Here is a 57671-nt window from a genome sequence, read left to right on the forward strand (position 1 = left end):
ACCTGCGTCGTCTCGCCGACGTCGACTTCGCACTCGACCGCGGCATGATCCCGTTGGGTTCGTGCACGATGAAGCTGAACGCCGCCGCGGAGATGGAACCGGTGAGCTGGCCGCAGTTCGCGCACATCCACCCGTTCGCGCCCGCCGACCAGGTCCGGGGTTACGCCCGCCTGATCGCCGACCTGGAGGCGTGGCTGGCGGAGGTCACCGGTTACGACGCGGTGAGCCTGCAACCGAACGCCGGTTCGCAGGGCGAGTTGGCGGGCCTGTTGGCGATCCGGGCGTACCTGGCGGCGACCGGCGCGGGAGACCGCGACGTGTGCCTGATCCCCTCCAGCGCCCACGGCACGAACGCGGCCTCGGCGGTCATGGCGGGGATGCGGGTCGTCGTGGTGGCGTGCGACGAGGAGGGCAACGTCGACCTGGACGACCTGGACGCCAAGATCGCGCAGCACGCCGACCGGTTGGCGGCGATCATGGTGACCTACCCGTCGACGCACGGCGTGTACGAATCCGAGATCACCCGGCTGTGCGCGAAGGTGCACGACGCCGGAGGTCAGGTCTATGTGGACGGCGCGAACCTCAACGCGCTGCTCGGGTTCGCCAAGCCGGGCCGTTTCGGGGCCGACGTGTCGCACCTGAACCTGCACAAGACGTTCTGCATCCCGCACGGCGGTGGTGGTCCGGGGATCGGCCCGGTCGCCGTCCGCTCGCACCTGGCCGAGTACCTGCCCTCCGACCCGCGGGTGGCCGACGCCCCGGTGGGTCCGGTGGCGGCCGCGCCGTACGGTTCGGCGGGGATCCTGCCGATCCCGTGGATGTACCTGCGCATGATGGGTGGCAGGGGCCTGGCCGAGGCGACGGCGCAGGCGGTACTGGCCGCCAACTACGTGGCGTCCCGGTTGGCCGAGCACTACCCGGTGCTGTACAGCGGCAACAAGGGCCTGGTCGCGCACGAGTGCATCCTGGACCTGCGGGCGTTGACGAAGCGGTCGGGCGTGACGGTCGACGACGTCGCGAAACGGTTGATGGACTACGGGTTCCACGCGCCGACGATGTCGTTCCCGGTGGCCGGGACCCTGATGGTCGAGCCGACCGAGAGCGAGGACCTGACCGAACTCGACCGGTTCTGCGACGCCATGATCGCGATCCGCGGCGAGATCGACAAGGTCGCGGCGGGGGAGTGGCCGGTGGAGGACAGCCCGTTGCGCAACGCGCCGCACACCGCCGACGTGCTCGCCGCCGAGGACTGGTCCCACCCGTACTCGCGGCGGGAGGCGGTGTTCCCCGCCGGTGCGGCCGCGGCGAAGTACTGGCCGCCGGTGGGACGTATCGACGGTGCTTACGGAGACCGGAATCTGGCCTGCTCATGCCCCCCTCCGGAGGCTTTCGGCTCCTGAAGGACAGGTGCGCCGAGGGCGCGGTGACGTGAGGCTAGACTAGGCCGGTCCCATACCATCCCAGGAGATATCCACATGGCACGCGGTCGCAGTCAACCGGGCGTAAAGACGCATCGGCGCGGCCGTCGTCGGCGAACCCGCCGCCGTTTCCCGGTGGCGCCGTGGATCGTGGTGACCACGATCGTGACCCTGGTGGCGTCGGGTCTGGTACTGGGTTACACCTGGCTGTTGGGTACCGGGTGCAGCGGTGAACCGATCCGGGCGACCGTGGTGGCGGCTCCGGACGTGCGGGAGTCGTTGTCGGTGTTGGCGCGGCAGTGGGAGGGCGAGGAGCCGTCGCTGCGTGGCCAGTGCATCGCGGTGGACGTGCAGGAGAAGTCGTCGGCCGAGGTGGCGACGAAGCTGGCGACGACGTGGAACACCGTCACCGACGGCGCCAGGCCGCACGTGTGGATCCCCGACTCCAGTGTCTGGGTGCAGATGTTGGAGGCGGGGGAGACCGGCGCGTTGATGGTCCCCGACCAGACGCCGTATCTGGCGACGAGTCCCACGGTGATCGCGATGCCGGTCCCGATGGCCGAGGCGATGGGCTGGTCCGCCGACGGTGGTGGGGATCTGGAGCTGACCTGGACGAGGTTGCTGGAGTTGGCCGAAGACGGCGACTGGTCGGACTTCGGTAACGAGGAGTGGGGCGGCATCACGCTGGGGTTGAGCAGTCCGCGTGACTCGACCGCCGGGATGCACGCCCTGTTGAGCCTCACCGACGTCGACGGCAACGGTGACGTGGTCGACGAGGAGTTGGCCAACGTGATCCGTCTGAAGCAGGCGCTGAGCCAGAATCCCGTCGACACCGACACCCTGCTCCGTGAGATGGCCGAGGTGCAGGAGGACGACCTCAACGGTTACGTGTCGGCGTTTCCCGCGTTGGAGCGGGACGTGTGGCGTTTCAACAACTACATGAAGACGGGCACGAAGCTGGCGGCGGTGTATCCCTCCGACGGCAGCCTGGACGCCGATCACCCGATCGTGGTGTTGGAGAACGTGGAGTGGACCGATCAGGTCTACCAGGAGATCGGCAGGCAGTTCACCGAGTACATCACCGGTGAGGCCGGTGAGGCGGAGTTGCTCGGTGAGGGCTTCCGGGACGGTACCCGCCGCACCGGTGGCGAGACCCTCAACGACACCGAGGGTTTGACGCCGCAGATCGAGGAGTCGCAGCGGGGCCCGGTGCAGCCGTCGGCGGTGTCGAACGCGTTGGCGGCGTGGCAGGCGTTGAACCGGCCGGCGAACGTGCTGTTGGCCCTCGACACCTCGGAGTCGATGGGTGCGACGGTGTCGTACAAGGGTGAGGAGTTGGCGCGGTTGGAGGTCGTGCGTCGGGAGCTCATCGACGCGTTGGACCTCTTCGGGTCGCAGGCCAACATCGGTTTGTGGGATTATTCGACGGCGGTGCCGTATTCGGGGGAGAACGATTACACGCCGTTGGTGAATGTCGGTGAATTCGACGATGCGCAGAAGGCGCTCATCACCGATTCACTGCAACAGATGTCTCCCGGTGGTGGCAGCGCGTTGTTCGATACGGCCGCGGCCGCTTACGAGGCGTTGCAGAACGATTTCAACGAGGAGCCGGGCGCGGCCAATCTCGTGGTGATCATCTCCGACGGTGGTAACGAGGACGACAACGGTGGCCTGACCCTGGCGGATTTCGAGGCCCGGATCGACGAGTTGAGTCAGCGGGAGAGCCGTACCAAGCAGGTGTCGATCGTCACGATCGGTTTCGGTGGTGAGGTGGACGAGGAGGCGTTGCGGGGTGTCGCCGAGGCCAGCCGTGGCCTGTTCTTCCCCGCCGAATGGAACGACCAGCTCAAACCGCAGTTGTTGAACGCGCTGTTCAACGCGGTGTGAGCTGGTCGCGTCGGTGTTCGGCCGGTGTCAGGCGCTGGCGCCGACGTGCCGGGCGGGGCCGCGGTGCGGTGCGATGACCCGCCCGTCGGGCAGGAGTTCCCCGGTGTCGTCGAATACGACGACACCGTTGCACAGCAGGCTCCAGCCCTGTTCCGGGTGGGCGGCGACGACTCTGGCGGCCTCATGATCGCCGGCTTCCACGTCGGGACAGGGCGGTTGGTGTTGGCACATTATGTGCTCCCGTTTGTTGTTCTCGCGCTGTGTGTTTGTGGCGCGGGTGTTCTTCGCGCTGTGGCCGGTGTGATGTCTCACACCTCCCATTGAGCCACATTACCGATGTCCGTCCACCATTGTCGTCTCGGTTTAGGCACGAAACCACTAGTCGCGGTGTGGTCACGCCTGGGTGACGGGGGATATCGGCCGAACGGTGGAACGGCCTTCACCGTTCGCCCGGGGCCGGGGATGGGCGTAACGGGTGATCGCTTTCACGCCCGACACCTTGCCTTTTCATTCAAGATATATCGCATCCGAGGCATTCACGCCTCGACACCCGCGTGAACCCGACCCCCATACCCTCCCTCACCCTCCTGGAATATCGCCTGAAGGCCCCCTCAAGGGGTCGGGAACAGGTGTCCCGGTGGCCGGTGTTCGCCGGCCTTGATGTGGGAGTAGTCCCTGGCCTCGGCGACCAGTCCCAATGCGTCGAAGCGGATCACCGTGCAGCCACTGATCGTCGACGGCCCTTCGGCGGTGGTCATGACCGCCCAGTACTCGACGGAGGCGGTGTCGCCGTCGACGACCGGCGTCGCGAAGCGGCAACGGGTGGGGGCGGTCTCCTCCGTGAAGCACTCGCGCAGGTAGTCCCGCAGTCCGTCCCGTCCCCGGTAGCGGCGGAACATCGACGCGTAATGGTCACCGTCGGCGCTCTGGAGTGCCGCTATCGCCTCGACGTCCTGGCGGGGCCACGCGGTCTGCCAGGTGTCGGCCCATCGCCGGGCGGCGGTCATCGTGTCCATTGTGTCTCCATTCGGGTCGGCTTCCGGTTCCCGCCCGGTATACCCGGCGGGTGTGACATCACCCGCCCGACCGGGACGGACCGGAGCCGTTCTCGGACGGTGGGACGGCCCGCGGAGCGGAGCACGGCCGGCAGGGGACACTCCACTTCGGACTTGCTCGGCTCGTGTACACCACCTCGTGGAGTACACGTGGGGAGGGCCCGCCGGTCGGAGCGGACGGTCGTGCCGGCGGGTGGCCCGATCTCGACGGCCTTCTTGAACAGCGCGTCCTTCCCGTCGAAGTACCGGTACACCGGGGCGGGATCGGCTCCGGCTCCGGCGGCGATGTCGCGTACGGAGGCGCCGTCGTGTCCGGTGGCGGGAGTGCGACTCGGAGCGTGTGGCGTGGGTTGACCGAGGACGTGTTGGGACGTGCCGGTTTCGTCGTGTGACCCGGGTCAGCGTGGTGGCAGGACGACGACCTGCGGGTGGGGGTGGTGGAGGAAGTCGTGGTGGGAGATGTCCCAGCCGTATGCGCCGGTGCCGGGGAACACGAGCAGGTCGCCCACGCGTAGGCGGGTGACGGGGACGGAGCGGGCGAGGACGTCGCGTGGTGTGCACAGTTCACCGCCGACGTCGACGCGGGTGTCGGTGACTTCGGGGCGTGGCCACGGGTAGGGCCAGGCGTCGACGGGGTGTACCCGGACGGGGTGGCTGTAGCCCCATGCGGCGGGGAGCCGGAAGTGGTGGGTGCCGCCGCGTATGACGGCGAAGTGGCGGCCGTGGTTGCGTTTGAGGTCGATGACTTCGGTGACGTACCAGCCGGTGTCGGCGGTGAGGTGGCGGCCGAGTTCGAAGACGACGGTGGTGTCGGTGCGGATTCGGCGCATGCGTCGGCCGAAGGCGGTGAGGTCGAAGGTGCGGTGGCCGGTGGGGTCGACTCCGATGCCGCCGCCGAGGTTGACGGTGTCGAGGTGGATGTCGTGTCGGCGTGCGGTGTGGTGTGCCCATCGGAGGGATCGGGTGACGAAGTCGGCGTGGGCGGTGGCGTCGAGGTTGTTGCTGACGGCGTGGAGGTGGAGTCCGGTGAGGTGGATGTGGGGGAGTCGGCGGGTGATTGCGATGGCGTCGGGGAGTCCGGTGACGTCGATTCCGAATGGTGTGGGTGTGCCGGTCATGCGGTGGCTGCCGCCGGGTGTGGTGGCGCGTCGGTTGACGCGGAGGGCGACGTGGGCGGTGTGTCCGGTGTGGGCGGCGATGTGGTCGATGCGTCGTAGTTCGTGGGTGCTTTCGGCGTTGATGGTGACGGGGGTGGGGTGGGTTATGGCGGTGGTGAGGGCGTGGTCGGTCTTGGCGGGTCCGCTGAAGGCGATGTGTCGTGGTGCGGCGGCGATGGCGATGTCGAGTTCGCCGCCGGAGGAGACTTCGATGCCGTCGGCGGTGTGGGCGGCTTCGGTGACGATGGCGGGGTGGCTGTTGGCCTTCATGGCGTAGAGGAGGCGGGCGTGGGGTGGTAGTGCGGCGCGGGTGTGCCGGATGCGTTGTCGCAGGGTGTGGAGGTCGTAGATGTAGGCGCAGACGGGTGTGGTGAGTGTGGTGATGGCGTGTGTGATGTGGGGGTTCATGTGGCCAGGGGGTTGGGGACGGGGACGTGGTGGTCGGGTCCGTTGTGGAGTCTCATGTGGAGTAGCGCTTTGAGGGGGAGGGTGGGTGTGGTGTAGAAGTCGCGGTCGGTGGTGGGGATGTCGGTGTCGGCGATGATCTCGCCGATGGTCTTCCACGCGTCGGTGGCGTGGAGTGTGCCGTCGTGGTGTAGGGCGTTGACGAGTGCGGCGAGGTGGTTCTGGATGACGGTGTAGGCGACCTTGGTGTGGGTGACGGTGATGTCGTCGGTGGTGGTGACGGAGTGGGGGTGTAGTCGGGGTGTGTGGCCGGCGGCGGTGAGGCGGGGTGTGTGGATGCGTGCGCCGCCGAGGTCGCGGAGTATGACGCGCACGGGGGTGGCGTGGCGGAAGACGGGGATGCAGTTCTGTAGGTGGGCTTCGAGGCCGATTCCGTAGTGGGCGGCGAGGTGGAGTGTGGTGCCCAGCAGGATGGTGGCGTATCGGGTGAGGAAGTCCTGTGGGGTGCCGGGGTGGTGGGCGGCGAGTTCGGTGGCGATGGTGGTGCCGGTGTGGGGGGAGGTGGCGGGTAGGGCGGTGGCGGGGACGGCGAGTTCACCGGGTCGGGTGTGGTGGTGGAGGGGGCCGCGGAGGATGCAGGTGAGGTCGCGGGCGGCGGGGTGTGTGTGGTGGGCGCTGACGGCGGCGGGTTCGGGGAGGACGGTGAGTCGTTCCCTCAGGTGTGGGTCGGTCGTGGTGATGGTGTGGAGGGTGTGTGAGAGGGCGGGGCCGTTGGCGGCGGTGGCCGGTGAGATGCCGCGGCGGGTGGAGGTGATGTGTATGTCCAGTGAGGTCTTGAGGTAGTGGCCGTCGGGGAGGACGAGGGTGCGGATGGAGGCGGTGGGTTCGGCGGGGATGTGGATGTCGGGGAGGTCGTGGATGAGGCCGCGGCGGTAGAGGTCGTGGTGCCGGGTGGTGACGACGTGTCGATGTTGCCAGGGGTGGAGGGGGATGAGGACGCGGTCGGGGTGCAGGTGTGCGCGTAGTGGGGGGTGGAGTGTGGTGAGGAGGTGGTCGAGGGGTTGGCCGGTGGTGGTGACGAGTTCGCGGCTTGCGGATATGACGGGTAGACGGGTGGTGTGGTGGGATTCGAGGTCGTGGTTGAGGCGGTCGGTGTGGGTCCAGCCGAGTCGGGTGCGGGCGCCGGGGTGTAGGTGGTGGCCGGTGACGGCGAGGGGTTCGAAGTGGCGGCAGGGTTGGTACCGGGGGCCGGTGGCGAGTCTGTGGGCGAGGGTGACGGAGTCGTGGGCGTGGTGGGTGCGGGCGAGGGCGCGGTGGTGGTCGGTGATGTGGCGGTGCCGGGTGAGGGCGAGGGCGAGTCCTTCGACGGCGTCTGTCAGTTCGGTGATGTCGGCGCCGGGTTCGAGGAGTCGCAGGAGGGTGGCGGGGTCGGTGACGGGGTGGTCGTCGTGGTGGACGGTCCCGTGTGGGGTGATCTGGGCGAAGGCGTGGGTGTGGGCGTGGAAGCGCAGGGTGCCGGTGCCGGTGGGTGTGGTGTGGGTGTCGCCGTGGCGGTGGGCGCGGGTTCTGATGTGGGCGAGGTCTTCTCGCCATGCGGCGGCCAGGACGGCGTGGACGAGGTGGTGGGCTGCGGCGTGGTGGTTCATCGGTGTCCGGCGATGGGGTTGGGGATGGGGGTCCACCGGTTGCGTAGCGGGTCGGGTGCCAGTCGCATGGCGGTGGTGGCCTTGAGTGGCCAGGTGTCGCCGAAGAGTTGGTCGTGAGTGTGGGAGTGGTGCCGGGTGTGGTGGTGGGTGTGGGTGGTGACGGGTCGCCACCAGTGGTGTGGTGGTCGGGTGTAGTGGTGGCTGAGGGAGTGTACGAGGTGTCGCAGCACGGTGGCGTAGAGGGCCGCGGTGAGGACGGTGAGGCGGGCGTCGGGGTCGGGTTCGGGTATGTCGCCGGTGAGGGCGGGGGCGTGTCGTAGGGCGGGGGTGTGGGGGTCGACGCGGACGCCGCCGAAGTCGCGGTAGACGAGTCGGTGGGGGCGCCAGTTTCGGAGGGTGAGGAGGGTGTTCTGGCCGTGGGCTTCGAGGGCGATTCCGTGGCGGGTGGCGAGGTGGAGTGGTGCGGTGGTCAGGAGTGCGGCGCAGTGGTGCCACCAGCGGTCGGGTGGTAGGCGGCTGGCGGTGATGACGGTGGCGATGAGGGGTGTGCCGGTGTCGGGGCAGGTGGCGGTGAGTGCGGCGACGGGGAGGGTGATGTCGCCGGGGGCGCGCGGGGGTGTGCGGCGGATGATCGCGGCCAGTGCGGGGTCGGGGTTTCCGTGGTGGTCGGCGGCGAGTGTGGCGGTTTCGAGGTGGACGGCCATGCCGGTGTGGGGGGTGAGGGTGTGGAGGGCGCGGCTGAGGATGGGTCCGTTGTGGAGGGCGGCGGGGGAGACGTGCCGGACGGCGCTGGTCATCTGGAGGTCGACGGAGGTTTTGACGTGTAGGTGTGGGTGGTGGTGTGGGGCGAGGGTGCGCAGCGACATGAGGGGGGCGGCGGTGAGGGTGGCGTGGGCGGTGAGGTGGGGCCGGTGGGTGGCCTGGTGTGGGTGGACGGGTAGTAGTGGGGTGCGGTCGGGGGTGTGCCAGGGCCAGTCGCGGCCGGTGTGGTGGTGGCCGGTGAGGGGGATGAGGGGGAGGGTGACGGTGGGGTGGTGTTCGGGTGCCCAGTCGGTGAGGCGTTCGGGTGGGAGGCCGCCTCGGGTGCGGTTGAGTGGGTGGAGGGGGTGTCCGTCGGGGTTGATCTGTTCGAAGTAGACGCCGGGGTCGGGGTGGTGTGCGGTGGCGGTGTCGTGGAGTCGGTGTGGGGGTGGGTGTGGTGTGGCGGCGGCGCGGGCGTGGGCGAGGTTGCGGGCGGATTCGGTGGCCTGGTCGGCCAGTCGGGCGGCGGTGGTGGGGTCGGGGGTGAGGTGGGGTGCCAGTTGCGCGGGGTGGGTTATGGGGATGCCGTCGATGTGGATGTGGGCGTGGGTGGTGTCGAAGTCGTGGGTGTGTGGGCCGGTGATGGTGGCACCGGTGTGGCTTCGCAGGTGGTGGCCTCGGTGGGTGCGGTGGTGGTGGGTGATGCCGGGGAGGGGTTCGCGGGTGGCGGCGGTCCACAGTCGGGTGAGGATGTGGCGTTGCGCGTCGTGGTGTCGTGGTGCGTCGGGGATGGACAGCGCACACCTCCAAGCCGAGAGGGAAGGGAAGGCTTACCTTACATGCGGTGGTGTGTGGGGTGACCGGGGTGTCACACCCCTACGGTGCGCCGGTTCTGTTGCGGCACCAGGCCACCCACGTCACCACCGGCGAGGCGGTCCCGCAACCGCCGCAGTGTCGGCAGGTGCAGCGTGTAGGCGTCGTCGGCGAGCCAGCGTCCGATCTCGGCGGCGGCGTCGGAGGCCGACAGGTGCCGGATGACGGCGTGGGCACCGGAGATGCGTTCCACCGGCAGGTGCGGCCACACGACGTAGCCGCGGACCTCCGCGCCGGGCAGCAACCGGTCGACGTCGGCGACGGCGTCGGGGAGGTGTTCGGCGCCGGTGTCGTCGAGGGTGCGCGCGACGGGCGGGGTGATGACGGCGACGCGGCGGCCACACACGACGGTGTACTCGGCGCGGTGGTCACCGACGGGGACGCGCACGAACAGTCGCGCGGCCGGCAGTCGCTCCAACAGGGACCGCAGGACGGTCGCGGTGCGGCGGTCGGCGCTGGGGCGGGCCCCGGCGGGCCCGAACGCGTTGTAGTCGCGAAGCGCCGAACGGACCGCCGCCTGCAGTCGCGCCGCCATCCGCAGTCGCCGCACGCACCAGGGGACGGTGGCGACGGTGACCAGGTGCGCCGACATCTGCACCGCGATCGCGGTGGGACCGAACAGCCAGGTGACTCCCGCGGCGGCGGCCAGGATCGCGATACGGGCGACGGGTTTTCGGGGTTTGAGGGTGCGGGCGGCCGAGGCGGCCACGGCCACGGTCGTCACGATCAGGTACGGGAAGACCAGTGCCTTGACGGCGGGGTAGAGGTCGCCGCCCAAGACGGTGAACGCCAGCAGGGTCGAGATCGCCAGCCACGCGGTCGTGGCGGCGGCGGCGAGTGCGCCGCGCAGCCACGCCGAGGGGGAGTGCCGCAGCCGCCGGTGCGGGTTGATGTCGACGAACCAGGGCCTGGCCACGACTTCGGCGGTGTTGTCGCCGTCGGTGGCGGGTGTCTGGACGCGCCATGCCTTGACCCGGCGGCCCTTGGCGTGCCGGCCGGGGGGTTTGCCGACGCGCCAGCCGCGGTGGGTGCCGCGCGCGGTGTCGTATTCGGCGCGGCGGTGCGGGTGGGACAGGACCTCGTAAGCGGTCTGGATGGCGTGGAAGCGGTCGGGGTCGCCGCCGGCGTCGGGGTGGGCGTCGCGCACACCCCTTCGGTACGCCTGCCGGATCTCGGTGGTGTCGGCGGACGGCGTGACTCCCAAGATTTTGTAATGATCAGGTTCGGTCACCCGAACCTCCGGTTTGGATCGACGCGTCAGCGCGTTTACGGTTTGGGATATTCGAACCTACTACACCCGGTGGCCACGGCGGGTGGTGCGTCACCTCGTGTCGTGGCGGCTGCACTCGGTTCCGTCGGCGGGAGGTGGGTGGCGTAGTGCCGCGGCGCCGGTGGTGTGGCCGCCGGCGGCGTGGACGCGGCGGCGCAGTTCCCGGTCGGAGGTGACGACCAGGGCCGGTACGGTGCCGGCGGCGACCAGGTCGACGATGTGGTCGTCACCGGAGCCGGTGGCCTCTTCGACGGTGACGGTGTCGCTGGAGGCGACGCCGCGGGCCCGGCCCTCGGTGACCAGGACGACCCGCACCGGCGGCGGGTGTGGCCAGTCGGGTAGCCCGGTGTGGGTCAGGTGCGCCAGGCGGTCGCGTAGCCGCGTGGTGGCGGCGCGCCGGTCGCGCCACCAGCCGTCGGGTGTGGCGCCGACGACGTTGGCGGCGTCGACGATGATGACCGATTCGTGGACCATGCGGTTCCCCCGGTGGTGGTGTGTGCCAGGGGTGCCCGGTCGGTCTAGGGCTGCCACCACCTGGCGAGGCCGGCCACCGCCGGGTCGTCGGACTGCAGCAGGCTGTTCCAGTCTCCGGTGGAGGCGTCCATGCTGAGCAGGTCGTCGGTGACGGCGGTGGTGTCCAGGGTATTCCAGGTGAACGTGTCGACGGTGTCGCCGAGCAGGTCGGCGTCGCTCCAGGGTGGCCCGTCGACGGGTTCGGGCATCGGGTCCAGTTCCAGTTGCGGCGGGAAGTCGGGGGTGAACGCGTCGCCGTCGGCGAAGTCGACCGCGTCGGGGTCGGTGCCGGTGACGGGGTCGGGTGTGGTGTCGAAGTCGTCGCCGGGTGGGCCGGTGTCGTCGGGGGTGTCCTGCGGGGTGTCGTCGCCGGGTTCGTCGTCTGCGGCCGGGTCGTCGTCGAAGTCGTCGGCCGGGTCGGACAGGTCGAGGGTGTCGTCGTCGAAACCGGGTTCGTCGAAGGCGTCGAAGCCGGTGCCGTCGTCGCCGGCCTCGTCGGGTTCAGGCCAGGAGTCCATACTCACCACGGGTCACCCCTTCGGTTCGGCGGGTGCCTTGGGAAGTACCAGCCGGGTCTTGGCAAGCACCTCGTCGAGTTGCTTGACCTTGGTCTTGTACGCCTCGCGGCGTTTGGTGAGGCCCTCCTTCTTCTTGGCGCGGGTGGCCTGGTCCTGTTTGAGGTTCTTCTCGGCGGCGGCGATCTGCTTGTCCAGTTGCTGCCCGCGGCGTTCCAGGGCGTCGTCGAGCGCCATGTTGAACACGTACTCGATCTCGGTGAACCGGTACTGGATCTCGTCCTGCAGGGAGGCGCGGGTCTCCTGGAGGACCTCGCGCACCCACCGGCCGGCCTGCTGCCGGTCCTGCGACACCTTGCGGCGGTACATGACGAACGCGGCGGCGGCCAGGCCCAGGCCCACGCCCGAGGCCGTCAACGCCACCGAGGCCACACCGGTGGCGGCGATACCGGCGGCGCCCACGCCCATGGTGGCGACGCGGCCGATCATCATGGCCGAACCGGCCGACGACATGATGAGCATGGCGTTGTCGCCGGAGGCCTCACGGCGCGGTTTGGAACCGGACTGCATGCGCAGTTGCGCGTTGATGCGGCCGATGACCTGCGCCAGTTCGTGAGGTGGGAACATCTGCGCCAGGACCCGGTCGGCCAGGACCTTGAACCGGTAGTCCAGTTCCTGACTCAACCGCACCGACAGGGCGTGCAGTGCCCGGTCGACCTCCTCGGGCATGCGTTTGATCTCGCCCCGGTTGGACTTCTCGACCTTGTTGAGCAGTTCCTCCTGGAGTTTCTGCACGTAGGTGCGAAGCCGTGACGTCGCCTCGACGCGGGCGCGTTGGATCTCGGTGCGCAGCGCCATGTTCGACTGCTTGTTCTGGCTGCGTTTGAGGGACGTGACGCGTTTCTTGTCCTCTTTGAGTTTCTCGGTGACGGCCGGGTCGGGGTCGAGGGTCTTGAGTTGCTCGGCCACGCCCAGGTCCAGGCGGATGAACTCGCTGCGCAGCGACCGCAGCACGTTGGCGTGCTGCAGGACGGTGCCCTTGGTGCCCAGGTTGATCAGGGCGTGCTGGAGCGCGGCGATGCGGGACTCGGTGATGAGGGTCTTGGCGGCGTCGACGGGCATCGTCAACGCCATCTCCGCCAACCGCGACGACACCGGGAAGAACGGCGCGGTCGCGAACCGGGGCGCGTGGGTCTGCAGCAGCGCGATGTTGTCGTCGCGGATGCGTTCCCAACCGGGGTAGGCGTCGATCTTGGTCTGGGCGAACATGACGAAGTTGACGCGTTTACTGGCCTCGATGAGGAAGTCCAGTTCGGGACGCGAGAACGGGGAGGAGGAGTCCACCACGAACAGCAGTGCCGTGGCGCGGGCGACCGCGTCGAGCGCGACCTCGGCGTGCATGGCGTCCAGGCCGCCGACGCCGGGGGTGTCGATGAGCGACATGTACTGCAGCAGCGGCGCCGAATGCTGGATCCGCAGCCGCCGGGGCGGCCGCATCCCACCGGGCAGCTGCCCCAGGGTGGTGCCCCAGTCGCGGATGTCGGAGGGGTTGAGCCGCACCGGTACCTCGTTGCCGGGCACGTACGCCTGCACGGTGTGTTCGGCGCCGTGCTCGAACTCCAGGTAGGAGCTGGTGGCCACGGCCGCGTCCACCGGCGACAGGTTCGGCACCCCGATGAGGGCGTTGGTCAGTGACGACTTGCCGCGTTTGGTCTCACCGACGATGACCATGGCGGGCCGGGACGTGGCGTCGCGGCGGATGGCGTCCATCTCCTGCGCGGCGTCGGCGTCCACTTTACGCAACGCGGCGATGCCGTTGGTGACGGCGGTGCCGCACAGTTTGTTCAACGCCGCGATCTGTTCCTTGGCGGTGGGTTTCTTCTGCGCGGGCGCGGTGGTGGTCACGGGTCAGGCTCCTGCGCTGCGGTAGACGGTGACGATGGGGTTGCGGAGCATGGCGGCGCGGTCGGCGTACCCGAGGGTCTCGACCACGGCGATGACGCCGTCCTGGCTGGGGTCGGGCGCCGGCGTGGTGCCGCCGGCCTCGTGCCGGGTGGGGTCGAACCGTTCACCCACCGGCGCCACGGTGGCGACACCGGCTTCGGCCAGGCCGGCGCCGATCCGGTCGGCGATGGCCTGACTGGTGGCGCGGTCACGCACGTAGATGCAGGTGTTGATGAGGGTGCGGCGTTCGGCGCCCAACTGGTCGATGGTGGCCAGCGCGGCCGGGTCGGGTTGCTCGGTGCCTGCGGCGGCGGCCGGTTGCAGCCGCCCGGCCAGGATCAGCAGCACGCACACACCGGCGAGGGCCGCGCCGGCCGCGCCGGCGACCGCGGCCGGTACGGCGAACGACGCCTCTTCGGTGGCGGCGAGTAGTCCGGTGACGGCGCCGGTCGTTGCCGTGGCGGCAATGACCGCCACTGTGGCTATCAGCCGCAGGTGGCTTGTCGACATCGGGTTCTCCTATCGAGGTGCGTGGGGGTCGAAGCGGGTGGGGGTGTGTCGAGCCTAATGCGCCGGCCGGGGGTTTCGCAGCCGCTGAGCGACCAGGTGGAAGCCGCGGGCGACGACGTGGGCGACGCGGGCCTGCGCGGGGGAGGCGCCGCCGACGGCGAACGCCCGCCACCGGTTGTTGGCCTCCAGGGCGGCACGGATCAGGGCCTCGGGTGGCTGGTGCGGCATTCCCAGGACCCGCTGCGGGTCCGACGTCAACGCCAGGCGCGCGACCTCGGCCTCCATGTCGGCGGGCAGTTCGACGGCGCCGGTGGTGACCTGGGCGGCGACCTCGATGAGCCGCAACCGGTGGTATTCGGGGTCTTGGATGACGCGTTCGATGGCGTCGCGCAGCATCTCGCGTTCGGCGGGGTGTTCGCTGGCGGAGGCGACCGCCTCCAGCCGGGTCAGGCCCCAACCGGCCTTGATGGCGTCGGTCCGCAACTGGAACGCCTGGTCCAGTGTGGTGCGCAGGCGCGGGAACCCGGAAGCGGCGAACAGCATCCGCACCAGTTCACCGGTGGCCATCTGCGGGTTGGCGACCAGGTGCGCGATGGCGAAGTTGATGCCGTACAGGTCCAGCAGCCGCAGCAGGCGTTCACGCTGCTCCGGCGGCACGGGGCATTCCCGGGTCGCGAACAGGGACGCGGCGGCCAGCAGGATGGCGCGTTCCTCGGCGGGCAGTTCGGCGAGTTTCCGCAGCGCCTCGCAGTCGCCGGCGGTGAGGCGCCCGGCCTCGGTGGTCTCGGCGAGCAGCCCCACCACCGGCACCACGTCCGACACCACGCGCCGCATCACCTGCGACTGGTTGCGCGACAGGGGTTCGGCGACCGGCCAGGGGTCTCCGGCGGGCGTGGGCGCGAGCTTGTCGATCTTGTTGAACAGGCCGAGCGAGTTGATGGGGTTGCTCGACAGTTTCGACGACATGGTGCGAAACGCCTGCAACGCGGCCAGGTCGTCCTCACGGACCGACTGGGTGAACACGTAGATGATGGCCTCGGCGCCCGACAGCGCAGACTGGCTGTCGGGATCGATGTCGTCGGCGATGGGCGCGTCGAACAGGAACTTGCGGGCCTCGTCGGAGATGGAGGTGTTCACCGACGACATGCCGGGGGTGTCGACGACCGTGAGGTTCTCGAGGCGGTCGGAGGTCAACGTGACGTCGATGTAGGCGATCTGTTCACGCGGCACCGACAGACGCTGCGGGATCATCCCCGACTCGTCCAGGGGCAGGCTGGTGCGGGAACCGTCCCGTTTGACGACGTCGACACGGTCGGAGGTGCCGTAACGGAACTGCGTCACCAACCGGGTGCACTCACCGACCTCGGTGGGTGCGACCCGCCGCCCGATCAACGCGTTCACCAGAGTGGACTTACCGGCTTTGAGGCGGCCGGCGATCGCCACCCGAAGCGGCTGCCCGATGCGTTGCCGCACGCCGTCGACCTCGGCGCGGGCGCGGGGCGACAACCGCGGCGCCAGTTCGGTGCACAACCCGGCTACCCGGGTACTCAATGGGCCAGATGCCATGGTGATAGGGCGCTTTCGCCGACGGACGACACCGCTTTGGCTGTGGGCGCCGACCTCCCTTCCGTACACGACCAGTAGTGAACCGGCAGGCGCGCACACCACCCGCCGCGGTGACCAGAATGCCGACGCTACCTCACCCCGGCCAGTCGCCGCCGTCTCGCCCGGGCGGCGCGCACACCCCCGGCCGAGGAGGGCACCGACCGCCTCGTCGAGTCGAAATATGATGGCGGGTACGGCGTCACCTCGCCTGGCTGGCAAGGTGATACCACGACCCTACGAGCCGCCGCGCACACCGACATCCCGGTTTCGTGCCACCCGCGCGCGACGCTCGTCTTTCGAAGCGGGAAGGAGCCACGTGCCCCAGGCCACCACCGGCCCGGCCGACCAGCACCCGGGCCACCCCACGCCGGTCGCCGACCCCCTGGCCACCGGTATCGCCCACACGCTGCAACAACCGGGCCTGGCCGTCGTCACCGGCGTGGCCGGTATCGGCCGCACCACCGTCCTCCAACGCCTGGCGTCGGCGTTTCGCGGCCCGGTCCACCACGGCGGTGGCCTGTCGATGCTGCGCGCCCGACCGGGCCTGGCCCTGTCACGGGCCGTACGCGCCGGGCTTCCCGTCCACGACGTCGCACTGTGCGCCGAGGCCGTCCGGTCCCGGGTCCGTGGCGGCCTGTTGATCATCGACGACCTGCAGTGGTGCGACCCGGTGACCCTGGCGGTACTGCCGCACCTGGCGGCGCACTGCCGCATCGCGGCGGCACTTCGCACCCCACACCGGCTCCCGGACGCGGCCGTGGCCGCGCTGCGCGAGGCGGGCACGTTCCTGCCGGTGCCGCCCCTGTCGACGACCGCGGCGACCGAGCTGGTGACCCGGTTGGCGCCGGGACTGGCCGAGCCGGCCGCGGCGCAACTGGCGCGCCGCGGCGGCGGCAACCCGTTGGTGTTGTCGTCGCTGGCGCGCACCGCGCAACACCACCCGCGGCGGCTGCACGCACCCGCCCGCGACGACGACACCGCCGTGCACGCGGTCGCCGAGTCCATCGCCGACCTGCCCCGCGCCGAACGCACCGCCTTGGCCGCGCTGGGGCTGCTGGGGCGTCCGGCGTCGACGGCGACACTGGGCGCCGGTGTGCAGGGCCTCGCCGAAGCCGGGATGGTCCGCCTCGACGGTGACGTCGCCGCGGCGGCGTCACCGTTCGTGGCCGAGGTCGCCGCGGGACTGTTGGACGCCGACGCCCGCGTCGCCCTCCACCGGCGGCTCGCCGCGCTCGTCGACGACCTGGAGGCCGCCAGGCACCTGGCCGCCGCCGGAGACCACGACGCCGCACGTGACCGCGCCAAGGCCGCCGCCACGGTGGACAACAAGGCGTTGCGGGCCGAGGCGCTGCTGTTCGCGGTGTCGCTGCCGGGCAGCCACGGCGAGGACGACCGGGTGGCCGCCGCGGCGGCGGCACTGTCGGTGGGCAGGCCCCGCTCGGCGTTGACGGTACTGGCCGAGGCGTCGTCGGTGCGGGCGGCGGTGTTGCGTGTGGACGCGCAGCTGCACGCCGGGCAGCCCGAACGTGCCCGCCTGGCCGCGGCCGACCTGCCCGATGCGGCGGCGGCACCGGAGGCGGCGTACGACATCGACCGGGTCCGGTTGTTGTGCGCGCCGCCCGGTGGCGCGGTGCGGGAACTGGCCGCGCAGATCCGCGCCCGGCACGGGGAACGCCCGCCGCACCCGGGGTTGGCGGCGGCCCTGGCGGCGGCCGACGCGGCGGCGCGGGCACCGGGCTGGAAGGCCGCCCTGGCGGCGGCGGCGGCCGCGGCCGGTCGTGACGGTGACGCGGTGTCGGCCAGGTGGAGCGCGTGGCTGCTGGTGGAGTGCCTGATCGCCGACGGTGAGCTGGCCGCGGCGCAGCAGGCGTGCGCGGCGGCGGCGCAGGCGTGCACCGTGGATCACGCGTTCAGTTGGCAGACCCGGTTCGTGGCGGCGCAACTGTGGTGCCAGGTGCTGCAGGGCCGTGAACTGGACGCCGCGACGGGCCGCGCGGTGTCGCTTCTGGACCACGCGTTGCCGTCGGTGGCGCGTGGTTACGCCTCGGCGGCGGCGAGCCTGGCCGAGGCCGACGCCGGTGCGTTGCGTAACGCCCGGTACCGGCTGCGGCGCGCCGGGACTATCCCGGAGTCGGTGGCGCAGCTGCTTCGCTGGGTGACCGGTGAGGCGGCGTGGTTGGACAATCAGCCGCAGCAGGCGGCGGTCACGGCCGAGGGGTCGGCGCCGGGGCTGGTCGCGGGTCTGCGTTACATCACCGGTCACTGGGCGGCGCACGACGGGGCCGCGGCTCCTCCGGACCCGGCCGCCGACGGCCTTCCGGAGCCGGCGCGGCGCACGTTGGCGGCGTGGCACGCCGCGACCGGTTTCGACGCCGCCGCCGACGCCTGGCGGGACCTGGTGGTGCGTGAGCAGGTGCGGTGCCTGTTGGCGGCGGGCGTGCACGCGGTGGAGGCGGCCTCGGCGGTGCCGCCGTTGGAGGAGGCCGAACGGTTGGCCGACGAGGCGGGCCTGACGGTGTTGGCGGGGCGGGCACGTCAGGCGCTTCGGCGTCACCGGGTCCGGCGTGACCAGCGTGGCGCCCGCGCCGGCGACGAGTTGACCGCGCGTGAGCGGCAGGTGTTGGCGATGGTCGCCGACGGGGACCCGACCCGGCGGATCGCGGGGGCGTTGGGCATCACCCGGGAGACCGTGGAGACCCACATCAGGGCCGGTATGCGCAAACTGGGCGCCAAGACCCGCACCGAGGCGGCGGTGAGGGCGGCGACGATGCAGGAGAGGGGGCCGTGACAGTGGCGGCACCGTTGTATGTGGTGGGGACCGCGCAGGAGGCGACGACGGTGTTGCGGCGCCTGGCGCGGGCGGGCTGGCAGACCCGGCAGGGTTTCGCCATCACCGACACCGGTTGGGATGTCAGTGCCGGGCGGGTGGTGCGTTACGGGCGGGTTCCCGATTCCGACACCGCGGCGTTGGCGGTGTTGGCGGCGGCGCGTGGCGCCGGCGTGGTGTGCGTGTGTGACCCGGTGTCGCAGGCGGGTCTGGTGTTGACGGCCGACCTGGGGCGGATCGGTCCGGTGGGGGTGGATCCGGTGGCGCAGATCCCGTCGCAGCCGGGGCCGGAGTTGCCGGTGACCGAGGAGCAGGCGGCGTTGTTGGCGCGGCTGGCCGACGGGGAGACGATCGCGGCCGCCGCCGAGGCGGAGTTCCTGTCGCTTCGTACCGCCAACCGGCGGATCGCGGCGGCGCGTAAGGCGTTGGGGGTGGCGACCACACGTGAGGCGGTGTTGGCGTTCATGAGGCGTCGCCGGTGACCTCGTCGCGGCGGTAGGTGCGCGCGGTCGACAGTGGCCGGGTGTGGTCGACGTGGCGGGGCATGACGGGTTCGTCGGCGCGCAGGGGCAATAGTGCGTCGAGGCCGTGGCGGGTGATGCGGTCGGCGGCGGCGCGGGCGGCGGAGGGGTCGCCGGGGGACAGGTCGGACAGGTCGACGACGCCGGCGAAGTGGACGCGGGCGACGGGCCGCCGGTACACCGCGCTCAGCAGGGTGGCGGCCATGGTGGCGGGCCGGTCCCAGGCCATGATCTCGTGGGCTCCCCACTGCGCGACGACCAGGACGGGTGCGCCGGTGTGCAGGGCGAGGCGGGCGGCGCCGGTCTTGGCGCGTTCGGGCCACAGGCCGGGATCGAGGCTGATGCGGCCTTCGGGGTACAGCAGGATCGTCGAGTTCTCGGCGAGGGCGTCGCCGGCGCGGTGGAGGGCGTCGGTGACGGTGCGGTGGCCGCGGTCGACGCGGATGTGCCCGGACGCGCGCATGATGGCGCCGAACACGGGTGCGCGGAACATGCCGCCGGTGGCCAGGAAGCGGGGGGCGACGCCGTGGGCGGCGCAGGCGGCGATGAGGACGAACGGGTCGAAGGTGCCGACGTGGTTGGACACGATGATCAGAGGGCCGTCGCGTAGTGCGGCGGGGATGTCACCGGTGACGCGGAGTCGGCAGAACAGTGGTACGGCGCGGCGTAGCAGGCGCAGCAGGAGGCGCCACAGCGGCGGAACCCGGTAACTTTTACGTGATGTAGAATCTTCTACGTTATGTAGAGACTCTGGGGGAGAGGTACCCATGGAAGTCCTTGACGTCTCACGCTGGCAATTCGCCATCACCACCGTCTACCACTTTCTCTTCGTGCCACTCACCATCGGCCTGGCCTTCCTCGTCGCCGGCTTCCACACCGCCTGGCACCGCACCGGCAAGACCCACTGGCTCACCCTCACCCGATTCTTCGGCAAACTCCTCATCATCAACTTCGCCATGGGCATCGTCACCGGCATCGTCCAGGAATTCCAATTCGGAATGAACTGGTCGGCCTACTCCACCTACATCGGCGACATCTTCGGCGCACCACTGGCCATAGAAGGACTCGCCGCCTTCTTCTTCGAATCCACCTTCCTCGGCCTGTGGATATTCGGATGGGACAAACTACCCGCCCGCATCCACCTCGCCTGCATCTGGACCGTCGCCGTGGCCACCACCGCCAGCGCCTACTTCATCCTGGTGGCCAACTCCTTCATGCAATGGCCCACCGGCCACACCCTCAACCCCGACACCGGACGCGTCGAACTCACCGACATCTGGGCACTACTGGGCAACAAGGTCGCCGCCATCACCTTCCCACACACCATCGCCGCCTGCTTCCTCACCGCGGGCACCTTCGTCATGGCCGTCGCCCTATGGCGCCTCATGCGCCACCGCGACGACGACACCACCAAGACCACCTTCACACCCGTGGTCAAGATCGGCGCCATCACCACCATCACCGCCGCCATCGCCCTGGCCGCCACCGGCGACATCCAAAGCAAGATCATGACCGACACCCAACCCATGAAGATGGCCGCCGCCGAAGGACTCTACGACACCCAACAAGGCGCCGGATTCTCCATCATCACCATCGGCACCCCCGACGGCAGCGAAGAAGTCTGGTCCCTGAAAATCCCCGGCCTACTGTCCTGGCTGGGCACCGGCGACATCAACGGCGAAGTCCACGGCATCAACGACATCCAACACGAATACACCCAGCGATACGGCCCCGGCGACTACACCCCCAACATCCCCCTCACCTACTGGTCGTACCGCGGCATGATCGGCTTCGGCATGGCCGCCGCCGCCATCGCACTGGCCGCACTGTGGCTCACCCGCCGCGGCCGCATCCCCCGCCACTGGACCATCCGCACCGCCGTCACCCTCACCCCGCTACTACCCCTCGCCGGCTCCAGCCTCGGATGGATCTTCACCGAAACCGGCCGCCAACCCTGGATCGTGTTCACCCTCCTCAAAACCGCCGACGGCGTCTCACCCACCGTCACCCTCACACAGGTCCTCACCTCACTCATCGCCTTCACCACCGTCTACGCCGCCCTGGCCGTCATCGAGATCGCCCTACTCCTGCGCTACATCAAAGCCGGCCCACCACCCCCCGAAACCGCCACCACCACCGACTACTGACCGAGGAGGACACCACCATGGACCTACCCACCATCTGGTTCATCGTCATCGCGTTCTTCTGGACCGGCTACTTCGTCCTCGAAGGCTTCGACTTCGGCGTCGGCGCCCTCCTACCCGCCCTCGGCCGCCGCACACCCACCACCAAAGACACCATGCTCGCCACCATCGGCCCCGTCTGGGACGGCAACGAGGTCTGGCTCATCGTCGCCGCCGGCGCCACCTTCGCCGCATTCCCCGCCTGGTACGCCACCCTCTTCAGCGGCTTCTACCTACCACTACTGGCCATCCTGCTGGCACTCATCATCCGCGCCGTCGCCCTGGAATACCGCGGCAAACGCCCCGACCCCACCTGGCGCAGACGCTGCGACCTGGCCATCACCACCGGCTCACTCGTCCCCGCCTTCGGATGGGGCCTCATCTTCGCCAACCTCACCGACGGCGTCGCCCTCGACGCCCAAGGCCACCACACCGGCGCCCTCACCGACCTGCTCACCCCCTACAACATCCTCGGCGGCGCCACCACCCTCACCCTCTTCCTCACCCACGGCGCCATATTCACCGCCCTCAAAACCACCGGCGACCTACGCCACACCGCCACCCGCGCCGCCACCCGACTCGGCCTGGCCACCACCGCCATCGCCGGCACATTCCTCACATGGACCGCCGCCACCCACGACCGGCCCATCGTCACCGCACTGGCCGCCACCGCCACCGCGACCCTGTGCGGCGCCGTCATCGCCAACCACCGCCGACGCGAAGGCATCGCCTTCACCGCCACCACCGTCACCATCGCCGCTGCCACCGCGACCCTGTTCACCGCGATCTTCCCCGACGTCATACCCGCCGACGACCCCGCCAACAGCCTCACCGTGGCCGCCGCCGCCTCAAGCCCCTACACCCTCAAGATCATGACCATCGCCGCCGCCGTGTTCACCCCACTGGTCCTTGCCTACCAGACCTGGACCTACTGGGTGTTCCGCAAACGACTCACCGCCCCACCCGCCGGACACTGACCCACCCACCACGCGGGTGGGCGCGGCGCACCGACACCCACCCGCACCGGTCAACTCAACTCCGCCAACCGGGCCTCCACGGCCGCCAACTGCTGACGCAACCGCTCGGCCTCGTCAGCGGTCTCCTGCCGCTGCTGCTCCACGATCTCCTCCACCACCGCGGCCACCGCCGGCGAATCCAACGACTGCACCATCTCCACCGCAGTGGCCGCCTTCACCGGAACCGGCTTGGCGATCACCTTGGTGCCCTTGGACGCACCCACCGACCACTCGCCGTCCTTCCAACTCAACGTCACCGACAGCTCCGGCGCCTGCTTGGCCTTGGCGGTCTTCTTACGCGGCGCGGGCGCCACGGCACCCTCACCCGCCGACTGCTGCGGAACCGCAGGCTGCGCGTCCTCCATCGAACCCGACTCCTTCACACGATGCGAACCAGACGTTCTGCCGCCATTGTCCACTTCGTCCAACAGCGGCGGCCCCGCCGGAGGCCGGTTCTCCGGCTCGACGGGAACACTCTTGACCGCCGACTTGCGGCTCAACTCACCACGCGCGGGAACCCGCACCTCCGCAGGGGAGAACGGCAACTCGTCATGACCGAACCTCACCACCACGAAATCATCGACCCGGGGGTCCTCCAGCCGCACCACCTTGCCGGTCCGGCCGGCGATCTGACCGGCCGCCTCGGTGAACACCACCTTCGGATGCTTACCGGCAGCCAGCGTCTCCGCCAGCCCGGCGACATCCGACGTGGACAAACCCATCAGGGGCCTCCTTCCTCGTCGCTACACGTGCACCTGGCAAACCCAAGTCATACCAGCCGCCTGCGACAGGCCCGCTCACACCACCGGCCAACCCCGCGCCACACCACCGGGCACCACCTCACCACCCGGATACGGCACCCGCGTCAACACGAACGTCCCCACGTCCAGGTGCGACACCACACCACCGGCCCGCACCACCCGCAACTCCTCACCCGCGAAATACCCGTCCAAACCCCGCCACACACCACCCTCATCACGCCGGAACCGCGACGACGGCATCATCCCCGACACCGCCTCCAACACCAGACCACCATCGCCCGCCACCCGCAACACACCCACCGACGTCCCCCAGAACCACTGACCCGTCAACTCCAACAACCCCGCCGGCACCGACTCCACCGGCACCCACGGCACCACCTCCGCCGGCTCACACTCCAGAAAAGTCCGCCACAGATCCAACACACCCGGATCCGGCGGCGACGCCGTCGTACAGTTCCACAACCTCACCACCCCCACACCCGCGCCCTCATCCACCCACAGACCCGCCTGGAACCCCGGCATCGACCCACCGTGCCCCGCCAAGCGCGCCCCCTCCACACGCTGCAACTGCACACCCAGACCCGACCCCGACACCCACGCGTCACCGTCGACCACCACCCGCGGCCGCCGCATCCGCGCCACCGTCTCCGGCGACAACACCCCACCGGTGTCACCCAACAGGAACCGCGCCCACCGCGACAGATCCCGCACCGTCGACCACAACTGACCCGCCGGCGCCATCCACCCCGTCTCCTGCACCACCTCCGGCATCACCACCTCCGCGAACGGATGCACCGCCCACCCCGACACCGCCGACCCACCCGGCGACACCGACGTGTCCGGCATCCCCAACGGCGCCAACACCTCATCCGACAACACCTCGAACCAGTCCACGCCACCCCGGCACCGCGACACCAACTCACCCAACACCGCGAACCCCAGATTCGAATAGTGATGCCGGTCCCCGGCCGCACCCACCACCTGCGCACCCGACCACCGCGACCGCATCACCTCACCCGACACACCCTCCGACCGCTCCCACCACGGCCCCGGAGGCTCCGCCGACAACCCACCCGAATGCGACAACAACTGCGCCACCGTCCGGTCCGGAAACGGCGTATCCGGCACGAACGACCCCACCGCGTCATCCAGACCGACCACACCCTCCTCCACCAGCCGCATCACCAGCACCGCCACGAACGTCTTGGTGATCGAACCGATCCGATACCTCACATCCACACCCGGCGCCGGATCACCCGCCAACCCACCCGCCGCACCACTCCACACCAGGCCACCACCACGCACCACACCCGCCACCACCGACGGCAACCGCCCCGCCACCTGCGCACGCGCCAACGCCGCATCCAACCGAGCCGCCGTACCCTCACGCAGATCCACCATCCCGACACCCTAGAACCACCACCCCCACACACCCCCGACACCCCACCACCGCGTGACACACTTGGACACCGTGATCACCGCCGCGGAATACCACCACATCGCCGACACCGTCAAACACATCGCCGACGCCGAGATACTGCCCCGCTTCCGGCACCTCACCGACGCCGACATCACCGAGAAGAACCCCGGCGACCTGGTCACCACCGCCGACCGCATCACCGAGGAACGCCTCACCGAAACCCTCGAGAAAACCCTCCCCGGCTCCATCACCGTCGGCGAAGAAGCCGTCTCCGCCGACCCCACCGTCCTCGACCGCCTCCACACCGACCAACCCGTGTGGATCATCGACCCCGTCGACGGCACCTCCAACTTCGTCAACGGCGACCCCTACTACGCCTGCCTGGTATCCCTCACCCGAAACGGCGACACCATCGCCTCCTGGCTCTACGCACCCTCACTCCACACCACCGCCGGCGCACACACCGGCCGAGGCGCCTGGATCAACGACCAACCCGCCCACGCCGCCGACCCCACACCACCACCGGCCACCCTCGACATCGTCACCACCCACCGCAAACACGCCACACCACACCACCGCGCCCTCATAGACACCGTCGCCGCCGACCCACACACCCACACCAGCGACTGCCGCGCCGCCGGACTCTCCTACATAGACCTCACCCGCGGCCGCCACGAGGCCCTCCTCTACACCTGGGAGAACCCCTGGGACCACGCCACCGGCCTACACATCTACACCACCGCCGGCGGACACCACCAGACCCACGACGGCCACACCTTCCGCCTCGCAGGCGACAACGCCCTACCCTTCATCGTCGGACAACCCCACACCATCGACCGCGTCCGCGCCCTCATCACCTGAACCCACCAACCGCCGCAACGACCCGTACACCGGATTCGACCCCGCCGCCTGCCGCAACTCCCGCCCCGTCGCCCGCAGATACCCCTGCGTCGCCTGCAACGACCGATGCCCCAACAACTCCATCACCTCCACCGCCGACGCACCCGACTGCCCCAACCGCGTCGCGAACGTATGCCGCAACGCATGCACCAGCGCCCCCCGCTCCACCCGATCCGACACACCAGCACCCCGATAACACTGCCGCACCAGATACTGCAACTGACTACGCGTCAACGCCCGCCCCCGATGATCCACGAACAACGCCGACCGCGACCCCACCTCCCCACACCGCACCCGACGCGACTCCAGATACTCCACAAGCAACACCTCCAGCGGCCACTCCACCGGCACCACCCGATCCACCCCACCCTTACCCGCCCGCACCCACAACCGACGCTCACCCACCGGCCCCGCCACATCACCCACCTCCAGCCCCAACAACTCCGCACTGCGCACACCCGTCAACAACAACACCGCCAACACCGCCAGATCCCGCTGCGGCCAAGGAAACCGGCCACCCCGCGCACCCGCAGCCACCTCCCGCAACAACCGCTCCGCCGCATCCTCACCCCGCAACGGCTTAGCCCCCTGCCTGGGCAGACGCGGCCGCACCACCCCCTGCATCGGATTCCCCTCCACCACACCCTCCGCCACCAGAAAACCGAAGAACGCGTTCCACACCGACCACGCCCGCGCGATCGACGACTTCGCCCGCGAACGCGAAAACCCCGCGAAACCCGCCCGCATCACCGACACCGACAACATCCCACACTCCACACCAGACACCTCCACACCCAACACCCGCGCCACCTCCACCACCACACCCGACAGATCCCGCCGATACGCCGCCACCGTGTGCTCCGAATCCTTCCGCGGCGCCCGCGACACGAAGAACGCCTCCACCGCCGCCCCGAAATCCACCCTCAACACCTCCGAAACACACCCGACAACGACACCCGGCAGTATCCACCCCAGGTGAGACGGAAGGACAGACCGATGCACATCCGCGCCATGACCCACCACGACGCACCCCACGTCCACGCCATCCACCGCCACGGCATCGACACCCACAACGCCACCTTCGACACCACCCCACCCACCTGGGACGAATTCGACGCCACCCACCACCCACGCCACCGACTCGTCGCCCACGACGACCACACCGTCCTGGGCTGGGCCGCCGCCGCACCCGTCTCCCACCGCCACTGCTACCGCGGCGTCGTCACCGACAGCGTCTACATCCACCCCCGCGCCCACGGCAGGGGAGTGGGAACCCACCTGTTGGCCGCACTCATCCGATCCTGCGAAGACGACGGCATCTGGACCATCCGCGCCGCCGTCTTCCCCGAGAACACCGCCAGCATCGCCCTACACACCCGCGCCGGCTTCCGCACCCTCGGCACCAGCCACCACCTCGGCCGCCTCAACGGCACCTGGCGCGACGTCGTCACCCTCGAACGACGCAGCACCCGAAACGGCACCGACTGAACCCCACCACAACACCCCACCCGCCTCCAGGTCCAACAACGCGCGCTTACGCGCCACCCCACCGGCATAACCGGTCAACGCACCCGAGGCACCCACCACCCGGTGACACGGCACCACGATCGACACCGGATTACGCCCGTTGGCCGCACCCACCGCCCGCGCCGCCGACGGCACACCCAACCGCCGCGCCAACGCACCGTACGTCACCGTCTCACCGGCCGGAATCTCACACAACGCCCGCCACACCCGGTTCTGGAACACCGTCCCCGCGAACCGCACCGGCACCTCGAACCGCCGCCGCCGCCCCGCGAAATACTCCGCCAACTGCCGCTCCACCTCCTCGAAACCCGAATCCACCGACACACCCAACGACACCGCATCCGGGAAATACCGCTGCCCCGCCAGATACAGGCCCGCCAACTCACCCCCCTGCGACACCAACGTCAACTCACCCAACGGCGACGACACCCGCTTATGCACCCGCATCACACACTCCCTCGCATCAATCCACCGGCAACCGGTTGATCGCATGATCCCCGGTCGCCCACAAGTACTGCACCGCATACGCCCGCCACGGCCGCCACGCTCGCGCCCGCGCCGTCAACGCACCCGCCGACACCGGCAACCCCAGACCCTCCGCGGCCTGCCGCACACCCAGATCCGTCGCCAGGAACGCATCCGGGTCACCCAACGCCCGCATCGCCACCGACTCCACCGTCCACGGACCCACACCCGGCAACACCGACAACCCCGCACGCGCCGCCTCCCAGTCGGCACCCACGTCCAACACCACCTCACCCGAGGCCAACACCGACGCCAACCTCGACACCGAATCCCGCCGCGCCGCCGGCATCGCCAACACACCCGACAGATCCGCCCCCGCCAACACCTCCATCGACGGGAACAACCGCGAAAGCCCACCACCCTGCGGATCCACCACCTCCTCACCGAACGCCTCCACCAACCGGCCCGCGTGAGTCCGCGCCGCCGCCGTCGACACCTGCTGACCCAACACCGCGCGCACCGCGAACTCCGCCGGATCCACCGTCCGAGGCACCCGCCGCCCCGGAGCCTTCGCCACCAGCGGCGCCAACACCTCGTCCCCGCTCAACAACTCGTCCACCGCCACCGGATCGGCGTCCAGATCCAGCAACCACCGGCACCGTGAGATGGCCCGCGACAGATCCCGCAGATCCGAAAGCCACAACAGGCAGTCCACATACACCGGACCCGGACGAAGACTCACCACGCCACTGCCGTGCGGCAACCGCAGCGTCCGCCGATACGCGCCCTCCCGCCACTCCTCCACACCCGGCACCGCCGTCGCCGCCAGATGCCCGAACAGGTTGTCCGGGCACAACGGCTGCCGGAACGGCAGACGCAACCGCAGCATGCCCGCCTGCGCCTGTACCGCACCACCCCGGGCACGTTCCCGCAACGCGCTCGGGGTCATACCGAACACCTGCGCGACCGTCTCGTTGAACGTGCGGATACTGGCGAAGCCCGCCGCGAACGCCACCTGCCCCAACGGCAACGCACTCGTCTCGATCAGCAACCGCGCCGTCTGCGCCCGCTGCGACCGCGCCAACGCCAACGGCCCGGCACCCAACTCCGCGCGCAACTGCCGCTCCACCTGGCGCACGCTGTACCCCAGCCGCGACGCCAAGCCCGGCACGCCCTCCCGGTCGACCACCCCGTCACCGATCAACCGCATCGCGCGCGCCACCACGTCGGCACGCACGTTCCACTCCGGCGACCCGGGGGAGGTGTCGGGCCGGCACCGTTTGCACGCCCGGAATCCCGCCTGCTGCGCCGAGGCCGCACTCGGGTGAAACCTCATGTTCCGCGGCTTGGGCGGCACCGCCGGACACGACGGCCGGCAGTAGATGCCGGTGGTCACCACCCCGGTGAAGAACCACCCGTCGAACCGGGCGTCCTTGGCCTGTACCGCCCGCACACACCGCTCGAAATCCTCATGCATGCCACAAGAGTGCCCCCGGCAGCCCCCGAAACCCGGCGAGAAAACGACACGACCACACGGATCACAACCGGCCGACCACACCGGCCCCACGGGCAACACCGGCCACCCCGCCGACTGCGCCCGAGACCACCCGCCAGCCCCACTCCCGGGCGCATGCTGTCACCCACCGCACACGAACGGACACTCCGATGGACCGACCACGTCGCACCGCCCCGCCGCCTCTGTACCGCACCCTTCCCGGATTCGCCGCACCCGCCGCACCCGACTTCACCGCCGAACGCGACCGCCTGGCCACCGACTGGACCACCACCAACGGCAAGGACATCCGCCAACCCGGCATCGCCAACCTCTCCACCGCATACGTCACCTACCGGCGGCAACGCGACCGGCACGCCACCGCGCAATGGCGCACCGACCGCACCGAGGTCCACATCAGCGGGAACCCACACGCCCACGGCAACCCACGCCGCAGGCTCTACACCGGCGGCGTCAAGTTCAGCTCACGCCCGCCCGACCGCATCGACTGCTCCGAACCGAAGGTGTTCTCCGAGGTCCGGCGGGCCCTGGGGATTCTGCGGATACAGCCGGGCGCCCCGGCCACACCCGTGGTGTACCTCCACACCGAACACGGCCCGTGCCGTGACTGTCGTAAGGCATTGATCGCCCTGATCAGGGATCACACCTGGGTCGATTTCACGCTCGTCTGGCGGCGTTGGTTCCAGGACGACTACGACGGCGCCCCCGACAACTGGAAGGGCCCCGACGTCCACACCGGGAGACGCCTCACCTGGCGGCACACCACCGAACTCGCCGACAACGGCTGGCCCGCACCGGTCGCGCGCGCCGAACCGGGTCGCGGTCGACCCGACCCCACCGCGAACCCCTTCGACGCCCTGCGTGACCTGCCGCCGGACTGACCGACCGGCGAACCGGGTCCGCCTCGACGCGGACGGGCACCACGCCCCGGCGGCGAGCTCATGGCGCGTAACACTCGGTGAGTGATCGACCACCGTCGCGCGTGCCGCGCGATCGGGTCGCGGGGCAGGGGAGGCACGTACGCGGTAACGCCACGGGCGCCCGGGCGGCGGGGGAGAGGAGCCGCGGCCGCCGCTCAGGTGAGACGGCGCCGCCGGGGGCGGACGTACGAAGCACCGACGGGCGGGGGTCGTGTCACTGCCTGTTCGTCGACGAAACAGCCGAAAAGTGTGATGAGGCATAAAACGTCATGTTTTACGCATAACGCTTATTATGCTTAATTCACATCGATCCGCGCCGAAGGTGCCGCATCACCACCGGTGCCCGGAATCCGGCGGGCGCACACCGGTACCGCACAGCGCCCCCTCGGGCGGCGCCGCCTCCAGCGCGTGCGTGCGGTATCCCGCGGTGCCTGTCGCGTCGGCTCGATGAAGGGACACGGAGATGGCCGGGCCGCAGTGGACCAAGCCCACCGGCAGGACCCGGTGGGCGCGCGGATCCGTAGCTCGACCCCCCTCTCGCCGCAAGTCCTGTTTGGTTGATAATGGATATTATGTAAAGTAAACCGGTCCGGGACCCATACTCACACCCCTCCCGGGACCACCGCCGGAATCATCACACGCCGGAATCCGTACTTGTGGCCCGTGGCCGGCCACAAGTGGCTCTACCTTTCGAGTCATGGACACGACGACCGACATTCCGGCAGCCACGCGACACAACACCGTCAACGGGTTCATCATCGCCAAGGACGCGGCCGGACTCATCGAGTTCCTGACCGAGGTGTTCGACGGCCGTGAGGACCTCGAAGCGCACACGCCCGACTGGTACGCCGACGACGGGACGCTCATCCACGCCGAGGTGCGCATCGGCAACTCACTACTCATGGTCGCCGACCGGAAACCGGACTGGCCGTTCACGCCCGCGATGACCCAGGTCTACGTCAGCGACGCCGCGCAGACGCTGCGTCGGGCCGTCGGCCGTGGAGCCACCGTCGTCACCGAGGTCTCCCCGTTCTACGGCGGCCTCGACATCGCCCGGTTCCTCGACCCGTGGGGCAACCTGTGGTGGCTGTTCGCGCCGGCCGCCGACGACGCCGGTGAAGAGTCCTCACCTGAGTCGAGCGATTCGGAACCCGGCCCGGTCTACACCACCCTGCTCGACGCGATGCGACGACTCCACGATCCCACCTGAACCCTTGAACCACGTACGACAGCCCCGGCCCACGGCGTCCGCCGTGGGCCGGGGCTGTCGTACGTGGACGGTGTGGGTGGTTCTCCCCCGGCCGGGTCGAGGCGCGCGGTCGTGGACGGCTTAGGGTGGCCGAATGCCAGCGCGATTGACCGTCATCGAGATCATCACCGCCGACCTCGCCGCCTCCCTGAGCTTCTACCGGCGGCTCGGGTTGGACATCCCCGAGGTCGAGGACGACGCCGAACACGTCGAGACCGACGCCGGTGGCGTCCGGTTGTCGTGGGACAGTGTGGAGCTGATCGAGAGGATCAACCCCCGCTACGTCCGTCCCGCCGGTGGGCCGCGGGTCTCGTTGGCGTTCGAGTGCGCCGACGCCGCCGAGGTGGACCGCCTGTACGGGGAGCTGGTGGCGGCGGGTGGCCGTGGCGAGATGGCACCGTTCGACGCCGAGTGGGGGCCGCGGTACGCGGTGTTGTTCGACCCGGACGGCAACGGTGTCGACCTGTACTCCCCCGCGCGTTGATCGTCGTCGGCCGACGATCAACGGCTCGGCGTGTCGCCGTGGAGGCCCTCTCCGAGGGTGGCGATCAGGTGGGGTGGGTATCCGGCCGCCACCAGTGGGGCCGCCACGTCGCGTGCGAGGTCGGGAAGGTATCCGCATAGGACGTCGGCCGGGCCGGCGATCTCCAGCTCCGCGCAGGAGGCCGGGACGAGCAGTGTCTGCGCGGGTGCCAGTCGTGTGGACCGGTTCGGTGTGGTGACGTGTACGGTGGCGCCGACGTTGGTGAGGATCTGCGCGGTGTGGAAGGTGTGGCGGAACGGTGCGGTGGTGCCGGCCCGCCACCGTTCCAGCGCGAAGTGGGGACCGGCGCACAGGAACAGCCGGTCCACGCCGTCACCCAGGGTGATCTTGAGGCCGGGGGTGGGTTCGGGTCGCAGGTCGAGGTCCACTTCGCGCATGAGCATGTCGAGGTTGGCGGTGAACTCGGCGTCGGGTACGGCCGAGCCGTCGGTCATGTTCCACCGCATCGCGTGTTGTTGGATGTCGGAGGTCTGTTCGATCTCGTAGACGAGGGTGCCGGGGCCGAAGCTGTGGAGTGTGCCGCCGGGGACGTACAGGGTCTCCCCCGGCCGCACCGGGAGTCGCCGCAGCACGGCGTCGAAGTCCTGGGCCTCCAGGGCGGCGCGGAGTCGTGCCGCGTCGATGCCGCGCGTCACGCCGCACAGTGCGGTGGCGCCGGGTCGGGCGTCCAGGATGTGCCAGGCCTCGGTCTTGCCGTTGGGTTGGGCCTCCAGCCGCCGGGCGGTGTGGTCGTCGGCGTGGAGGTGGACCGGCAGGGTGCCGGTGGCGTCGATGAACTTGGTGAGGATCGGGAAGCGGTCTCCGGTCCAGTCGGGGCCCATGAGTTCACGGGGATGTGCGGCGAGGAGTCGGCGGAGGGTGTGACCGGCCAGGGGTCCGTCGGCGACGGTGGTCTGGGAGGTTTCGACGTCGCTGCATTCCCAGGTCTCGGCGATGTTCCAGTCGGGGATGCCGGTCTTGCCGAGGTGTTCGGCGATGGCGTGGCCGCCGAAGACGAGGGTTCGGGTCGTCGCGGTCAGTCGCATGGGGTGCAGAATGGTCATCGGCGTGGCCGCGGGCGTCGGGTGCCGGGCTGGAACATTCGTCTCCCGTCTTCGGACCGTTCGGGTGTTTCGGGCGAATCGTATCGGGCCGGTGGTGGTGATGGCGGGTGTTCTCTCACCGACGGTGGTCGTCCGGGTCGATCGGGTGATGTGGCGTGTGCCGGGGTGTGGGTGGCGGCAGGATGGGTGGCATGGACAGGCCGTGGATGCGAGTGCCGACGATAACCCTGGACGCGCCGAGGGCGGTGGAGTTGGCGCGGTTCTACCAGCGGTTGTTGGGGTACGAGATGGTCGTCGACGAGGGCGACTGGGTGATGTTGAAGGATCCCGCCGGTGGGGTGGGGTTGTCGTTCCAGAGCGAGGAGCACTTCACGGCACCGGTGTGGCCGGCGACGCCGGGTGCGCAGTCGATGATGATGCACCTGGAGGTGGAGGTGCGTGACCTGGCGGCGGCGACGGAGTGGGCGTTGGAGTGCGGTGCGCGGCTGGCCGGATATCAGCCGCAGCAGGACGTGCGGGTGTGCCTGGATCCGGTGGGGCATCCGTTCTGCCTGTTCACCGGTTGAGTCGTGCGCCGGTCACCGTAGTGACCGGATGTCGATCTGGCGTAGTACCCGGTCGACGACTTCGGGGGCGGTGCCGGGTGCGGTGCGTTGCTCCAGGACGGCGCCGCGCGCCGCCGACAGGATGTCGGCCTGGGTGTCGCGCAGCAGCGCCAGGTGCCTGATGCGGCGGTTGGTGGCCTGACGGATCTCGGTCTCCATCGGGCGTGGGCTGATCTTGGTCTCGAAGGCGGCGAGTTGCCGGTGGAGTGTCTCGCTGACGTCTTCGGGTAGGTCCTGTTCGGTGTCGATGGCCTTGAGTCGTCGCCGGGCGGCGTGTGCGGCGACGGTGGCGAGGTGTTTCTCCAGGCGGCGTTCGGCTTGGGAGTCGGCTTTGACGCCCAGGGTGCGCACGACCCAGGGCAGGGTGATGCCCTGCAGTACCAGGGTGGCGATGACGACGGTGAAGGCGACGAAGAGGATGTCGTCGCGGGCGGGGAACGGGGTGCCGTCTTCGGTGTGGAGTGGGACGGCCAGGGCCAGGGCGACGGTGGCGACGCCGCGCATTCCGGACCACCACATGACGATGGTCTCGCGCCAGGTGGCGGGGATCTCGGAGTCGGTGTCGGGTGTGGTGGTCTTTCTGGCCAGCCAGGCGGCCGGTAGCAGCCACAGGAGTCTGACGGCGATGAGGACGGTGGTGACGAGGGCGCCGGTGGCGAGGAGTTCACCGAGTTTGCCCGACCAGGAGTGGAAGAGGTTGTGCATCTCCAGGCCGATGAGTCCGAAGGCGACGCCGGTGACGAGGGTGTCCACGATGTCCCAGAACGCGGCGCCGGTGAGGCGGCCTTCGATGTCGTCGGCGTCGGCGTTGAACTCCTGGAGTACGAACGCGGCGGTGATGGTGGCCAGGACTCCGGAGCCGTGGAGTTGTTCGGCCAGGGCGTAGGCGGCGAAGGGTACGAGCAGGGTGAGGCCGACTCGCAGGTTGGTGTCGGCCAGCAGGTCGGACAGTTTCCCGGCCGCCCATCCCAGGACGACGCCGACGGTGATGGCGACGGCGGCCGACAGCAGGAACTGGCCGATCGCGGAGGGCCAGGAGAAGGCGCCGGTCACGGCGGCGGTGACGGCGAGCCGGTAGATGACGATGGCGGTGACGTCGTTGAAGAGTCCTTCGCCTTCGAGGATCGCCATGATGCGGCGTGGGAGGCCGAGGCTGGAGGCGACGGCCGATGCCGCGATGGGGTCGGGTGGGGCCACCAGGGCGGCCAGCGCGACCGCCGCCGCCAGTGGGAGTCCGGGGATGACGGCGTGGGCGACGGCGGCGACCGCGGCGGTGGTGACCATGACGAGTAGGACGGCCAGGAGCAGTATGGGGCGCCAGTGGGTGGTGAACTGTCGCCAGGAGGTGCGGCGGGCGGCGGCGTAGAGCAGGGGTGGCAGTACCAGCGGGAGTATGTAGTCGGGTGGGATGTCGACGGCGGGAATGAACGGTAGTAGGGCCAGCCCGATGCCGAAGATGGTCATGAGGATGGGGGCGGGCAGGCCGATGCGTCCGGCGAGGGGCACGGTGACCAGTGCGCCCAGCATGAGGATGAACAGCAGCGCGAGTTGGTCCATGTGCGGGTGCCCCAAGCCTGATGGTGTCGGTGTGTTGTGAGGCTATGGGCGCCGTCGGGTGTGCGGGGGTGTTTCGGGTTCGTGTCGTGGGTCGGTTTTCAGGTGCGGAATCCGCGGATGCGGTGTTGCATGACGCGGTAGGGCCAGCCGGTGGAGGTGTTCCATTGGCTGACGGTCAGGTGGAGGTCGTCGAGGGTGGAGCCGGGGATGATGTAGCCGCCGTAGAGTTGCGCGACGTGTGAGTCGTCTTCGTGGCCCCAGCTTCCGCCGTGGATGAGGGTGCGGCGGTGTGCGGTGTAGAGGTTGGAGGTGGGGGTGTCCATGATGATGCCGTCGATGCGGTAGTCGCCGGCGTTGAACCAGGTGAGGACCCATTTGCCGCCCAGGGGGCGCAGGCAGAGTTCGCCGAAGCGTCCGGTGAGGACGGGTGTGGGTGGGTGTCCCCATGCCCAGTGGCCGTCTCGCCATCCCCAGGGTTGGTAGGCGGTGGGGTCGGTGATGCGGTGGGCGGGGACGCGGTGCAGGATGATCGGTTTGTCGCGTTGGAAGCCGGTGGAGTAGACGTAGACGTATCCGTCGTTGCCCAGGCCCCAGGTGAGTAGTTGGAAGAGGCCGCCGTGGAGGCCGGCGTCGAAGTGGGTGCCGGTGTGGGTCCAGGTGGTGCCGGAGTCGTCGCTTCGCCACAGTTCGGTCCATACGACGTTGCCGAGTCCCTTGTTGACCATGGCGTGGAGGTACATGGTGTCGCCGATGGTGATGACGTCGCCGGGCAGGACGGTGGAGAAGACGGGGTTGTCGTGGTCGTAGTGCCACAGTTGTCGGGCGTGTGGGCCGCCGACGGCTTGCGACCAGGTGACTCCGGTGTTGAGGTCGGTGGTGGTGGAGTAGAGGGCGACCGGGGAGCGCCACCAGCCGCCTCCGACGTGGGCGTGTTCGAATGTGTCGCCGAAGACGTAGAGGGTGCGTCCGTCGGGGGTGGTGGCGGGTATGCCCAGGTCGGTGGCCTCCATGCGGAAGGTGGTGGTGAGGCCGGGGCCGGTGAGGTCGGCGATCTTGGTGACGGTGACGGCGGTGGTGGCGGGGTCGGCGGCGGCGGGTGTGGTGCCCAGGAGGGCGGCGCCGGTGGCCGCGGCGGCGGTCTTGAGGAGTGTGGAGCGGCGGAGGGGTCGGTCGAAGAGGGGGTGCACGGGGGTCTCCTGCCGGTGGAGTGTGGTGTCGTGTGTCGTTCGTACCATGGGTGGGCGGGGTGTGGTGGTGGAGATCTCTCGGCGTGGATGTCGATGTGGGCCGGTTGTGGTGCGTCAGTGTGGGTGAGACGGTGCCGACGGGCGGTGCCGGTGAATGGGAAGGAAGCCGGGCGTGAAGTACGCGTTGTTGTTGTACGGGCGTGAAGAGGCGTGGGCGCAGGCGAGTGAGGCCGAGCGGGCGGCGGCGTATGCGGCTCACGAGGAGTTCGGGCGGTTGCTGGCCGCGCGTGACGCCGAGCGCGGTGGTGAGGAGTTGGCGGCGTCGGCCACGGCCACGACGCTGCGTCGTTCGGGTGAGGACGTCGTGCTCAGTGACGGGCCGTATGCCGAGACGGTGGAGCAGTTGGGTGGCATCTACTTCGTGGAGGCCGCCGACCTGGACGAGGCGTTGGAGTTGGCGCGGGCGTGTCCGTCGGAGGTCGTGGAGGTGCGGCCGGTGGTGGAAATGGCCGGTGACTGACGTCGGTGACCGGCTCGACCAGGCGTGGCGGCGGTACTGGCCGCGCCTGGTCGCGGGCCTGGCGGCGCGTTTCAGGGATCTGGGGTTGGCCGAGGACGCCGCGGCGGACGCGTTCGCGGCGGCGTCGCGGGTGTGGCCGGTGCGTGGGGTTCCCGATGAGCCGATGGCGTGGTTGACGACGGCGGCGACGCGTCGGGCGGTGGACCGGGTGCGGCGGGAGCGGGTGCGTGCGCGGTCGTTGCCGTTGTTGTTGGTCGATGAGGGCGATGACGACGACGATCTGTTGCGTCTGGTGTTCACGTGTTGTCATCCGGCGTTGTCGGTGACGTCGCAGGTGGCGTTGACGTTGCGGTATGTGTTGGGTGTGCCCACGGCCGAGGTGGCGGCGTTGTTGACGGTGGCGGAGTCGGCGATGGCGGCCCGGTTGACGCGGGCGAGGGCGAAGTTGTCGGGTGCGGGTGTGGCGTATCGGGTGCCGTCGCCGGAGGAGTTGCCGCAGCGGTTGTCGGCGGTGTTGTCGGTGGTGTATCTGGCGTTCACGCGGGGGTATGCGCCGCGGCGGGGTGGTGAGGTGGCGTCGGTGGAGGTGGCCGCCGACGCGATCGCGTTGGGGCGGATGCTGGGTGATCTGATGCCGGGTGAGCCGGAGGTGCGGGCGTTGTCGGCGTTGATGATGCTGCAGCATTCGCGGCGTGACGCGCGGGTCGACGCCGATGGTGGGTTGGTGTTGTTGCCCGATCAGGACCGTGGCCTTTGGCGGATGGGTGAGGTGGCCGAGGCGGTGCGGTCGTTGCGGGGTCTGGTGCGGGCCGGGGTGACGGGGGGCCGGTATTTCCTGGAGGCGTGTATCGCCGCGGAGCACTGTGTGGCGGGGCGTCCGCAGGACACCGATTGGCGTCGGATCGCGGGCTTGTACGCGCGCCTGGAGGTGTTGACGGGTTCGCCGGTGGTGCGGGTGAACCGGGCGGTGGCGGTGGCCGAGGTGGAGGGGCCGCAGGCGGGGTTGGATCTGTTGGAGGGTGTGGACGGGTTGTTGCCGCGGTTTCATCTGTTGTGGGCGGTGCGGGCGGACCTGGCGGGCAGGTTGGGGCGCAGGGATGAGGCGGTGGCGGCGTATCGGCGGGCGTTGGAGTCGGTGACGGGCGCGGCGCAGCGGCGGTTCCTGGAGGATCGGTTGGCGCGTTGGGAGTCACAGCCCGAGGGGTCGTAGGGCGAGTGCGTGGATGTCGGCGTGTTCGACGTGGGCGCAGGTGTCGGGGTTCAGGCCGGGGCCGGAGCCGGCGATCCAGGCGGTGCGTTCCAGGTCGGAGTCTCCGCCGTGGCCGCCGCCGTCGCGGTGGCCGTGGTCGGTGACGGCCAGGATCGTCCAGGTCTCGGTGTCGTAGCCGGGTCGGGAGGCGATGGCGTCGAGGACCTGTCCGACGCAGGTGTCGGCGGCTTCGACGGCTTTGCGGTACTCGGGTCCGGTGCCGTGGTCGTGTCCGGTCTCGTCGACTTGACCGATGTAGACGAACGCGATGTCGATGTCGGTGCCGCGTAGGGCGTGGGCGGCGTGGTCTGCGGTGTGTTGGTCGGATTCGGCGTCGCCGCCGGTGTGGCTTCCGGGTGGCCGGGGCGGGGTGTAGAAGGAGTGGGGGCGGAAGACGGGGCCGCCTTGGGCGTCGGTGAGCAGTGGTAGCCATCCGGCGGCGGCGTAGCTGCGGTATCCGGCGGCGGTGGCCTTTGCCAGGAAGCAGGGGTGGTCGGCCAGGTGGTTGCCGGTGAGGTCGTTGCCGAGGATGCCGTGGGCGTCGGCGTGGACGCCGGTGGCGATGGTGGCCCAGCAGGGTCCGGAGATGGTGGGGTTGACGTCGCGGATGCGGGTCCGGGTGAGGAACCCGGTGGCGGCGATGCCGTCCAGGTGTGGGGTGTGTGCCTGCTGGAGGGTGTCGAAGCGGACGCCGTCGATTCCGAATACCACGACTTTGGGTGTCATGTTCTCCCCTGTTGTGATTCGCCCTGGGCGGTGATCATGTCATGTGTGGAGGTGTTCGGGGGGCGGTGACCCAGCCAGTGGCCGGGATTGATGCCGTGGAGGAGGCGTGTGCCGCCGGGCAGGCGCAGGTGGCCGTCGCGGGTGAAGCCGGTCTTGGCCAGGGCGCGGTGGGTGGCGGTGTCGTGCGGGTCGCTGTCGGTGATGACGTGCGTGGTGTGTGGGTGGGTGTGGGCGACGTGGCGCAGGAGTGCCCATATGACGGCCGGGCCGATGCCGCGTCCGCGCCATGCGGGGTCGGTGATGATGACGCCGTGGTGGCTGCCGGTGGCGGCCAGGTGGTCGGGTAGGTCACCGACGGTCGCGGTGTGCGCGGTTCCGGCGGGGCGTCCGTCGATGGTGACGTGGTGGCCGGTGACCGGGCAGGTGTGTGTGGCCGGGTGGGGTGGGCACCAGGGGTGGTCGGTGGTGGGGGCGTCGGGCAGGGTGACGTGGACGGTGGGTACGGCCGCGGCGGTGGTGACGGCGTGTCCGACGACGGAGGGCAGGCAGCGGGCGGCGGCGGTGTCGGCGGTGACCCATTCGTGGCGGTCGTGTTCGGCGTCGAGCCGTATCGGGGTGTCGGAGGGGATGTCGGCCAGCCACAGGGCATGGCCGCGTCCGAGGTCGACCGGTTGCAGGTCGTGGCCGGCGATTCCGGTCTCCTCGTGGAGTTCCCGTGTGGCGGCGGGCAGGACCGCTTCGCCGGGTTGCCGCATGCCCGAGGGGGTGGTCCACGCCCACAGGCCCTCGTGGTGGACGCCTTCGACGGCGCGGTGCAGGATCAGGTATCGGTGGCCGTCGGGGTGTCGGCGCCGCACCACGACGGCGTTTCCGCGTGGCGCGGACGGTGTGATGGCCACGCCGTCCCAGGTGGTGTCGTTCATGTGGTGGCCACCGGTGGGCGTGGTGTGCGCAGCATCCAGGCGGCGGTGAGGCCGCCGAGGAGCCCGAAGAGGTGGGCCTGCCAGGAGATGCCGGGTTGCTGGGGTAGCACTCCCCACAGGATGGAGCCGTATACGACGACCACGGCGGCGGCGATGAGGATGTCGCGGAGGCTGCGTTGGAGTGCGCCGCGTGCCACGAGGTATCCGAAGTAGCCGAAGACGACGCCGCTGGCGCCGACGGTGACGGTGTGGGGTGGGGAGGTGAACCAGACTCCCAGGCCGCTGATGAGGACGATGACGCCGGTGGCGGCGGCGAATCGGGTCAGGCCGGTCCAGGCGGCGAGGGCGCCCAGGACCAGGAGCGGGACCGTGTTGGCGCTGAGGTGGTCGTATCCGGAGTGCAGTAGGGGCGCCAGGAGGATGTGTGGCAGGCGTTCGGGGTTCCAGGCGATGATGCCGTACCGGTCGAGGTCTGCCGGGAGTAGGAAGTCGACGGTCTCGACGAGCCACAGCAGCGCGGTGACCAGGCCCCACAGGAGGGCGATGTCGCGGACGCGGGTGCGTGGGGCCGTCTGCGGGGTGGGGTTCATGGGGTTGCTCCTGCCGCGTGCGGGATTCGAGTGTGTCAAAGCGCGGGAGGGGGCGGCCGGGCCGGGTGGCGTGGCCACCGGCACGCGCACGGGCGGTGGCCACGCCGCAGCGGTGGCCCGGGTGCTGTGTGGGCCGCTGCGTGAAGCCGCCCGGTCGCGCCGGGCAATGCGCGGTGTGGGCGGGCTTCCGTCGGTGTGCCGGCCGGGCATGGGCGGCGCACCGGGTGGCCCGGCCGTTCGCGGTCGGCCGGGTTGCGCGTAGCCTACGGAAAAATATCTACGGATTCAAGACCGTGGATGAAAATTCGTTGGTGGAGCCGGGTCGCGGCGGTGGATCTTCCGCGTCGTGTGGCGATACGGTGGCGGGATGATCATCGTGCACGCCGAGGTCCGGTTGCTGCCGGAGCACCGCGACGCCGGGCTGCGGCTGCTGCGGGAGTTGGCCGAACGCACCCGAAGCGGCGACCGGGGCTGCCTGGAGTACCGCTATCACGTCGATGTGGACGACCCGCTGCGGCTGGTGTGCGTGGAGGTGTGGACCGACGAGGCGGCGCTGCGGGAACACCTGGCCGCCCCGCACATGAACGACCCGCGCAGCCGCTTCTCCGAATACACCGACGGCTCCGAACAGGTGCGGGTCTACCGGGCCGAGCCGGTGCGACCGGAAGCGATCACCGGGTGAAGCGCTCCCACACCACGAGGTCGTAGACGGAAGCGGGCCGTGCCCGGTTCCCGGCGGTGCCGGTCGCTTCTCCCCCGCCACCGCCGGGTCGCCTGTCGCGGGTGGTGGCCTCGGTGGTCGCGCATGCCGACATCATCGGTTGGACGCGCCGGGAAATCCACGGTATCCATGGCGCATGGTCGACGACATCACCCTCGACGCCACCGACTGGCGGATCCTGGCGGTCCTGCAACGCGACGGCCGCCGCGGCTTCACCGACCTGGCCAGGGACGTGGCGATGTCGGCCAGCGCGGTCACCGAACGGGTCCGGCGGCTGGAGAGGGCCGGTGTCATCCGCGGGTACGCGGCGGTGGTCGATCCCTCGGCGGTGGGGTTGCCGATCACGGCGCTGGTGCGGTTGCGGTACCCGCACCCGGACTACCGGGCGTTCCACGACATGGTGGAGGTGACTCCCCAGGTGGTGGAGGCCCACCACGTCACCGGGGAGGACTGCTTCGTGGTGAAGGTGTTGGCCGAGTCGATGCCCGACCTGGAGGCGATCGTGGCGCGACTGGCCGCGTTGGGACCGGTCACCACCAACGTCGTGTACTCCTCCCCGCTTCCGAGGCGGCCGGTCCTTCGAGGATGAGACGACGGCCACCGCGCCGTCCCCTGGGAGGACGAGGGAGTCGTCCCGGCGACCGAGGTGTGGGTGGGCGCGGCGGCCTAATCTCGAGGCATGGTGATTCTGGCCGAAGAACTGTTGCTGTTGGCGTATCGCGACGACACCGGCCGCAACCAGGTGTCGCATCTGGAGTTGGGCCTTGCCGGGGCGTTGCTGCTGGAACTGGCGGTGGCCGAACGGATAGACGTCGTCGACAAGCGGGTCACGGTCGTCGACTCCACTCCGACGGGTGACCCGTTGCTGGACGACGCGCTGGCGCGTATCGGCGCAGACCGTCCCCGCAAGGCGCAGTTCTGGGTCCAGAAACTGTCCAAGCGGATCGTCGCCACCGTCTTGGACCGTCTCGTCGCGCGGGGCACGCTGCGGCATCATCCCGACCGGGTGCTGGGACTGTTCCCCTTCCAGCGGTACCTGCCGGTCCCCGGTGACCGCGTCGAGTCCGACGCCCGTGACCGGCTCGCACACGTGGTGGCCACCGGTATGGCACGCGACGCCCACGACGCCGGGTTGGCGTCGCTGGTGTACGCGCTGCAGATGGAACGCAAGGTGTTCCCCGACCGGCGCCGCAAGGAGGTCCGTGCCGCGTTGAAGGCCGCCGGTGACGGCGCGTGGGCCTCCCAGGCGACCCGGCAGGCGGTCGAGGCGGCGCAGGCGGCGGTGATGGCGGCGATCACCGCCGCGATCGCGGCCTCGGCGGCGGCGACCGGTTCCTCGGGCTGACAATCCGGTTGCCGGTTCCGGGCCGGGTCGGGAACATGACCCCGGTGAACAGAGCCGAGTGGTTGGAGACGTTCGACGCGCGGGTGCGGCGGCGGGCGCGACCGGATTCGACGCGGGCGCGGGTGGAGGACACCGGCGCGGTCGTGCGGCAGGTCGCGGGCCCGGACGGGTGGAACGGTGTGCTGTGGTCGGGCCTGGGCGACGACGCCGCCGAGGTGATCGCCGCGCAACGCGACCACTTCGCGGCGCTGGGCGTGGAGTGCGAATGGAAGCTCTACGGCCACGACCTGCCCGCCGACCTGCCCCGGTTGCTCACCGAGGCCGGTTTCGTGCCCGAACCGACCGAGACGGTGATGGTGGCGGCCACCGCCGACGTGGCGGCTGCGCCGGTGCTGCCGCCGGGGGTGGTGTTGGTGCCGGTCACCGACGCCGAAGGCGTGGAACGCGCCGCGCGGCTCCACGCCCGGGTGTTCGGTGTCGATCCGGGTGGCCTGCGCAAGCGGCTGCTGCGCAGGCTGGCCGAGGCCCCGGGAACCGAGGTCGCCGTCATGGCCGAGGCCGCCGAGGGACCGGTGTCGGTGGCCAGACTGGAGTGCGACGGCGACGGGTTCGCCGGACTGTGGGGCGGGGCGACCCTGCCGCACTGGCGGGGACGGGGCCTGTACCGGGCGTTGGTGGCGCATCGCGCCGGCCGCGCCGCCGCGGCCGGTGTCGGCTATCTGTACGTGGACGCGCGCGACACCAGTCGGCCGATTCTGGCGCGGCTGGGGTTCCAGGCGTTGACCACGACGACGCCGTTCGTGTGGCGGCCGTGACGTGACCGTGGGGGTGGCCCGGGACCGGGGCCACCCCCACGGTGCGCTAACGCGATGCGGGTACGGCCGTGTCGCGGGGCGCCGGGAGCCACCACCACGCCGCGACCAGGAGGTACACCGCGGCACCTGCGACGAATCCACCGGCGTGACCGGCGGCGTAGGCCGCCACCGCGTACCACAGGTAGGTGCCGATACCGGCGAACTCCGTGCCGAGGCCGGCCACCGAGGTCACCGTCGCGCGGGTCCGGGCGTCGATGACGTCCTGCAACCTGGCGTCGGCGGCGACGTTGAGCAGTTGATAGACCCCGAACGCCACGGCCAGGACCGCGAACCCGGGAACCCCGGCCCACCAGGCGGCCGCGGCGGTGGCCGCCGCCGTCGACACCAGGACCACCGCCGAGGTCCGGTCGCTCCAGGTCGCGGCCGGTGCCGCGGCCAGTCCACCGGCTGCCTGGCCGGCGGCCACCGACAACACCAGCAGCGGCACCAGCCACAGCCGGTCGGTGCTGTCGGCGGCCAGCAGTGGAATGAACTCCTCCAGGCTGCCCCACACTCCGGCTACCAGCGCCAGCACGGTCGCGCGGCGCCGGGCGAGGCGGTCGCGGCGCAGTAGGCGTAGACCGTCCCGCAGGGTGTGCCGGTATTCGGTGACCGCGGCGCGGATCGACACCGGGGTACCGGAGTGCTCGGGCAGCCCGGCGGCCACCACCGCGCTCGCCAGTCCCGCCGCGACGCTGGCGGCGGTCACCAGCGGATAACCGCCGACCGTCAGCGCCGGTGACGCCACCGCCGCGGACGCCAGGACCGCCACCGCTGCGATCGCCTTGACCCGGCCCATGGTGTGCGGATACCGGTCGGTGGCCGACAACCGGTCGAGGGCGTCGTAGGTGAGGGCCTCGAACGCGCCGGACCGCAGTGCTCCGCCGAGGCCCCACAGCACGAACCCGGCGGCGAATCCCACGAAGGACGGTGCCAGTCCCCACAGCAGGAATCCGCTCGCGGTGAGGAGGGGCCCGGCCACCAGTAGGGCGCGCCGGGACAGGGTGTCGGCGAGTGCGCCGGAGGGGACCTCGGCCAGGATCGACGTGGCCGACCACAGCACGAACAGCGCGGTGACCTCACCCACCGACAGGCCGTGCGCGGTGAACAACAGCGCGTACAGGGGGTACAGCAGGACGAAGTCGTTGAGGAAGGTGTAGCAGTACAGCCGCCTCGACAGGCGTCGACGCGGTGATCGAGTGGACATGAAGGAGTGGGACCTCTTCTGTGCGGATGGACGGGACCGGTGGTGGCCGGTGAGGCCGGTGGTCCTCGTGCCGCACAGTGGGGGCCGAGTCAGTGAGATCAATGTCGCCAGGTCATGCACTCATTGTGCACCGACCGTGCCGGGCGGTTCGCCGGAGGTGCCGTCCGGTCGGTCTCCTCCTCAACCGGCCGCCGGGTGTGGTCCCGGCAGCGCGTCCACGATCCGGGTCATCAGGTCGTCCTCCGGGGAGGGCAGTCCCGGGGTGATCGCGGCCAGGTGCCGGGCGTGGAGCCTCGCGTCGGCCGGTTCGGACGCCGCCTCGTACGCGCGGGACAGGATGCGGTGGGCGACGCGTTCGGCGGTGGGGCGGGCGACCGCGCGGGCCGCGACGAGACAACGGTGGCCGGCCGCGACGGCCTCCAGGTGGCGGCCCCCACTCAGGTGGGCGACGGCCAGGCCGGCCAGCGCGAACCACGCGTCGACGCGGTTGCCGAGGTCGTCGCAGATTCCGAGTCCGGCGGTCAGGTCGTCGACGGCGGCGTCGGTGAGGCCGGCGCCGCAACGCACGACACCCAGCAGGGTCAGGTCGGAGCCCTCCCCGGCGCGGTCGCCGTCGGCGCGGCGGCGGGCGAGGGAGGCGGTGAGCCGGTCGGCGGCCCGGTCCCACTCGCCGAGCAGTCCCTCGACGACGGCCAGGTTGTGGGCGGCGGTCAATCCGATGCGGACCCGGGCCTCGGTGGGCGCGACGACGTCCACGCACTCCTGGAGCAGGGCACGGGCCGCCGGAAGGTCGTCGCGGCGGACCATGGCGAGGCTGAGGTCGTTGAGCGCGGCGACCTGGGCGTAGGTGTCGCCGTCGGCGCGGGCGGACACCAACGCGCGGTCGATGTGCGCCGACGCGGACTCGTAGCGGCCGAGGTAGATCTCGGTGCGGCCCAGATGCAGCAGCGCACGACGCAGGGGCGTCTCGTCGCGCCGCCCGTCGGCGCCCTCGACGGCCGCCTGCGCCAGGGCGTGCGCCCGGTGGAAGTCGCCGCGTTTGCGCAACGCCCACGCCAGCGAGTTGACGAACGTGACGGCGTGGAGTGCCTCGTCACCGCCCAGGGCGACGGCCAGGCGGGCCGCGGCCAGGATGTTCGGCATGGAGGCGTCCAGCCAGGGACCCACCTCGTCGTTGCCGCGCACGGCCTGGTCGACCAGCATCGGGTCGGCCAGGGTCGCCGGGTCGACGCGCCGTGGCAGCCGCCCGCGCTCGGGCCGTAGGAGCTCGTCGACGTGGATCGCGCAGGCGGCGTAGTAGCCGACGGCTCTGCTGCGGAGCCGGTGCCGGTCACCGGGTGCGATCGCCTGGGCGGCGCATTCGGCGGCGACCGCGCGCACCATGTCGTGTACCCGGTGGTATCCGTCGCCGTCGGGGACGACGAGCTGGGCGCGGACGAGCCGGGTCAGGGCGGCGTCGCACGCGGCGACACCGTCGACGCCCAGCGCGGCGGCGATGAGACCGGCGTCGAACGTCGGCAGCGGTAGGACACCGATGGCGTGGAACGCCTCGGTGGCGAGCCGATCGGTACCGGAGCTGCCGGAGGCGATCAGGTCGTATCCGACCCTGATGCTGGATCGGACGCCGACCCCGTCGACCTCCAGGGAGTCGAGGCGGCTGCGGTGGTCGGCGAGACTGGCCGCCAGGCGTCGCGCCGAAAGGTCCGGTTCCCTGGCGAGACGACCGGCCGCCACGCACAACGCGAGCGGCAGGTGGTCGCAGTGGGCGGCGATGAGGCCCAGTTCGGACCAGTCGGTCCCGGAGCGGTTCGAGATCCGGTCCAGCAACGCGATCGACTCCGACGGCGCCAGGTGGTCCAGTCGCAGCGACAGCGAGGCCGGCAGGGGCAGTGCCGCCCGGCTGGTGACGATGACGGCGACCCGCGTGGCGTCGTCGAGGATCGGCGTGACCTGGGCGGCGGATACGGCGTTGTCGAGGACGACCAGGGCGCGCGTCGTACGGCCGAGTCTCTTGAGGAGGTCCGCGGCGTCGGTGTCGCCGGTCGGGACGTCCCGCTCGGGGACGCCCAGCAGGATCAGGCACCGGCGGACGACCTCCGACGGCGACAGCGGACGCAGACCCGGCGTGGATCCGTGAAGGTCGACGTGGATCTGCCCGCCGGGGAACAGTGACGCCACGTCGTGGGCGACCGCGACCGCCAGCGCGGACTTTCCGACTCCACCCGGTCCGTGGAGGGCGACCAGGCGGGGCGCGGGCCCGTGGGACAACTCGCGGCGGATACGACCGGACTCGGCGGCGCGGCCGGTGAACGCCGGGGCCGGGGGCGGTAGGCGCCCCGCCGTGCGGGTGCGCGGCGTGTCACGGGTGACCGGGTGGGGCGCCGGGCCGTCACGCAGGATCTCCAGGTGCAGCTTGCGCAGCGCCGGCCCGGGCTCCACTCCCAGATCCGCCGACAGGCGTTCGCGAAGCCGCGCGTACTCACGCAACGCGTCCGACTTTCGTCCACTGTGGTAAAGCGCGAGCATGAGGCGCTCCACGAGTGACTCACGAAGCGGATGACCGTCCAGGTGGGAGACGATCTCGGCGATGACCTCGCGGTGGCGGCCACCGGCGGTCTCCAGGTCGACGAGCCTCTCGAAGGCCGACAGTCGTTCCTCCTCCAGGCGGATGCGCACCGCGTCGACGAACGCGCCGTCGACGCCGTCGAGGGCGGGCCCGCGCCACAGCTCCAGGGCGCGGCGCAGACCCGCGACGGGCTCGACGGCGGCGCGCCGCGCCGAGGCGAGCGCCGCCGAGAAGTCCGACAGGTCCAGGCCACCCGACGGTACCGGCACCACGTAACCGGACGGTCCGTTGTGGATTACGTCGTCCGCGCCGTGGCGGCGGAACATCCGCCGCAGCGCCGACACCGCGGTGTGCACCTGGGTCGCGGCGGTGGGGACCGGGCGGTCACCCCACACCGCCGTCACGACCTTCTCGGTGGAGACGGCACGGTCGGCGTTCACCAACAGGTACGCGAGGATCGAACGCCACCGGGGACGCGCGACCTCGACGGGACGACCGTCGATCTCGGCCCGGAGCGACCCGAGGATCGCGAAACGGATTCTGCTCTCCACGTGTCGCCTGCCGCGGTTAACGAATGGTCAGCCCAGATCCCGGAACGGTACCACTACGCCGCCACCACGACGCCCCATCCCCACCGGCGCGGATGACCAGGACCGTTACCTCCCACCGGGTCCGGCGCCGCACCCGCGCGGTTAGCCGGCGGTTAGTGCGCGACGAGCCCACGGTTGGGCACGCCTCGGCAGACTCGACGCACTCGCCCGGCGGGCCGAATCGCCGGGCCGTCGATGCTAGGAGTCCCCATGTCCACCGACACCCTCACCCGCGCATGGACCGACGTGGAGTTCCGCGCCACCCTCAGCGACGCCGAACTCGACCTGCTCGCCAACCCGGCGGGCGACCTGGACGCCGAGATGAACGAGCTCGCCGTCCAGGAGGCCACCGCGGTGTCGACCGCCTGCACCAAGTGGTCGGGCCTGACCCCGCCGCGGCGCTGCTGCTGCTGACCGGCCCACGAGGCGGGCACCCGCGCGGTGCCCGCCTCCCGCGTCCCGTCTCACCGGACCGAAAGGACGACCGTGGACTCCGATCTGGCCACCCGGCTGGCCGCCGCGGCCCCACTCGCCGAACGACTTCACGGCACCGACGCGATCGAGGGCGACGCACCCGCCGCGTCGGCCCGACTCGACCGCTGGCGCGGACGCGAACCGTTCACCGACCCGCGTCACTGGGCGGCACGCCTGGCCGCCGAGGGCATCGACGAGACGCTGCTGCGCCGGCTGCTGGCAGAGAGTCCCCGAAGTCTCGGCGCGCGCCTGGACCCACCGGAGTGGGGCGCCTGGATCGACGACGACGCCGACGTCCCGGTCGTCACCGGTGAGCAGAACCCGTTCTTCGCGCCCGTGGCGGGGCGCCTGGTCTACCCGGCCGTCGACGACGTCCGTCGCGCACTCACCGACCTCGGGAAGGACCACGAGGTCGCACCGTTCGACGTGGAGCCGGTGGTGACCCGCCTGGCGGACGAACTGCTGTGGGTCGTGCATGCCATGATGGGCCGCACCATGGCGTTGCGGCTGGCCCTGTCGCGCGCCCGGGGGGACCTGACCGCCGACGACGCGGCAGGCCGGTTCGACCAGTTCATGACGATGACGCGGGAACCGGGCGGCCGTCGAGACCTGTTCGCCGAACACCCGGTGCTGGCGCGACAACTCACGATCGCCGTCACCGCGTGGCGCGACAACACGATCCGGTTGGCGCGACGGATCGTCGCCGACGCCGACGACCTCGCCCGGACGTTCCACGACGGCACGCCGCTGGGCACCGTCACGGCGATCGAGGCCGGCGCCGGCGACGGGCACCGCGGCGGCCAGTCCGTCGCGATCGTCCACTGGGGCGACACCAGGATCGTCTACAAACCGCGGTCGCTGGCCGTCGACGTCCGGTTCGCGCGCCTGATCGCCTGGTGCAACGACGCGGGCCTGACTCTGCCGCTTCGCGCCGTGCGGTGCCTGGACCGCGGCGACCACGGCTGGGCCGAGTACGTCGCACGCGAATCCTGCGCCGACGCCGACGCCGTCCACCGCTTCTACCGCAGGCAGGGCAGCCTCCTGGCGATACTGGGACTGCTGCGCGCCAACGACATGCACGCCGAGAACCTGATCGCCGCCGGAGAGGTCCCCGTCCTCGTCGACGTGGAGACGCTGCTGCAGCCGCGACTGCCCGACGACAACACGCAACTGACGCCCGCCGAACGGCTCGCGCACACCGCCGCCGCCGAGTCGCTGCTGCAGACCGGACTCCTGCCGACACCGGTGTGGGTCAACCGCGACGGCGACTCGGTCGACCTGTCCGGTATCGGCCACCGGCCCGGGCAACGCGGATCGATACCCGTGCCCGTACTGACCGGGCTGGGTACCGACACGATGCGCGTGGCGATGGACCGCATCGACCTCGACACCCCCGACCACCGGCCGGTCGACGAGGACGCCGAACTCCACCTCCTCGACTACGCCGACGACCTGGCCGCCGGTTACGAGGAGACCCACCGGCTGTTGCGGGACCGCCGCGCCGAACTGTCGGCCGACGACGGCCCGCTCGCGGCGTTCGCCGGTACCCGCGTCCGGGTCCTGCTGCAGTCCACGATCGTCTACGGGACACTGCTGCGCACCGGTTTCCACCCCGACGTCCTGCGTGACGGCCTCGACCGGGAACGGCACCTCGACTTCCTGTGGCGGCGGGTCGCGCGCACACCCGGCCTGGCCGCCGCCATCCCCGCCGAACGCCGCGACCTGTGGCGGGGCGACATCCCGTACTTCACCACCGACCCCGACGGCGACGTCCTGTACGACTCCGACGACGCGCCCGTGGCGGGCCTGGCGGTCACACCGGGGCTGCCCGCCGCGATGGAGGCACTGCGCGCCTGGGACGACGACCACCTGCGCGACCAGGTTGCCGTCATCCGGGGATCCCTCGCCGCCGCCACGATGAACACCGCCGCCCGGTTCGACTACCCCCGGTACGACCTGCCCACCGTCGACGGGCCCGCGTCGGCGGACGCACTGGTGGAGGCCGCCGCGCGGGTCGGTGACCGGCTGGCCGCCGACGCCTACCGCGACGGCGGCAGCGCCCAGTGGCTCGGTCTGTCCTCCCAGATGGGACGCAACTGGGCGCTCGGGCCGTTGACGCCGGACCTGTTCAACGGCGCGTCGGGGGTGGCGCTGTTCCTCGGTGAACTGTGGCGCGCCACCGGCGACGACCGGTACCGGACACTGGCCGCCGAGGCCACCGTCACCATCCGCCGACAGATCGCACGCGGCGGCGGAATCGGCGCGCACGGCATGGCGGGACTGCCCGGCGTCGCCTACGCCTTCGCGCGGTTGTCGGACCTGCTGGAGGACGAGTCGCTGTCCCACGCCGCCGACGACGCGACCCGCACCACCCTGGCCGAGACCGGCCGCGACGGTGAGTTCGACGTCATCAGCGGCGCCGCCGGAACGATCGCCGCCCTGCGCGGCGTCCACGCCCGCCGCCCCGGGGGTGCCGCCACCGACGCCATACGCGCCGCCGCCGACCACCTGTTGCGCACCGCCGCCCCGCAGGCGACCGGGATCGGATGGACACCGGGACTCATCGCCGACAACGACCTGGCCGACCGTCCACTGTCGGGCTTCGGGCACGGTGTCGGCGGGATCGCGTGGGCGTTGGGTGAGGCCGCCGCACTCCTGGACGACGACCGGTACCGCCGGGCCGCGTACGACGCGCTCGCCTACGAGACCGGCCTGTTCGACCCGGCCGCGAAGGTGTGGAAGGACGTACGTGATCCCGACGGCACCGCCACGATCTGCGCGTGGTGCCACGGCGCCACCGGCATCCTGCTGGCCCGGCTCGGACTGCGTGACCTGGTCGGCGACGAGGCCGTCACCGGCGACGTCGCCCACGCGTTGACCGACATGCGGCGACGCGGCCTGGGCCTGTCCCACTCGCTGTGTCACGGCGACGCCGGCACGATCGACGCGATGCTGACGGCCGGCATCGTCCTCGACCGCGCCGACCTGCGCGAGGAGGCCGCCCGCCACGCCGCCGCGATGCTGCGCACCACCGACACGCAGGGGTACGTATGCGGACTCCCGTTCGGGCAGACGGCGCCCAGCCTCATGGTGGGACTGGCCGGGATCGGCCACGGGTTCCTGCGGGTCGCGGACCCCCACACCGTCCCGTCGGTGCTGACACTGGCGGTGCCCGGCGCCCCGAAGAGACCGTGAGGGCGCCCGATGTCAGGTCTGCTCGACGAGGTACAGCGGCCCATCGGCCGGCTGAGCGCGCGCCGTCAACTGTGGCTCACCGGCCACGCCCTGCGGATGGTGTGGACCAGCGCACGCGGTGACTTCCTGCTGGTCGCCGCCGGTGCCCTCGTCGTGGGTGTCGGCGCGGCGGCGCAGGTGGCCGTCACGAACTCCGCGTTGACGCAGGTGCTGTCCGACGGCGCCCAGACCGCCGCCGTCGGGCACCTGCTGGTCCTGGTCGCGATCACCGCCGTGTTGAAGTTCACCGCGTCGTTCCAGATGGAACGCGAACGCGTCGTCGGTGAACTGGTGGCGCGTCACGCGCAGACCAGGGTCCTCGACGTCGCCGCCGCGACCAGGCTCGAATCCTTCGACGACCCCGACTTCTACAACCGGCTCGAACGGGCCACGATGACCGCCGAGATGCGCCCGATGCAGCTGGCGTCCGGACTGCTGGGCGCCATCAGCGCCGGGGTGGCGGCCGTGGGGGTCCTCGCGGCACTGGTGTCGATCAGTCCGCTGCTGGGTGGCCTGCTGACACTGTCGGTCGTGCCACTGTGGCTGTCCACAGCACGATCCAACCGGGCGTTGTACGCCTTCAACTACCGGATGACGCACCTGGACCGGGCGAGGTCGTACCTGGGTTTCCTCATCACCGGGCGGGAGGCCGCCGCCGAGTTGCGCGCCAGCCAGGCCACGCCGTTCCTGCGCCGCCACATCGACGACATGTACGACGAACGGATCGGCGCCGTCCGCGCCATGACCCGCCGCCGCATCGGCGTCCTGTCGCTGGGCAACCTCGTCAACGCCGTCGCCGTCGCGGTGGTCATGGTCGTGGCGGCACGCCTGGTCGGTGACGGCACACTGACCGTCGCCGAAGCCGGGGCGGCCTTCGTGGCGATCGTGCTGGTGAGCCAACACCTGGTCACCGCGTCGGAGTCGGTGCTGCAACTGCACGAGAGCGTCCTGTTCGTCGACGACCTGGTGACGTTCGTCGACCGGCAGCCCACCGTCACCGACGACGACGGCCACACCGATCCGCCGTTTCGCGAGATCGTCCTGGACGACGTGCGGTTCCGCTATCCCGGCGGTACGAGCGACACACTGACCGGCATCGACATGTCGATCCGGGCCGGTCAGGTGGTCGCACTGGTGGGCGAGAACGGGTCGGGGAAGACGACGCTGGCCAAGGTCGTCGCCGGGCTCTACACCGCCACCGGCGGCACCGTCACCTGGGACGGCGAACCCCTCACACCGGAGACGGCGCTACGACACAGGAGCCAGGTCGGTGCCGTGCTACAGGACTTCGTCCAGTACCGGCTGTCGGTGTCGGACAACATCGCGATGGGACGCGCCCGCCGCCGCGACGACACCGACGCCGTCCGCGACGCCGCGCGCCGCGCCCGCGCGCACGAGATCATCGAGGCGCTGCCCGAGGGCTACGACACGCAACTGGGCAGCCAGTTCCTCGGCGGCCTGGAACTGTCCGGCGGCCAGTGGCAACGCCTGGCACTGGCGCGGGCGTTCTTCCGCGACGCCGAACTGCTGATCCTCGACGAACCCACCTCCGCGCTGGACCCGCGCGCCGAACGGGAACTCTTCGACGACATCCGCACCCTCTGCGGGGGACGGACCGTCCTGCTCATCTCGCACCGCTTCGCCAACGTGCGCACCGCCGACCGGATCCATGTGCTGGCGTCGGGCCGCATCACCGAGACCGGCACCCACGACGAGTTGATGGCCCGCGACGGCCGCTACGCCGAGTTGTTCCGCCTCCAGGCCGCCGGCTACCGCGACGACGCCGACGTCCACTGACCACACTCCAAGGAGCCCCGACGATGCTCGACACCGATGCGCTCGCCTCACGACTGCGCGGGCACCTGTACCGCCCCCACGACGACGGTTACGGGCGGGTCCGCAAATGGTTCATCGGGCGTTTCACCGAACGGCTTCCGGTGGCGGTGGCGCACTGCGCCGACGCCCGGGACGTCGCGACCGCGGTCGAGGCCGCCGTCGAGGCGGGCGTGCCGTTCGCGATGCGCGCCGGCGCGCACAGCTTCGCCGAGTACTCCATGTCCGAGGGTCTGGTCATCGACGTCGGTGACCTCACCTCCGTCGAGACCGGACCCGACACGGTGACCGTCGGCGCGGGCGTGCGCGTCGGGCCGCTCGCCGAACACCTCGCACCGCGAGGCCGTGTCGTACCGGTGGGATGGTGCCCGATGGTGGGGGTCGCGGGAGCGTCGATGGGTGGTGGTTTCGGGCCGCTCGGCCGGTACTTCGGCCTGGCCTGCGACCATCTCGTCGGCGCCGACGTCGTCCTGGCCGACGGCCGGCGGGTCCGCGCCGCGCCGGACGGCGACGCCGATCTGTTGTGGGCGCTGCGCGGCGCGGGCGCCGGCAACTTCGGGGCCGTCACGTCCCTGACGTTTCGGACCCGTCCCACCCCGCACGCCTACAGCGTCGCGGCCTGGTGGGACCCCGACGACGCCGCGACCGTCATCGACGGCTGGCAACGCTGGTCGCCTTCGACACCACGCCACGTCAACATGGAACTGGTGCTGCGGTGCTGGCCCGACCTGGACGACCCGCCGACCCTGGCGTCGTTCGGTTTCATCGTCGACACCGACGAGGCCGGCGCACGGGAACACCTCGACGCGCTCGCCGACACGATCGGGATCCCACCGCAACGCCTCCAGTGCCTCCGGGTCGACGCCGCCGAACTGCCCGTCCACCACACCTACGCCGGGGAGATGGTCGAACACCTTCCCCCGGGGAACCGCCCGCTGGACGCCGAACCGGGCATCCGCTTCGTCAAGTCGGAGTTCTTCGAGGACTCGGTGTCGCGCGACGCGCTCGCCGAACTGGCCGAATGGCTCCTGCGGGACCGGGTCGCCGGCCAGCAACGGGAACTGGAGTTCGTCGCCTGGGGCGGCGCGATCGGCGACCCCGCGCCGGATGCGACGGCGTTCCCGCACCGCACCGCCCGGTTCCTGCTGGAACACTCGGTGCAGGCGTACGGCTCCGACACGTTGAAGAAGGAGTCGCACGAGTGGGTGACCCGCTCCAAGGACATCACCGCGCCCTTCGGGAACGGCCACGTCTACCCCAACTATCCCGACCCCGACCTGTCCGACTGGGAGACCGCCTACTACGGGCCCAACCTGCCGCGACTACGTCACCTCAAAGCCGCCTACGACCCCGACGGCGTGTTCCACTTCGACCAGTCCATCCGGCCGGCGCACGGATGACACCACCACCACAGGCGGCACCCGGCGCATCCGGAGGCGCGTTTCCGCGAGTGCCGGGACCCGAGGGTGCGTTAGGGTCGAGCCGCCGCGCCCTCACGGCGAACACCATCCCGCCGAACGAGGAGGAGCGATGAGCGACACGACCACCACCGCCGACGGCAGGCCCGCGGTGCGGCTGGAGCGGCGACTACCGCATCCGGTGGCGACGGTGTGGGACGCCGTCACCGACCCGCGGCACTTGAGCGCCTGGTACCCGTTGGCAGTGGTGTCGCTGCAACCGCACGTGGGCGGGGGCGTCGTCTTCGACGACGGCGAGGGGACCCGCTACGACGCCACGATCACCGACTACACGCCACCGACCCTGTTCGCCTTCGACGAACACGATCCCGAAAGCCCCGGCCGGGAGAACGACGACCATCTGCGCATCACGCTGCGACCCGACGCCGACGGTTGTGTACTGGTGCTGACGCACGTGCCGTCCGACCCCGACACCGTCGAGGGCGCCGCCACCGGTTGGCGTGGCTGCCTCGACGCACTGGCCGCCGCATTGCGTTGACCGGGCCGTGCCGCCCGATCCCGCGACGGCTCTGTTCCGAGCCGTCACACCGGGCCGGGGAGGCCCATGTCCGCCAAGGCCACCGGATCGGTGATCGCGGTGATCGCGGTGATGTGGTCCCCGGAGACGGTGAACGTCAACAGGGACGACGGGGCACCGTCGGCGCCCCAGGCGAGAACGCCCGGCCGCCCGTCGACGGTCACCGCGTGAGCCCGTGCCGCGCCGCCGGCCAGGCGCGCCCGCGAGGCCACCTGTTCGGCGCCACGCGTGACGAACCGGCCCTGAACGGTGTGGACGGTGAACTCCACCTGCGGGTTCAGCAACTCCACCAGTCGTGTGAACCGGCCCTCCCGGGCGGCGTCCAGGAACGCGCCCACCACCGCGCGGTCTCGCCGCCGGGTACTCACCGGCCGCCGCGCCTCACGCACCTTGCCGCGCGCACGACTGGCGAGCATCTTGGTGGCGTCGGTGGACTTGCCCAGGATCGGGCCGATCTGCCGGTAGGGGACGGTGAACACGTCGTGCAGGACGAACACCAGCCGCTCCTCCGGTCGCAGCGAGTCGAGAACCGTCATCAGGGCCAGGTTCACCGACTCGTCGAGTGTCACCGACTCCTCGGGTGCGAGGGCGTCGACCACGGTCGACGCGGACTCGACCGGCGCGTCGTCGAGCGTGACGACCGGACGGGTCCTCCGTGACCGCAGCACGTCCAGACTGATGCGGCCGACCACGGTGGTCAGCCAGCCGCCGAGGTTGTCGATCTCGCCGGCGTCCTGCCGCGACAGGCGCAGCCACGCCTCCTGCACGACGTCCTCGGCGTCGGCGCGTGACCCCAGGACGCGTCGGGCCACGGCGGTCAACCGCGCACGGTGCGCCTCGAACGCCCCGACGATCGGATCGGTCGGTGTGGTGCCCGGCATGTCGTTACCTTTCGCTCGGCTTCCCCGTCATGAGGGTGACGGGCACCCGCCCCGGAACGTAACCCCCACGACGTACAGGGAGACCACCCTCACATGCAGAACCGATTGAAGAACAAGGAAGCCAACAACCCCGACGTGTGGACCGCGGTGCGGCATCTACACCGGGCCATCGCCGCCGGCGGCGTCGACGCGACGCTTCTGGCGCTGGTGCACCTGCGTGTCAGCCAGATCAACGGCTGCGCCGCCTGCGTCCACGCCGCGGTCGACGCCGGGAGGAAGGCCGGTGACACCGAAGAGCGACTGCACCACGTGGTGGCCTGGCGTGACGCGCCGTTCTACACCGACGCCGAACGGGCGGCGCTGCGACTGGCCGAGGCCGCCACCCGGCTGCAGGACGGCGCCGAAGGCGTCACCGACGAGATCTGGGAGGAGGCGACCACGCACTTCAGCGAGGAACAGATCAGCGCGATCAATCTGGAGATCGCGTTGACCAACTTCTTCAACCGGATCAACCGCACCATCGCCGAACCGGCCGGAAAATCCTGGGGCTGACAACACCGGCGCACCACTTCGGGCACCCGCGCCCCGCGAACATGCGTGCCCTCCGCGTGGCCGGGCCGCCGGTTGTGGTCTGTCACGGTCCTCGTCGTGCCGGCGGGTCGGTGTCCCGCCGAGGCGCCATCGAGGCGGCCGCCACCGGCCGGCGAGCGTCGACCGGGCGGTGCCGCCGACCGGATCCGGTCGGCGGCACCGGTCACTCGGGACGGCCGATGTTCACCATCCAGTTGATGCCGAACCGGTCGGTGACCGCACCGAACACGTCACCCCACATCTGCTCCTCCAGCGGCACCGTGATGGTGCCGTCCTGCGACAGCCCCTCCCAGTACCGCCGCAGGGTCGCGTCGTCGTCCCCGCTGAGACTCAACGCGACGTTGGTACCGGGACGGTACTCCATGCCCGGCGCGGTGTCGGACGCCATCAGTGTCAACCCGCCACCGCTGAGCTGGGCGTGCATGACCTTGTCACTGGTGTCACCCTCACCGCCGAACTCCCCGAACGTGCTCACGGTCAGGTCGCCGCCCAGGACATCGCGATAGAACTCCATCGCCTGCCGGGCGTTCCCATCGAAGTTCAGGTACGGATTCAACTGCCAACCCACGGTTCCCCCCTTTGTCGACGTCGTGGACATCCTGACAGATCAACGCCGCCCGGTGACCCTTTTGAACCGCGACATCACGTCCCATACGGTGTGTCGAGGACGCCTTCCGACCCTCCCGCCGACCGGTGGGGACCTCGATTCACCCGCTTCTGGTGCGCGGCGGCCCCGGCCGACATCGGCGACGGCATCCGAGTGGCAACTGCACCTGGGCACGGTCGGGTTCGGTGTCATGCCGGCGGTGGGGGCCACCGGCGGGCTCATCGGCGCGGTCGCGGCCGAGCGTCTCATCGGCCGTGACCGCCACCATCGGATACTGGCAGCCGCACCGGCGGCCACCGCGATCACCCCGGTGCTGCCGGCGGTCTCTCCCACGGTGTGTGTGGGCCGCGGTCGTCGCTCTCACGGTCACCGGCGCCGCCTTCGGCATCATGAACGTGGCGGCGGTATCGCTGCGGCACCGATTCGGTGCCCGGTGACGTCCCGGGCAGGGTCGTGGCCGTGTGGCGGACCGTCGTGCGGGGAGCCACCTCCGCCGGAGCCCCGATCGGTGGCTTGGCCTCCACCGCGCAGGGCGTCAACGCCCCGTTCCCGCTCAGCGCGGTACTCGGTGTCGTGGTGCTGCCGACCGCGCCGCGCCCGAGCACGGCCACGGCGGCCTGACTCCGGGGCGGGTGTCCGTCCCGCCGACCGGTGACCGTCACCGGTCGGCGGCGAACCACTCCAGGTACCGGTCCTGCCCGAACATGCGCGCCGTCGCCTCCGCCGAGGGCGTGCCCGCGGAGGGATCGGCGCCGCCGGCCAGCAGTGCCTCCACCACCGCGTCCTCGGCCTTGAACACCGCGCCCGCCAGCGGCGTCTGGCCACGGTCGTTGGCGCGCTGCGGGTCGGCGCCCCGTCGCAGCAGCATCGACACCGTCTCGGCGTGCCCGTGGTACGCGGCCAACATCAGCAGCGTGTCGCCCTTGGCGTTGGTCAGGTCCACCGGTGTGCCCGCCTCCAGGTACGCCTCCAGGCGAGGCGTGTCACC

Annotated in this window: 53 protein-coding genes and 1 pseudogene (2 of these 54 running past the window's edge); 25 read left to right on the top strand and 29 right to left on the bottom strand. The window is 70.6% G+C overall.

The features are described 5' to 3' along the window. A protein-coding gene (gene gcvP, locus LX16_RS07780) for an aminomethyl-transferring glycine dehydrogenase (protein WP_147135219.1) crosses the window boundary here: on the top strand, window positions 1-1400 show its final stretch. The gene continues 1432 nt to the left of window position 1, outside the view; the window shows 1400 of its 2832 coding nt (coding positions 1433-2832); its start codon lies off the left edge, out of view; its stop codon occupies window positions 1398-1400. Window positions 1401-1571: 171 nt separating this feature from the next. After that, a complete protein-coding gene (locus tag LX16_RS07785; protein ID WP_158645517.1) occupies window positions 1572-3305 on the top strand; it encodes a substrate-binding domain-containing protein in 1734 nt (577 codons plus the stop codon). Between the two features lie 27 nt (window positions 3306-3332). Here the strand turns inward: LX16_RS07785 and LX16_RS07790 are convergent, their stop codons facing one another. From LX16_RS07790 to LX16_RS07845, 12 genes and pseudogenes are all read right to left on the bottom strand, one after another. Next, window positions 3333-3536: a DUF5999 family protein gene (locus LX16_RS07790; protein WP_147135225.1), complete on the bottom strand. Its 204-nt coding sequence runs from the start codon at window positions 3534-3536 to the stop codon at window positions 3333-3335. A 380-nt stretch (window positions 3537-3916) separates the two neighbouring features. After that, window positions 3917-4321, bottom strand: coding sequence for a nuclear transport factor 2 family protein (locus LX16_RS07795; protein WP_147135228.1), 405 nt, complete (start codon window positions 4319-4321; stop codon window positions 3917-3919). Beyond that, window positions 4309-4662 (bottom strand): annotated as a pseudogene (locus LX16_RS28200) (TetR family transcriptional regulator); the annotation flags it as partial. The pseudogene LX16_RS28200 and the gene LX16_RS07795, both read right to left, overlap by 13 nt. A 96-nt stretch (window positions 4663-4758) precedes the next feature. Then, the gene (locus LX16_RS07805) at window positions 4759-5925 is read right to left on the bottom strand and encodes a type III PLP-dependent enzyme domain-containing protein (RefSeq protein ID WP_147135231.1); all 1167 of its coding nucleotides are present in this window, start codon (window positions 5923-5925) and stop codon (window positions 4759-4761) included. After that, window positions 5922-7568 (bottom strand): IucA/IucC family protein, encoded by a 1647-nt coding sequence (locus LX16_RS27895; RefSeq protein ID WP_147135234.1) that lies wholly within the window; start codon window positions 7566-7568, stop codon window positions 5922-5924. The genes LX16_RS07805 and LX16_RS27895 overlap by 4 nt, the downstream gene beginning before the upstream one ends. Continuing rightward, window positions 7565-9106, bottom strand: coding sequence for an IucA/IucC family protein (locus LX16_RS27455; protein ID WP_342210850.1), 1542 nt, complete (start codon window positions 9104-9106; stop codon window positions 7565-7567). Before LX16_RS27455 ends, LX16_RS27895 begins: the two co-directional genes overlap by 4 nt. A gap of 71 nt (window positions 9107-9177) precedes the next feature. After that, window positions 9178-10413 carry a J domain-containing protein gene (locus LX16_RS07820; protein ID WP_280176796.1) on the bottom strand — a complete coding sequence of 412 codons (1236 nt, stop codon included), beginning with the start codon at window positions 10411-10413 and terminating at the stop codon, window positions 9178-9180. 90 nt (window positions 10414-10503) lie between these two features. Beyond that, window positions 10504-10926 (bottom strand): PIN domain-containing protein, encoded by a 423-nt coding sequence (locus LX16_RS07825; RefSeq protein ID WP_147135245.1) that lies wholly within the window; start codon window positions 10924-10926, stop codon window positions 10504-10506. 44 nt (window positions 10927-10970) lie between these two features. Further along, on the bottom strand, window positions 10971-11492 hold the full coding sequence (locus LX16_RS07830; protein ID WP_147135248.1) for a hypothetical protein: 522 nt from the start codon (window positions 11490-11492) through the stop codon (window positions 10971-10973). A 3-nt stretch (window positions 11493-11495) separates the two neighbouring features. After that, entirely contained in the window at window positions 11496-13385 is a 1890-nt protein-coding gene (locus LX16_RS07835; protein WP_147135263.1) for a dynamin family protein, read from the bottom strand. Window positions 13386-13388: 3 nt separating this feature from the next. Further along, window positions 13389-13934, bottom strand: coding sequence for a nucleotide exchange factor GrpE (grpE, locus tag LX16_RS07840; protein ID WP_147135266.1), 546 nt, complete (start codon window positions 13932-13934; stop codon window positions 13389-13391). Window positions 13935-13988: 54 nt separating this feature from the next. Next, on the bottom strand, window positions 13989-15500 hold the full coding sequence (locus LX16_RS07845) for a dynamin family protein (protein WP_147135269.1): 1512 nt from the start codon (window positions 15498-15500) through the stop codon (window positions 13989-13991). 355 nt (window positions 15501-15855) lie between these two features. On the opposite strand from LX16_RS07845, the gene LX16_RS07850 reads away from it, so the two are divergent. Beyond that, complete coding sequence (locus tag LX16_RS07850) at window positions 15856-18327, top strand: LuxR C-terminal-related transcriptional regulator (RefSeq protein ID WP_211354338.1); 2472 nt, start codon at window positions 15856-15858, stop codon at window positions 18325-18327. Continuing rightward, a complete protein-coding gene (locus LX16_RS07855) occupies window positions 18324-18848 on the top strand; it encodes a LuxR family transcriptional regulator (protein ID WP_244615719.1) in 525 nt (174 codons plus the stop codon). Before LX16_RS07850 ends, LX16_RS07855 begins: the two co-directional genes overlap by 4 nt. Here LX16_RS07855 and LX16_RS07860 read toward each other — a convergent pair. Beyond that, window positions 18829-19656: a lysophospholipid acyltransferase family protein gene (locus LX16_RS07860; protein ID WP_244615720.1), complete on the bottom strand. Its 828-nt coding sequence runs from the start codon at window positions 19654-19656 to the stop codon at window positions 18829-18831. The genes LX16_RS07855 and LX16_RS07860 overlap by 20 nt on opposite strands. Between LX16_RS07860 and LX16_RS07865 the strand changes: the two genes are divergently transcribed. Continuing rightward, entirely contained in the window at window positions 19655-21034 is a 1380-nt protein-coding gene (locus tag LX16_RS07865) for a cytochrome ubiquinol oxidase subunit I (protein ID WP_147135272.1), read from the top strand. The two genes, LX16_RS07860 and LX16_RS07865, sit on opposite strands and share 2 nt — an antisense overlap. A 17-nt stretch (window positions 21035-21051) precedes the next feature. Continuing rightward, the gene (gene cydB, locus LX16_RS07870) at window positions 21052-22047 is read left to right on the top strand and encodes a cytochrome d ubiquinol oxidase subunit II (RefSeq protein ID WP_147135276.1); all 996 of its coding nucleotides are present in this window, start codon (window positions 21052-21054) and stop codon (window positions 22045-22047) included. Window positions 22048-22097: 50 nt separating this feature from the next. On the opposite strand, the gene LX16_RS07875 is transcribed toward cydB, so the two are convergent. Together LX16_RS07875 and LX16_RS07880 are read right to left on the bottom strand one after the other, a co-directional pair. Continuing rightward, window positions 22098-22808 (bottom strand): hypothetical protein, encoded by a 711-nt coding sequence (locus tag LX16_RS07875; RefSeq protein ID WP_147135280.1) that lies wholly within the window; start codon window positions 22806-22808, stop codon window positions 22098-22100. 75 nt (window positions 22809-22883) lie between these two features. Then, entirely contained in the window at window positions 22884-24248 is a 1365-nt protein-coding gene (locus tag LX16_RS07880; protein ID WP_147135283.1) for a serine hydrolase domain-containing protein, read from the bottom strand. A 70-nt stretch (window positions 24249-24318) separates the two neighbouring features. Here LX16_RS07880 and LX16_RS07885 point away from each other — a divergent pair, with 70 nt between their 5' ends. Further along, complete coding sequence (locus tag LX16_RS07885) at window positions 24319-25128, top strand: inositol monophosphatase family protein (protein WP_158645519.1); 810 nt, start codon at window positions 24319-24321, stop codon at window positions 25126-25128. On the opposite strand, the gene LX16_RS07890 is transcribed toward LX16_RS07885, so the two are convergent. Then, complete coding sequence (locus tag LX16_RS07890; protein ID WP_147135289.1) at window positions 25069-26088, bottom strand: tyrosine-type recombinase/integrase; 1020 nt, start codon at window positions 26086-26088, stop codon at window positions 25069-25071. The genes LX16_RS07885 and LX16_RS07890 overlap by 60 nt on opposite strands. Window positions 26089-26163: 75 nt before the next feature. Between LX16_RS07890 and LX16_RS07895 the strand changes: the two genes are divergently transcribed. Next, window positions 26164-26655 carry a GNAT family N-acetyltransferase gene (locus LX16_RS07895; RefSeq protein WP_147135291.1) on the top strand — a complete coding sequence of 164 codons (492 nt, stop codon included), beginning with the start codon at window positions 26164-26166 and terminating at the stop codon, window positions 26653-26655. Here LX16_RS07895 and LX16_RS07900 read toward each other — a convergent pair. Both LX16_RS07900 and LX16_RS07905 read right to left on the bottom strand, forming a co-directional pair. Continuing rightward, window positions 26536-27141, bottom strand: a complete 606-nt coding sequence (locus LX16_RS07900) for a methylated-DNA--[protein]-cysteine S-methyltransferase (protein ID WP_147135294.1) — start codon at window positions 27139-27141, stop codon at window positions 26536-26538. The genes LX16_RS07895 and LX16_RS07900 overlap by 120 nt on opposite strands. Window positions 27142-27157: 16 nt before the next feature. Next, on the bottom strand, window positions 27158-28636 hold the full coding sequence (locus tag LX16_RS07905; RefSeq protein ID WP_147135297.1) for an AlkA N-terminal domain-containing protein: 1479 nt from the start codon (window positions 28634-28636) through the stop codon (window positions 27158-27160). Between the two features lie 188 nt (window positions 28637-28824). On the opposite strand from LX16_RS07905, the gene LX16_RS07910 reads away from it, so the two are divergent. From LX16_RS07910 to LX16_RS07920, 3 genes are all read left to right on the top strand, one after another. Beyond that, a complete protein-coding gene (locus LX16_RS07910; RefSeq protein WP_147135300.1) occupies window positions 28825-29553 on the top strand; it encodes a hypothetical protein in 729 nt (242 codons plus the stop codon). 736 nt (window positions 29554-30289) lie between these two features. Then, window positions 30290-30802, top strand: coding sequence for a VOC family protein (locus tag LX16_RS07915; protein WP_147135303.1), 513 nt, complete (start codon window positions 30290-30292; stop codon window positions 30800-30802). A 133-nt stretch (window positions 30803-30935) separates the two neighbouring features. Continuing rightward, window positions 30936-31325, top strand: coding sequence for a VOC family protein (locus LX16_RS07920; RefSeq protein ID WP_147135306.1), 390 nt, complete (start codon window positions 30936-30938; stop codon window positions 31323-31325). Window positions 31326-31342: 17 nt separating this feature from the next. Here LX16_RS07920 and LX16_RS07925 read toward each other — a convergent pair whose 3' ends face one another. Continuing rightward, window positions 31343-32410: a type I phosphomannose isomerase catalytic subunit gene (locus LX16_RS07925; protein ID WP_211354339.1), complete on the bottom strand. Its 1068-nt coding sequence runs from the start codon at window positions 32408-32410 to the stop codon at window positions 31343-31345. Between the two features lie 209 nt (window positions 32411-32619). On the opposite strand from LX16_RS07925, the gene LX16_RS07930 reads away from it, so the two are divergent. Further along, entirely contained in the window at window positions 32620-32994 is a 375-nt protein-coding gene (locus tag LX16_RS07930) for a VOC family protein (protein ID WP_147135312.1), read from the top strand. A 12-nt stretch (window positions 32995-33006) separates the two neighbouring features. Here LX16_RS07930 and LX16_RS07935 read toward each other — a convergent pair whose 3' ends face one another. Beyond that, window positions 33007-34590 carry a Na+/H+ antiporter gene (locus LX16_RS07935; protein WP_147135315.1) on the bottom strand — a complete coding sequence of 528 codons (1584 nt, stop codon included), beginning with the start codon at window positions 34588-34590 and terminating at the stop codon, window positions 33007-33009. 98 nt (window positions 34591-34688) lie between these two features. Further along, window positions 34689-35777, bottom strand: a complete 1089-nt coding sequence (locus LX16_RS07940) for a glycoside hydrolase family 183 protein (protein ID WP_280176797.1) — start codon at window positions 35775-35777, stop codon at window positions 34689-34691. 172 nt (window positions 35778-35949) lie between these two features. Between LX16_RS07940 and LX16_RS07945 the strand changes: the two genes are divergently transcribed. Together LX16_RS07945 and LX16_RS07950 are read left to right on the top strand one after the other, a co-directional pair. Next, window positions 35950-36297 (top strand): YciI family protein, encoded by a 348-nt coding sequence (locus tag LX16_RS07945; protein ID WP_158645520.1) that lies wholly within the window; start codon window positions 35950-35952, stop codon window positions 36295-36297. Next, the gene (locus LX16_RS07950) at window positions 36290-37507 is read left to right on the top strand and encodes an RNA polymerase sigma factor (RefSeq protein WP_147135324.1); all 1218 of its coding nucleotides are present in this window, start codon (window positions 36290-36292) and stop codon (window positions 37505-37507) included. Before LX16_RS07945 ends, LX16_RS07950 begins: the two co-directional genes overlap by 8 nt. On the opposite strand, the gene LX16_RS07955 is transcribed toward LX16_RS07950, so the two are convergent. Genes LX16_RS07955 through LX16_RS07965 form a run of 3 tightly spaced genes read right to left on the bottom strand, consistent with a single transcriptional unit; the run spans window position 37487 to window position 39785 of the window. Further along, window positions 37487-38272, bottom strand: a complete 786-nt coding sequence (locus LX16_RS07955; protein ID WP_147135328.1) for an alkaline phosphatase family protein — start codon at window positions 38270-38272, stop codon at window positions 37487-37489. The genes LX16_RS07950 and LX16_RS07955 overlap by 21 nt on opposite strands. Next, a complete protein-coding gene (locus tag LX16_RS27900) occupies window positions 38269-39195 on the bottom strand; it encodes a GNAT family N-acetyltransferase (protein ID WP_147135331.1) in 927 nt (308 codons plus the stop codon). The genes LX16_RS07955 and LX16_RS27900 overlap by 4 nt, the downstream gene beginning before the upstream one ends. Further along, window positions 39192-39785: a rhomboid family intramembrane serine protease gene (locus LX16_RS07965; RefSeq protein ID WP_147135334.1), complete on the bottom strand. Its 594-nt coding sequence runs from the start codon at window positions 39783-39785 to the stop codon at window positions 39192-39194. Before LX16_RS07965 ends, LX16_RS27900 begins: the two co-directional genes overlap by 4 nt. A gap of 367 nt (window positions 39786-40152) precedes the next feature. Here LX16_RS07965 and LX16_RS07970 point away from each other — a divergent pair, with 367 nt between their 5' ends. The 4 genes from LX16_RS07970 (at window position 40153) to LX16_RS07985 (ending at window position 42666) form a co-directional block, all read left to right on the top strand. Further along, window positions 40153-40467 (top strand): putative quinol monooxygenase, encoded by a 315-nt coding sequence (locus LX16_RS07970; RefSeq protein WP_147135337.1) that lies wholly within the window; start codon window positions 40153-40155, stop codon window positions 40465-40467. Window positions 40468-40642: 175 nt separating this feature from the next. After that, on the top strand, window positions 40643-41095 hold the full coding sequence (locus LX16_RS07975) for an Lrp/AsnC family transcriptional regulator (protein ID WP_147135340.1): 453 nt from the start codon (window positions 40643-40645) through the stop codon (window positions 41093-41095). Between the two features lie 90 nt (window positions 41096-41185). Continuing rightward, on the top strand, window positions 41186-41851 hold the full coding sequence (locus tag LX16_RS07980; protein ID WP_147135342.1) for a GOLPH3/VPS74 family protein: 666 nt from the start codon (window positions 41186-41188) through the stop codon (window positions 41849-41851). A gap of 35 nt (window positions 41852-41886) precedes the next feature. Continuing rightward, entirely contained in the window at window positions 41887-42666 is a 780-nt protein-coding gene (locus tag LX16_RS07985; RefSeq protein WP_147135345.1) for a GNAT family N-acetyltransferase, read from the top strand. 46 nt (window positions 42667-42712) lie between these two features. Here the strand turns inward: LX16_RS07985 and LX16_RS07990 are convergent, their stop codons facing one another. After that, on the bottom strand, window positions 42713-43912 hold the full coding sequence (locus tag LX16_RS07990) for an MFS transporter (protein ID WP_147135348.1): 1200 nt from the start codon (window positions 43910-43912) through the stop codon (window positions 42713-42715). A gap of 180 nt (window positions 43913-44092) precedes the next feature. Further along, window positions 44093-47029 (bottom strand): AfsR/SARP family transcriptional regulator, encoded by a 2937-nt coding sequence (locus LX16_RS07995; RefSeq protein ID WP_147135351.1) that lies wholly within the window; start codon window positions 47027-47029, stop codon window positions 44093-44095. Window positions 47030-47278: 249 nt separating this feature from the next. On the opposite strand from LX16_RS07995, the gene LX16_RS08000 reads away from it, so the two are divergent. From LX16_RS08000 to LX16_RS08020, 5 genes are all read left to right on the top strand, one after another. Further along, window positions 47279-47482, top strand: a complete 204-nt coding sequence (locus tag LX16_RS08000; protein WP_158645521.1) for a mersacidin/lichenicidin family type 2 lantibiotic — start codon at window positions 47279-47281, stop codon at window positions 47480-47482. Window positions 47483-47554: 72 nt separating this feature from the next. Continuing rightward, on the top strand, window positions 47555-50737 hold the full coding sequence (locus tag LX16_RS08005) for a type 2 lanthipeptide synthetase LanM family protein (RefSeq protein ID WP_158645522.1): 3183 nt from the start codon (window positions 47555-47557) through the stop codon (window positions 50735-50737). 9 nt (window positions 50738-50746) lie between these two features. Next, window positions 50747-52573 (top strand): ABC transporter ATP-binding protein, encoded by a 1827-nt coding sequence (locus tag LX16_RS08010; RefSeq protein ID WP_147135361.1) that lies wholly within the window; start codon window positions 50747-50749, stop codon window positions 52571-52573. A gap of 23 nt (window positions 52574-52596) precedes the next feature. Next, entirely contained in the window at window positions 52597-54009 is a 1413-nt protein-coding gene (locus LX16_RS08015; RefSeq protein ID WP_147135364.1) for an FAD-binding oxidoreductase, read from the top strand. Between the two features lie 130 nt (window positions 54010-54139). Then, complete coding sequence (locus LX16_RS08020; protein WP_147135367.1) at window positions 54140-54565, top strand: SRPBCC domain-containing protein; 426 nt, start codon at window positions 54140-54142, stop codon at window positions 54563-54565. Window positions 54566-54609: 44 nt separating this feature from the next. Here LX16_RS08020 and LX16_RS08025 read toward each other — a convergent pair whose 3' ends face one another. Beyond that, a complete protein-coding gene (locus LX16_RS08025; protein ID WP_147135370.1) occupies window positions 54610-55485 on the bottom strand; it encodes a sigma-70 family RNA polymerase sigma factor in 876 nt (291 codons plus the stop codon). Window positions 55486-55578: 93 nt separating this feature from the next. Here LX16_RS08025 and LX16_RS08030 point away from each other — a divergent pair, with 93 nt between their 5' ends. Beyond that, window positions 55579-56037: a carboxymuconolactone decarboxylase family protein gene (locus LX16_RS08030; RefSeq protein WP_147135375.1), complete on the top strand. Its 459-nt coding sequence runs from the start codon at window positions 55579-55581 to the stop codon at window positions 56035-56037. A 202-nt stretch (window positions 56038-56239) separates the two neighbouring features. Here LX16_RS08030 and LX16_RS08035 read toward each other — a convergent pair whose 3' ends face one another. After that, window positions 56240-56674 (bottom strand): VOC family protein, encoded by a 435-nt coding sequence (locus LX16_RS08035; protein ID WP_425304410.1) that lies wholly within the window; start codon window positions 56672-56674, stop codon window positions 56240-56242. Between the two features lie 468 nt (window positions 56675-57142). On the opposite strand from LX16_RS08035, the gene LX16_RS26530 reads away from it, so the two are divergent. Continuing rightward, a complete protein-coding gene (locus LX16_RS26530; protein ID WP_158645523.1) occupies window positions 57143-57304 on the top strand; it encodes a hypothetical protein in 162 nt (53 codons plus the stop codon). A gap of 37 nt (window positions 57305-57341) precedes the next feature. On the opposite strand, the gene LX16_RS08040 is transcribed toward LX16_RS26530, so the two are convergent. After that, window positions 57342-57671, bottom strand: the 3' portion of a protein-coding gene (locus LX16_RS08040) for an ankyrin repeat domain-containing protein (protein ID WP_147135382.1). Its footprint extends 78 nt past the window's final position; the window shows 330 of its 408 coding nt (coding positions 79-408); its start codon lies off the right edge, out of view — the gene reads right to left on this strand; it ends in the stop codon at window positions 57342-57344.

This window comes from Stackebrandtia albiflava (assembly GCF_007994225.1).
GTDB classification, from domain to species: Bacteria; Actinomycetota; Actinomycetes; order Mycobacteriales; family Micromonosporaceae; genus Stackebrandtia; species Stackebrandtia albiflava.

Excerpts from the sequence above, each read along its gene's own strand:
- LX16_RS07790 (WP_147135225.1), bottom strand. The coding sequence starts at position 3,536 with ATGTGCCAACACCAACCGCCCTGTCCCGACGTGGAAGCCGGCGATCAT.
- LX16_RS07795 (WP_147135228.1), bottom strand. The coding sequence starts at position 4,321 with ATGGACACGATGACCGCCGCCCGGCGATGGGCCGACACCTGGCAGACC.
- LX16_RS07805 (WP_147135231.1), bottom strand. The coding sequence starts at position 5,925 with ATGAACCCCCACATCACACACGCCATCACCACACTCACCACACCCGTC.
- LX16_RS27895 (WP_147135234.1), bottom strand. The coding sequence starts at position 7,568 with ATGAACCACCACGCCGCAGCCCACCACCTCGTCCACGCCGTCCTGGCC.
- LX16_RS07825 (WP_147135245.1), bottom strand. The coding sequence starts at position 10,926 with ATGGTCCACGAATCGGTCATCATCGTCGACGCCGCCAACGTCGTCGGC.
- grpE (WP_147135266.1), bottom strand. The coding sequence starts at position 13,934 with ATGTCGACAAGCCACCTGCGGCTGATAGCCACAGTGGCGGTCATTGCC.
- LX16_RS07845 (WP_147135269.1), bottom strand. The coding sequence starts at position 15,500 with ATGGCATCTGGCCCATTGAGTACCCGGGTAGCCGGGTTGTGCACCGAA.
- LX16_RS07865 (WP_147135272.1), top strand. The coding sequence starts at position 19,655 with ATGGAAGTCCTTGACGTCTCACGCTGGCAATTCGCCATCACCACCGTC.
- LX16_RS07860 (WP_244615720.1), bottom strand. The coding sequence starts at position 19,656 with ATGGGTACCTCTCCCCCAGAGTCTCTACATAACGTAGAAGATTCTACA.
- cydB (WP_147135276.1), top strand. The coding sequence starts at position 21,052 with ATGGACCTACCCACCATCTGGTTCATCGTCATCGCGTTCTTCTGGACC.
- LX16_RS07875 (WP_147135280.1), bottom strand. The coding sequence starts at position 22,808 with ATGGGTTTGTCCACGTCGGATGTCGCCGGGCTGGCGGAGACGCTGGCT.
- LX16_RS07880 (WP_147135283.1), bottom strand. The coding sequence starts at position 24,248 with ATGGTGGATCTGCGTGAGGGTACGGCGGCTCGGTTGGATGCGGCGTTG.
- LX16_RS07895 (WP_147135291.1), top strand. The coding sequence starts at position 26,164 with ATGCACATCCGCGCCATGACCCACCACGACGCACCCCACGTCCACGCC.
- LX16_RS07900 (WP_147135294.1), bottom strand. The coding sequence starts at position 27,141 with ATGCGGGTGCATAAGCGGGTGTCGTCGCCGTTGGGTGAGTTGACGTTG.
- LX16_RS07905 (WP_147135297.1), bottom strand. The coding sequence starts at position 28,636 with ATGCATGAGGATTTCGAGCGGTGTGTGCGGGCGGTACAGGCCAAGGAC.
- LX16_RS07910 (WP_147135300.1), top strand. The coding sequence starts at position 28,825 with ATGGACCGACCACGTCGCACCGCCCCGCCGCCTCTGTACCGCACCCTT.
- LX16_RS07915 (WP_147135303.1), top strand. The coding sequence starts at position 30,290 with ATGGACACGACGACCGACATTCCGGCAGCCACGCGACACAACACCGTC.
- LX16_RS07920 (WP_147135306.1), top strand. The coding sequence starts at position 30,936 with ATGCCAGCGCGATTGACCGTCATCGAGATCATCACCGCCGACCTCGCC.
- LX16_RS07925 (WP_211354339.1), bottom strand. The coding sequence starts at position 32,410 with ATGCGACTGACCGCGACGACCCGAACCCTCGTCTTCGGCGGCCACGCC.
- LX16_RS07930 (WP_147135312.1), top strand. The coding sequence starts at position 32,620 with ATGGACAGGCCGTGGATGCGAGTGCCGACGATAACCCTGGACGCGCCG.
- LX16_RS07935 (WP_147135315.1), bottom strand. The coding sequence starts at position 34,590 with ATGGACCAACTCGCGCTGCTGTTCATCCTCATGCTGGGCGCACTGGTC.
- LX16_RS07955 (WP_147135328.1), bottom strand. The coding sequence starts at position 38,272 with ATGACACCCAAAGTCGTGGTATTCGGAATCGACGGCGTCCGCTTCGAC.
- LX16_RS27900 (WP_147135331.1), bottom strand. The coding sequence starts at position 39,195 with ATGAACGACACCACCTGGGACGGCGTGGCCATCACACCGTCCGCGCCA.
- LX16_RS07965 (WP_147135334.1), bottom strand. The coding sequence starts at position 39,785 with ATGAACCCCACCCCGCAGACGGCCCCACGCACCCGCGTCCGCGACATC.
- LX16_RS07970 (WP_147135337.1), top strand. The coding sequence starts at position 40,153 with ATGATCATCGTGCACGCCGAGGTCCGGTTGCTGCCGGAGCACCGCGAC.
- LX16_RS07975 (WP_147135340.1), top strand. The coding sequence starts at position 40,643 with ATGGTCGACGACATCACCCTCGACGCCACCGACTGGCGGATCCTGGCG.
- LX16_RS07980 (WP_147135342.1), top strand. The coding sequence starts at position 41,186 with ATGGTGATTCTGGCCGAAGAACTGTTGCTGTTGGCGTATCGCGACGAC.
- LX16_RS07985 (WP_147135345.1), top strand. The coding sequence starts at position 41,887 with ATGACCCCGGTGAACAGAGCCGAGTGGTTGGAGACGTTCGACGCGCGG.
- LX16_RS07990 (WP_147135348.1), bottom strand. The coding sequence starts at position 43,912 with ATGTCCACTCGATCACCGCGTCGACGCCTGTCGAGGCGGCTGTACTGC.
- LX16_RS08000 (WP_158645521.1), top strand. The coding sequence starts at position 47,279 with ATGTCCACCGACACCCTCACCCGCGCATGGACCGACGTGGAGTTCCGC.
- LX16_RS08010 (WP_147135361.1), top strand. The coding sequence starts at position 50,747 with ATGTCAGGTCTGCTCGACGAGGTACAGCGGCCCATCGGCCGGCTGAGC.
- LX16_RS08015 (WP_147135364.1), top strand. The coding sequence starts at position 52,597 with ATGCTCGACACCGATGCGCTCGCCTCACGACTGCGCGGGCACCTGTAC.
- LX16_RS08020 (WP_147135367.1), top strand. The coding sequence starts at position 54,140 with ATGAGCGACACGACCACCACCGCCGACGGCAGGCCCGCGGTGCGGCTG.
- LX16_RS08025 (WP_147135370.1), bottom strand. The coding sequence starts at position 55,485 with ATGCCGGGCACCACACCGACCGATCCGATCGTCGGGGCGTTCGAGGCG.
- LX16_RS08030 (WP_147135375.1), top strand. The coding sequence starts at position 55,579 with ATGCAGAACCGATTGAAGAACAAGGAAGCCAACAACCCCGACGTGTGG.
- LX16_RS08035 (WP_425304410.1), bottom strand. The coding sequence starts at position 56,674 with ATGTCCACGACGTCGACAAAGGGGGGAACCGTGGGTTGGCAGTTGAAT.